Source organism: Weizmannia sp. FSL K6-0777 (assembly GCF_038593185.1).
GTDB lineage: Bacteria > Bacillota > Bacilli > Bacillales > Bacillaceae_C > Weizmannia > Weizmannia faecalis.
On record NZ_CP151971.1, the window covers coordinates 2,132,334 to 2,190,004 of the forward strand.

The window sequence follows — 57,671 nt, forward strand, 5'->3', positions numbered from 1 at the left end:
GCCTGTTTCGCATAGGAAATCTTTCAGCAGCTGATTTCCCTCTCTGCATGGAAACAAAATCTGTACTCTTCCCGTTCATTGTACTTTGATTTTTGAAATTGACTATAGTTTATGGTATCGGTTTTTGTGAAAATCGTCAATAGCATTGCCCATTTTTAGAAAAAATATGCGGCGGATGCACTGATCCGCCCGCTTTTCATACATTATTTTTGAGGGATAGGTGGATGATGATGAAGAAAAAAATTGACAAACAGGCCGTCCGTACATGGGCGCGGAATGCAAAAAAAGTGTGCAAGCAGCTGATTCTTCCGTTCTCCGTCTTTCAGGCCATCCGTACGATTATTTTTCCGACGACGTTTGACGTTTTGCTGCTTGCCATATTTATTCTCATTTATCTCGGGTTTCAGTATGAATGGTTTTAGTGGCCGTTCCTGCTTTTCATGACGCGGGGGCGGCCCCTTGTGACAACTGCATGACGACATACTCGGTATTTTTCATTCGCCAGTACTTTTCCTGCAGTTTCGCGACTGCTCTCGCTTCATGGCGTTTTCCTTCATTTGCAAAGTATTCCTCCACGGTTTGGATGATCGGTGCGGGATAAGCGAGATAGCTGAAAAATAAGCTTTTTTCATCTTCTTTCAGCGGAAAATAGCTGAAATAGGTCTTCACCCAATCCACGCAGTCGTCAAACCGGCTCGGATAGGAATCGAGCGTCCGCGACAAGAAGGGAAGCAAGTCATAAAAAGGCGCAGCGTTTTTCGCCAGTTCGAAATTGGTAAAGTACCCGAGCCCGCGTTCATCGTACAAAAAATGCTCCGTTGAAATTTTTCCGTGGATGGTCACCGTTCTCGCTTTCTCCATCTCTTTTGATTGTTCATACCAGTTTTCCAGCTGCCGGATCGAAAATTTGAGCGCCTGGTTCGTTTCATTGTAAAAGGTGCAGTACAACAGGGCAAACGGGGACATATAGACCTGCTCTTCACACCGTTCAAGGAACTCTTCCAAAAAATCCTGCTGCCCGTACCAGCGGGAAAGGGTTTCTTCATAGTATTCCCGCCGTTTTTCTATTGAGATCTCCGTATCTTTGACGGACAAGCTGTGCAGGCGTGCGAGTTCCCTGAACATTTTTTGATGTTTCTCGCCGCGTGCTTCTTTTTCTTCGTTTGGCAGCCAGGGCATTAAATAGTATAATGCCCCGTTATACAGCACCCCGTAACGGCCGTCCAACGCGGGATAGACCGGGACAATACGGTTGTATCCCCGCTGGTACAGAGACTGGACATGCCGGATAAATCCCATCCCGTTTTGCGGTGCAATTTTTTTTAAAGCAAAGATGCCCTGGCCGGTATAAATTTTATACACTTTTCCGTACCGCCCGACATATTCAGCGTTCAGGCCGTAATGCTTTACAATCCGATTGATGTCCTGCTGCGAAAGGTCAGTCACCCGTTTCACCTTCTTAGAGCGCTTCTCCTGAAAAATAGGCGCTTGCTCATTTTCATTCCCCCGCTGCGCCGCATTCGCCGCGGCTTGAACATAGGCGCAATCTAGGTTAAGAATAGCTCGTTTTGCACGCTTCCTTACGCAGGCGCTTAGCCCCTGAATTTCAGATGCATCCTTCACCTAGACGCCCGTGCCTGTGAATGCTCCGGCTCAGTGATTTTTTTCGGCGCGCGCGTTTGCGGGAACGTACAGCACTTGCCCCTCATATACATCCTGGTTCACTTCCAAATGGTTCATCCTTAAAATCTGCTGGACATTGATATTGTATTTTTCAGCAAGCTGGTCGAGCGTCTCCCCGCTTTGGACGATGCAAACCTTTAACTTGGCAGGCTTTTCTTCATCTCTCCGGGCAAAAAAGTCGGCAAGCGAAATAGATTCGTATTTTTGCTTCTTTTTCTTCTTGGCAGCCGAATCCTTTTCTTCCGGCACTTCCTCTATTTTCTCCCCGCTTTCCGGCGACTCTTCCACAATCGTTTCGCTGCTCGCCACAGAAGAAGATTCATCTTTTTCAGGCGATTCTTGCTTGAGATAAGCAGAAGATTCATCTTCCATTGCCTTGCTCTCGATCCGGAAAACGGGCTCCGTCTTCCCGGCGTCATCCGGCTCAAGAGATTCTTCGTTCAGAGCCGTTTTGCTCTCCGTCCGGAACGCGGATGCGGTTTTTCCGGACAATTCCTGTTCAGGATGCCCTTCATCCCGCACTGGGTCGGCCTGCCATTCGTTCCGCACCGGTACGCTTTCCGCTATGGATGCAGACTCGTTTTTGCCTGAAAACTCCGGTTCTGCATGCCATTCGTTCTGCACCACTCCGCTCTCCGCCAATGATGCGGATTCGTTTTTGCCGGCAAACCCCGGTTCAGCGTGCCATTCATCCCGCACCGGTTCGCTCTCCGCCAATGATGCAGACTCATTTTTGCCTGAAAGATCCGCTTCAGCATGCCATTCGTTCTGCACCACTCCGCTCTCCGCCAACGATGCAGACTCATTTTTTCCTGGAAACTCCGGCCCAGGATGCCACTCATTCTGTACCAGTTCGCTTTCTGCCAACGATGCAGACTCATTTTTTCCGGAAAACTCCGGTTCCGCATGCCATTCATCCCGTACCGGCGCGGCTGTTTCCGCCTGCCATGAAGCACTTTCCGGCACTTTTCCGCCTGCTTCCGGCAAGAGACTCTCCTCTTCTTCTTCCGGCAGTTCGACCGGTGCTAGCACATTCAGTTCGTTTGTGTACGGTTCCGGCTGAGCAACCGATTCTTCCGGCACCACGCGCGATTCGATCGTAAAAGGTGTATACAATTCCGGGTCAGCGTGAGATTCATCCTCTTCTTCTTTTTCCTCATCTGCACGCAAAGGCACTTCTTCAAAGCTTTCCGCTTCTTCCATAAAATGGCGGGGCGGTTCGGTGCTCTCTTCTTCTTGTTCCGATAAACTCCACTCGGAATGGCTAAAAGGCGCCTGATATGCTGCGTCCGGCTCATCCAAATAGGTTTCCCGGCCGTTCAAATCCGGGTATGGTGCTGTTTCGGCTTCGTCCTCTTCCTCATCCCCGTCTTGCAATATTCCCTCAATCGCAATATCCGCATTGATTTTTAAACAATCGGTTCCGTGAAATTGATAGTCAAATCCTTCTATATTGACGTCCAGTTCCTCAATATCCGCAATTCTTGTCTTCGGAATGGTAACGTCTACCGGGAAAGATTGGTAAAATTCAAATATGCCGTCTTCTTCCCGGTACTGGACCGCCTGCACATACTTCCTGAACAGCACATCTTCCCCTTCTTCTTCCCCGCAACCGATATACTCCCCGGCCAAATAGAGATTGCCTTTGATCACGACATACTGCTCCAATTCCTGTATGGTGATATGGGGATCCAATGATATTGATAAAAGTTCTTCAACTTCCTGTCCTTTTTTAAACCAAATCAATTCTTCTAATGAAAATCGTATGGACGATTGATTTTGCGGCAAAGCGGGTTCCTCCCTTCAATTCCTCCAAATCCCAATGAATATGTCATTTACACTGTATGAAGCAATCGGGGTTTTTATGATCGCAAATAAACCGCAGCATCCGTAAATCACTTGAATGGCTTTTTCGCAACAATATTGGACGGGGAGAGAAATCGATAAAAACCGGCTCATCTGTTTTCAGGTTACCCGTTCAAAAACTTAGATTTGGTCGAGCTAGGCGAACTGATTCGGCCATCCGTTTTCGGAGTGATCCGTTCAAAAACCATCGGGCCACCCACAGAGCGTGAAATTTTCCCTACTGCTACTTCTCTCTCGCCCGCAGCGGACAGAACGCAAAAAAAACCGGCTCATCCATTTTTGGACTTGCCGGTTCATAGCCGCAGGATTACCCGCGGATTGCCTTAAATGTTTTTTCTGCTGCTTCAACGGTACGGTCAATATCCTCGTCCGTATGCGCGGCGGACAAGAAGATGCCTTCGAATTGGGACGGCGGGAGGAAAATGCCGTTTTCCGCCATGCCGCGGTAGTAGCGGGCAAACAGATCCAAATCCGAAGTGCTTGCTGATGCAAAATTATTGACTTCTTCATTGGTGAAAAAGATGCCAATCATCGATCCTGCCCGGTTAATGGTATGCGGGATATCGTATTTCACCGCTGCCTCATGAAAACCTTGTTCGAGGCGGTCGGCTTTTCGCCTGAATTCCGCATACGTTTCAGGTGTTAACTGCCGCAATGTTTCATATCCGGCCGTCATCGCAAGCGGATTGCCGGACAAAGTTCCTGCCTGGTAAACAGGGCCGGTCGGTGCGATTTTTTCCATAATGTCGGCCCGTCCGCCAAATGCGCCGACAGGAAGGCCGCCGCCGATTACTTTGCCGAGGCAGGTCAAATCAGGCGTTACATCAAAGTAGCCTTGTGCACAGTGATAGTCGACACGGAAACCGGTCATCACTTCATCAAAGATCAGGAGGGCGCCGTATGCTGATGTGACTTCGCGCAACCCTTGCAAAAAGCCGGGCTTCGGCGGAACAACGCCCATATTGCCGGCAACCGGTTCGACGATGATGCAGGCAATATCTTCTCCGTACTGCTCGAATGCCGATCGGACGGCTTCCAGATCATTGTACGGGACGGCAATGGTATTTTGCGCGATTCCGAGTGGCACGCCGGGGCTATCCGGCAGACCGAGTGTGGCAACGCCCGACCCTGCTTTGATCAGGAGCGAATCGCCATGGCCGTGGTAGCTGCCTTCGAATTTTAAAATTTTATTCCGGCCTGTATAACCTCTTGCTAGGCGCAGAGCACTCATTGTGGCTTCCGTGCCGGATGAGACCATGCGGACGATTTCAATCGACGGTACGCGTTCTTTCACGAGTGACGCCAGTTTATTTTCCATGATCGTCGGCGTGCCGAAACTCGTCCCTTTTTCGGCCGTTTTTTTCAGCGCATCCACGACCCCAGGATTGGCATGGCCAAGGATGAGCGGCCCCCATGACAGCACGTAATCAATATATTCGTTTCCGTCAATATCATAAATTTTTGCGCCTTTGCCGTGGTCCATAAAAATCGGGTTCATGCCGACCGCTTTAAAGGCACGGACAGGGCTGTTCACCCCGCCCGGCATTAATGTGACCGCTTCTTTGTATGCTTCGATTGAATTTTCATATGAGCGCATCTTTCAACCTCCCGTTTATTCCGCAAGCCAGCGAGCAATATCGAGTGAAAAATAGGTAATGATGAGATCGCAGCCGGCACGCTTCATGCTTGTGATCATTTCAAGAACAATCGCCTTTTCATCAATCCAGCCGTTTTGTGCGGCGCCTTTTACCATGGAATACTCCCCGCTCACATTATACCCGACAACCGGGAGGCGGAATTCATTGCGCACATCACGGACGATATCAAGATAAGAAAGCGTCGGTTTTACGATTAGAAAATCTGCCCCTTCTTCCACATCCGACTGTGCTTCACGCAATGCTTCGAGCCGGTTGGCCGGATCCATCTGGTACGTTTTCCGGTCCCCGAAAGCGGGTGTGCTGTCAGCAGCTTCGCGGAACGGACCGTAAAACGCGGATGCATATTTGACCGCATAACTCATGATCGGCACATCTTCAAAGCCTGCTTCATCAAGCCCTTTGCGAATCGCGGTGACAAACCCGTCCATCATATTCGAAGGAGCAATGATATCAGCGCCTGCTTTTGCCTGGCTGACCGCCGTTTTCGCAAGCAGGTCAAGGCTTGGGTCGTTTAAAATTTTCCCATCTTCCACAACGCCGCAATGGCCGTGATCAGTGTACTCGCACAGGCAGGTATCCGCGATCACAATGATATCCGGGTAATTTTTCTTGATGAAACGGATGGCTTCCTGAACGATGCCGTGATCGTGGTACGCTTCCGTTCCGGTTGCATCTTTATGGTTCGGTACGCCGAATAAAATGACGGATTTAATGCCAAGGGAAACGACTTCATCCATGATTTCATGGAGCCGGTCCAGCGACCAGTGATACACACCCGGCATCGAAGCAATTTCATTTTTAATATTTTCGCCTTCAACTGCAAAAATCGGATAAATCAAGTCGTTCACTGTTAAATTCGTTTCGCGCACCAAAGCCCGCATATTGGCACTTTGGCGAAGTCTACGGTGACGGGCAAACTGTAAATCTTTCATTTTATTTCCTCCTAAACTGGTAGAATGCCGCAATGTATTGCATATTTATCCGGGAAGTATGCACAGCTGCCGGCTTGTTGGGAATGATTGCGACGGTCGCGGGCAAATCCCGCTTTTTCTATTTTGTTTTCTTCGTGTCGAACATCGCCCGGCTGGTAATCTCTCGGAGAAAACCGTACATGGCAGCCGGTTTGTTAGGCCGGCCGCTTCAATCCCGGGTTCGTGCCGGTTTCTATCTATTTTTCTTCTAAACGGACAAAATCGCATAATGCCCCAAGCATGGCCTCGACGGTGTATTCATCCGGGCAAACCGCTGCACGGCTGCCGGCTTTTTCCACTGCCTGCCTGGTTGAAGGGCCGATGACTGCGATCCGGGTTGAAAGCCCAGCGATATCCATGCCGCTTTCTTCAAGCGCGCCTTTAAAATGGCGGAAGGCGGACGGGCTTAAAAACAGAGCAAAATCGATGTGCTCCCGCCCGAGCAAACGGGTAAGCTTTTCTTTTGCCCCCTCCGGCATATACGTCTCATAGACAATCCATTCCTCTGCTATTATACCGCTTTTTCTTAGAAAATCCGCAATTTCTGTCCCGGCCAAGTTTCCTTTCGGGAGAAGGACGCGGCTTGCCCGGTGTCCGCTCCGCAAAAATTCCCGGGCAAAATCTTTTGCCGTAAACTTCCGGGGCGCAAAAGAAACCTTTAAACCGGACTGTTCCATACAGGCAGCCGTCTTTTTTCCCACAGCTGCCCAGTTTATGTTCAAATGCTCACATGCTATACCCGCACGGCTGCATGCTTCCAAAAAATAACGGACCCCGTTTTTGCTTGTAAACACAACCCAGTCGTATGCCGAGAGTTTTCGCAAAAATACAGATGCGGACAGGTCGGCATATGCACGGAAGGAAACCATCGGGACGACAAAAGGGGTGCCGCCGAGCGCTTCAATTTGTGCGGCGAGCTTTTCGCCGTCTTTTCCGCCTCTTGTGATCAGGATATTTTTCCCGCTTAAAGGCCCATTTGCCGTCATGACTGCCCGAGCTCCGCTTTCACTTGTTCAATCAGCGCCTTTGCCCCTTGCCGGCTTAAAATATCTGCCGCCTTTTCTCCGGCCGTTACCGGGTTGTGGGAGACAACCGTTTCTTTATATACCGTTTTGCCATCAGGGGAAGCGACAAGGGCAGTGAGGGAAATGCCTTCTGCCGTTTTCTTCGCAAGGCCGGCAATCGGTACCTGGCAGCCGCCTTCCATTTCATCAAGGAAGACGCGCTCCGCCTTTACCGTTTCCGCCGTTTCTGCGCTGTCGAGCTTCCGGAGCGCATCGAGCAGTTCCCCGTCATCGGCGCGGCATTCGACAGCGAGCGCGCCCTGCCCGATTGCAGGCAGGCAAATATCCGGATCAAAAAATTCGGTGACGGTATCCGCACTCCAGCCCATCCGTTTTAAACCGGCTGCCGCGAGGACGATCGCATCGTAATCCCCGTTTTTTAATTTTTCCAGCCTTGTATCAATATTGCCGCGAACAGACTTAATGCGGATATCGCTTCTTACAGCAAGCAGCTGGGCGCCGCGGCGGAGGCTGCTTGTCCCGACAACCGCCCCTTCCTTAAGGCTGGAAAAAGGGGTGCCGTTTTTGGAAATCAAGGCATCCCGGACATCTTCACGTTCCGGAATGCAGCCGATCACAAGCCCGTCCGGAAGCACAGCCGGCACGTCCTTCATGCTATGTACAGCCATGTCAATTTCATGATTCAACATGGCATCTTCAATTTCTTTCACAAACAGGCCTTTCCCGCCGACTTTGGACAGGGTGACATCGAGCACTTTATCGCCTTTTGTGGTGATTTCCCTGATTTCAAAACGAAAAGGCAGTCCGAGCTGTTCAAGCTTCGCCACCACCCATTTCGTCTGCGTCAGGGCAAGTTTGCTCCGCCTCGACCCTACGACAATTGTTCTCATCCGGCAATCCTCCTAATAATACAAATGAAAATCCGATAATCCTGTAATTAGAAAAAAGTTAATCAAAATGATTAAAAAAGCAGCCATATTCCAATAAGCCAGTGTTTTTCCGAACATGTGGCGGCGTTCGCCCCCATACAGGAGAAAACTGTATACAAGCAGCACGACAAACGACCCGACAATTTTCGGATCAAGCCAGTGAATGGCCGGAAGCCGCAAGTATGCCCACCATAGCCCGAGAATCAGCCCGAGCAAAAGGACCGGGACCGCAATGGCATTCATCCATTTCGAAAGCCGCTCCAGTTTTGCAAGGTCATTCAGGCGCCAGATTCTGTGGCTCCATTTCTTTTCCTTCAGCCACTTATATTGTAATAAATACAGAACGGAAAAGACAAAGGACAGGGAAAACAGCACATAAGCAATCAGCGTCATCGTAATATGCATGAGCAAAAGTTCCGATACCATTCTTCCTGCCCCTTGTGAGACCTTCTCCGGGGCAAAAGCGTGGACCGTCATGATAAAAAAGCCGATGACATTTGTAAAAAACACGGTAAAGTCAACGCGCAGCAGGCGGTTCAGGGCCAGAGACAGCGTCAGCAATGCCCATGCATAAAAATAAAGCCCCTCAGACAATGTCAAGACCGGGAACCGTCTGGTGTGAGCCATGTACAAAATAAATATAACCGTCTGCAATGCCCAGACAACGGAAAGAAAACGGAAGGCAGCCTTGTTAGCCTTCCGGTTCCGGTGGAGAAAGTCAAGAAAATAAAGCAAAATACTGGCTGCATAAAGCAAAATCATGCCTTCATGCAGTCTGTCCGTCCATACGGCATACATTGCCGGGCTCCCCGGTTAACCCGAATAGGACGGGCGGACTGCATGCCGCGCCATTTCGGCTGCCGGTTCCGCTTGTCCCGTTTCTGTTTCTAAATTAAAAATTTGGCGGAACAGTTCTAGATTCCGGGCTGCATCCGGCGAACCCGCCATTTCTTTTGCCTGCAGAATCGGATCTTTCAGCATCTGGTTAATAATGCTTTTTGTATGTTTGCTGATGACTTTCCGTTCGCGTTCTGTTAAGTCCGGCAGCTTCCGTTCAATGCTTTTCATCGTTTCCGCCTGGATCGCGAGCGCTTTTTCCCTGAGCGCCGTGATCACCGGCACCACCCCGAGTGTATGGACCCATTCATTGAATGCGCAAACGGCATCGGAAATCATGTCCGCAATCTGCCGGGCGGCTTTTTCGCGTTCTTTCAAGTTGGCTTCCACGATGCCTTCCAGGTCGTCAATATCATACAAGAAAACGGATTCAAGGGACGCGGCTTCCGGATCAATATCGCGCGGCACGGCAATATCGACAAGCAGCAGTGGGCGCCCGTTCCGTTTCTTTTCAATGGGTTTTAACTTGTCTGCTGTAAGGATGTACCCTTTTGCCGAAGTGGAGGTAATCGCGATATCCGCATCCAAAAGCGCCGTTTCCAAAGATGCCAGCCCGAGTGCCTCGCCATCGAAGCGTGCGGCAAGAAGCCCGGCTTTTTCCGGCGTCCGGTTGATGACGGTAATCCGGGTGGCACCGCTGCCGTGAATGTTTTCCGCAGCCAGTTCGCCCATCTTGCCGGCGCCGATGATGACCACTTTTTTATCAGCCATATCGCCAAAAATTTTCTTCGCAAGCTCCACAGCCGCATAACTGACCGAAACAGCATTGGAAGCAATTTCCGTTTCCGTATGGGCTTTTTTCGCTAGTGTGACCGCATCTTTGAACAGGCGGTTAAAAATGGTGCCGGTTGAACCGGATGCTTGGGCCAGCAGAAAACTGTCCCTCACCTGCCCGAGAATTTGCGTTTCACCGAGCACCATCGAGTCAAGCCCGCAAATCACTTTAAACAAATGCGCAATGGCTTCGTTGTCTTCGTAAATAAACAGATAGGGGGCAAATGCTTCCTTATCTATTCCGAACCATTCTGACAGAAAATCTTTAATATAATAACGCCCGGTGTGTGCCTGGTCGGCAACCGCATAAATTTCCGTACGATTGCATGTAGACACGATGACATTTTCCAAAATGCTCTTTTTCTTTTGCAGCGCCGCCATCGCATCCGCGAGTTCCGCCTCATCAAACGACAGCTGTTCGCGGATTTCAACCGGCGCAGATTTATAATTTAATCCGACAGTAAGTATTCTCATTGTTGCCCTCCGGCACCCCCATTTTATCTTGCCAAATGCATAGGATTGAATGTTGATCTATGTTAAGATGAATAGAAGAAAAAAGCTCGTTTTTCTCTTTTGAAATAATACCATTCCTACCTGTAAAATAGCAGAAACAGGCGATGGTTTCAAGCATCTAGATTGAAGGAAAGAAGTGTGTCCCATTGAAAAGCCGCAAAATTTTTTCCGCGATTATCCTGATCGGGTTCGGGCTGTATTTTTATTTGCAGCGTTTTGACCTCACCGGCATGAAGGACTACTTTACATGGCCGACGCTGTTGATCATTGTCGGGCTCGCTTTTTTAGGCGAAGGCTACTGGGGCCGAGACGGGGAATCAATTTTGCCGGGGGTCATTCTCGTCGGGTTCGGCCTCCACTTCCACCTTGCCGGCAAAATCGCCATTTGGCCGGATAATATCGGGGTCTTTGTTCTCATTATTGCCATCGGCTTTTTGCTCCGTTCGCAAAAAACCGGGGACGGCACGTTTTACGGGCTGTTGTTTCTCGTGCTATCCATATTGCTCCTGTTTTCCGATAAAGTAATGGGATGGTTCGGCCTTGTCGAAAACAATGTTTCTTCCCTGATCAATTTCTGGCCGGCCGTGCTTGTCGTAATCGGCGTCTACCTGCTGTTTGCGAAAAGAAGGGGGCGGAAATAACACCCGCCCGTGCAGTCCGGCATGAAAAGCCAAGTACCCAAACAGCCCCGCGCGCCCAAAAAAACAACCAGGCGCTCATTACCGGCATTTTCCGGGGCCGGACCGCTAAAAAATACGATTTTAGATCCGGATCCTGCAGAAAAGCCCGGTGCCCGCATGCTGGCCCCGGGCTTTATTCACTTAATTCTTTCCATCAGGGAAGCCCACACTTTGTCCTTTCCCTCTCCTGTTTCAGATGAAAATAAAATGATTTCGTCTTCTTTTTCCAGATTCAGCGTTTCTTTTGCTGTTTTCAAATGAGATGCCCATTTGCCTTTCGGGATTTTGTCAGCTTTTGTGGCAACGACGATACACGGGATTTTATAGTACTTTAAAAAATTGTACATCAAACAGTCATCGTTTGTCGGCGGATGCCGGACATCGACAATGAGCACGACCGTCTTCAGCTGTTTTCTTGACGTCATGTACGTCTCAATCATCCGGCCCCATTTTTCCCGTTCTTTTTTCGACACCTTCGCAAACCCGTAGCCGGGAACGTCGACAAAGTATAATTTGTTTTCGATTTTGTAAAAGTTCAGCGTCTGGGTTTTCCCCGGCTTGGAAGAGGTTCTGGCAAGGGCTTTACGGTTGATCATTTTATTGATAAAGGAAGACTTTCCCACATTTGACCGTCCGGCAAGCGCAATTTCCGGCAAATGCCCTTCCGGATATTGCTCCTGCCGCACCGCGCTGATGACCAGTTCTGCCTCCGTTACTTTCATTTCTCCTCACCTGCAATGGCAATTTCAATGACTTCATCCATATGCGTGACCGGGTAAAAATGGAGATCACCGCGCACGCTTTCCGGAATGTCATCCAAATCTCTCTCATTTTCTTTCGGAATAATAATTTTCTTCAGCCCCGCTCTATGTGCGCCGAGCGACTTTTCCTTCAATCCGCCGATCGGGAGTACTCTGCCGCGCAGGGTGATTTCGCCTGTCATCCCGACTTCCTTATGCACGGCATGCTTCGTCAGTGCGGAAATCAGGGCGGTCGCAATCGTGATCCCGGCAGAAGGGCCGTCTTTCGGCACAGCGCCTTCCGGAACGTGGATATGAATATCATACTTTTCATGGAAATCAGGCGCAAGCCCGAGTGCTTCCGCTTTGGAGCGGACAAAACTGAAGGCGGTCTGAGCGGACTCTTTCATCACATCACCGAGTTTTCCGGTCAGGACCAGCTTTCCTTTCCCCGGTGAAAGCGACACTTCGATCTGAAGCGTATCGCCACCGACGGTCGTGTAGGCAAGCCCGGTCGCTACGCCAATCTGGTCTTCCATCTCGGCCTGCCCGTAATGGAAAAGCGGCTTCCCGAGAAAGTCAACGATATTTTTTGCTGAGACCGTGACCCGTTTCCTTTTCCCTGATACTATGATTTTCGCCGTTTTCCTGCAAATTTCGGCCAATCTCCGTTCCAGGCCGCGCACGCCTGCTTCGCGTGTATAGCGGCGCACGATCAGGCGGAGGGCTTCCGCATCCATCCTCAGCTGATTGCGAGCAAGCCCGTTTTCTTTTATTTGCTTAGGGAGCAGATGGGTCTTGGCAATTTCAATTTTTTCCAATTCCGTATATCCGGAGATCGAAATGATTTCCATCCGGTCGCGCAAAGGGCCGGGAACCCCAGACAGATCGTTGGCCGTTGCAATAAACATCACTTTCGACAAATCATACGGCTCTTCAATAAAATGGTCGCTGAACGCATGGTTCTGTTCCGGATCGAGCACCTCAAGCATTGCGGCTGAGGGGTCGCCGCGAAAGTCGCTGGCCATTTTATCGATTTCATCGAGCAAAAAAACCGGATTTATCGTGCCGGCTTTTTTCATGCCCTGGATGATCCGCCCCGGCATCGCGCCGACATACGTTCTCCGGTGGCCACGGATTTCCGATTCGTCCCTTACACCGCCGAGCGAAACGCGGACAAATTTTCTGCCCAAAGATTTTGCGATTGACCGTGCCAGGCTCGTTTTCCCGACACCCGGAGGCCCGGCAAGGCAAAGGATCGGCCCCTTGATCGACCGGGTCAGCTGCTGCACCGCCAAGTATTCAAGGACGCGCTCCTTTACTTTTTCAAGGCCGTAGTGGTCTTCGTTCAAAATCTTTTCCGCTTTCGCGACGTTGAGATCATCTTCTGTGGCGTTCGACCACGGGAGTGTGATGAGCCAGTCCAAATAGTTACGGATCACCGCGCTTTCAGACGAAGCGGCCGGGATTTTTTCATACCGGTCCAATTCTTTGAATGCGGAATTGCCCACATGCTCGGGCATGCCGGCATTTAAAATTTTTTCGCGCAGCTCATGCACTTCCGCCGTTTTGCCTTCTTTATCCCCGAGTTCTTTCTGGATGGCTTTCATTTGTTCCCGCAAATAATATTCTTTTTGCGTCCGCTCCATCGACTTTTTCACTTGTTGGCTGATTTCTTTTTCAAGCTGCAAAATTTCCTGTTCATTTTTGATCAGCCCGATCAGCTTTCGTATTCTTTCTTTTATATCAATCGTTTCGAGAATGTCCTGCTTTTGCGGAAGGCGGAGCGGCAAATGGGATGCGATAATATCGGCCGCCTTGCCCCCGTCTTCCATATCGGAGACCGCCTGGAAGGTTTCACCCGAAATTTTTTTCGACTGGCTGATGTACTGATCGAAAAATTCGAGCATCGTGCGCATCAACGCTTCCGTTTCAGCATCCGGCCGAAACTGCTCATCAAATGTTTCGACTTCGACGGAATAAAAGGTGCCTTCATCTTCAAAAGAGACGATTTTTGCGCGCCGCACGCCTTCCACGAGCACCCGGATGGTCCCGTTCTGCAGTTTCATCATCTGGTTCACTTTTGTGAGCGTTCCGGTTTGGTATAAATCTTCCTGTTTTGGTTCTTCGATGGAAACGTCTTTTTGTGTCGTCATGAAAACTTCGCTGCCATGCATCATGGCGTTTTCAAGGGCCTGGACAGAGTAGTCCCGGCCGACGTCCAAGTGCAAAACCATCGATGGATACACAAGAATCCCCCGTAAAGGAAGCAAAGGAATTGTGTATGCGGATTGTGTTGTCATCTCAGCACCCCTATCTTGATACGTCTTTTAGGGGGCCTGTCCATTAACCCCCTATGAGCGCATTGTCGTTAAAATGTTTCTTTAATGCGATATCCAGGACTTCTTCCAGCTGCCGGACCGGAACGATCGCAATGCCTGTGATTTCCTTGAACGTGGCCTGCATGTTTTCGGCAGGAATGATCACCGTTTTGGCTCCTGCCTGTTTTGCTGCTTTTATTTTGGCATACACGCCGCCGACCGGTTTGACCTTGCCGTGCAGGCTGATTTCCCCTGTCATGGCTACTGTCTGGTCAACAGGAATTTTATAAATGGCGGAATAAATGCCGCATGCCATCGCAATCCCGGCGGAAGGGCCGTCAATCGGAATCCCGCCCGGAAAATTGACATGGAGGTCATACTGGTCAGCGGGGACACCCATCGTCCGTAAAACAGTAATGACGTTTTCGGCGGAACCTCTTGCCATGCTTTTTCTGCGGACCGATTTCCCTTCGCCGCCAATACTCTCTTCGTCCACAATCCCGGTAATGTTGACGCTGCCCCTTTCTTTTGCCGGAATGGCCGCTACTTCAATTTCAAGCAGCATCCCTGTGTTCGGACCGGTTACGGCAAGCCCGTTAACAAGCCCTGCAGCCGGCTGTTCAGGGGCCTTTTTCTCATAGCGCGGCGACAACTGGCTGGCTGTTGCCACCCATTCCAGGTCCTCCTCCCGGATAAAATCCTGTCCTTCCTGGATTGCAAGCCCTGCAGCAATTTGCACCATATTGACCGCTTCCCTGCCATTTTGCGTATATTGCGCCAAAATGTCCAGCCCGTTTTCGCTGATTGCCATATGGATTTTATCAGCTGCTTTTTTTGCAACCTGTTTAATTTCACCGCGGTCAAGTTCGCGAAAAAACACTTCCATGCAGCGCGAACGGATGGCAGCCGGAATTTCTTTCGGCGTTCTGGTCGTTGCGCCGATCAGCCGGAAATCTGCAGGTAGTCCATTTTGAAAAATATCATGGATATGATGTGGAATTTCCCGGTTTTCGGGATTGTAATACGCACTTTCCAAAAAAACTTTCCTGTCTTCTAGTACTTTCAATAATTTATTCATTTGGATCGGATGCAATTCCCCGATTTCATCAATAAACAAGACGCCGCCGTGGGCAGAGGTGACCGCACCCTGTTTCGGCTGCGGGATGCCGGCCTGCCCCATGGCGCCCGCCCCCTGGTAGATCGGGTCGTGCACGGAACCGATTAAAGGATCGGCAATGCCCCTCTCATCAAAGCGGGCTGTTGTGGCATCCAGTTCAACAAAAACAGCGTCACGTTGAAAAGGGGATTTCGGATTTTTTTTAGCTTCCTCAAGCACAAGGCGGGCCGCTGCCGTTTTGCCGACACCGGGCGGCCCGTAAATGATACAGTGCTGCGGGTTTGGGCCGCAAAGTGCCGCCCGCAGTGCTTTAATGCCGTCTTCCTGGCCCACAATATCCGCGAATGCTGCCGGGCGGACGCGTTCCGAAAGCGGCACAGATAAAGAAATTTCCCGTAGTTTCCGCAACTGTTCCATTTCTTTTTTTGATTCGCGGTCTATCGTAATTTTTTGTGTTTTTTGGCTTTTTAGCAAGTTCCAAAAGTAAAGCCCGATAATGATCCCGAAAAATAGCTGGATCAATAAGGCAATCCCCGTCCAATTCATCCTGTTCCCTCCAAGCATTTCAGTTGCAGCCTGATCATGCCGCTTCCTTATTTACCTAGTATCTCCGGCTGCCGGAGGGAATAAACGGGGATTTCTGAAAACCAGGAACGGCTGGGCGGAAGAAAAAAGGGCAAGCGCACCGCTCGCCCATTGCTTCTTTATTCTGCTTCGCCTCTCATTTTTCCGGCGCTGTGCCAATACCAGGAATTTAGCCCTGCTGCCTTAGACCGGTTCCTGTTCAAAAAAGAATGTTCACGCCGGATTGCCGGCGGGCAGCCCGGCTCCGCTTATTTATGCCGATTTTGTCTGGTCGCTGCCTTCAATGACTGTGCCGTCTTTCAGCACGAGCCTCGGGAATTCTTTGTCCAGGACGGATTCTTTTGTAACAATACATTTTTCAATATCTTCCCGGGACGGCAAGTCAAACATGACATCGAGCATAATGCCTTCAATAATGGAACGCAAGCCGCGTGCACCCGTTTTTCTTTCGATCGCTTTTTTCGCGATTTCCTTCAGCGCATCCTGTTCAAATTCCAATTCTACATGGTCGAGTTCCAGCATTTTTTTATACTGCTTGACCAGCGCATTTTTCGGTTCGGTCAAAATTTTAATCAATGCCTCTTCATCCAATTGTTCCAAAGTAGCAATGACCGGAAGGCGGCCGATGAATTCCGGAATCAGCCCGAAAGAAAGCAAATCTTCCGGCAGTACGTGCTTCAGGAGCGATTGTTCATCGAGTTCGTCATTTTTTAAATCGGTGCCGAAACCGATCACTTTTTTGCCGAGGCGGCGTTTAATGATCTGGTCGATGCCGTCAAACGCACCGCCGCAAATAAACAGAATATTGGTTGTGTCAATCTGGATAAATTCCTGGTGCGGATGTTTGCGCCCTCCTTGAGGCGGAACGCTCGCAACCGTGCCTTCCAGAATTTTCAGGAGCGCCTGCTGCACGCCTTCGCCGGAAACATCGCGCGTAATCGAAGGGTTTTCCGATTTACGGGCAATTTTATCAATCTCATCAATGTAGATGATACCTTTTTCCGCTTTTTCCACATCATAATCAGCTGCTTGGATCAGCTTTAACAAAATATTTTCGACGTCTTCCCCGACATAGCCAGCTTCCGTCAACGATGTGGCATCGGCAATCGCAAACGGCACATTTAAAATGCGTGCCAGCGTTTGCGCAAGCAGCGTTTTCCCGCTCCCTGTCGGCCCGATTAAGCAAATATTGCTTTTTGCCAGTTCGACTTCATCGATTTTGCTGTTGGAATTAATCCGTTTATAATGGTTATAAACGGCAACCGCAAGCGATTTTTTCGCCTGTTCCTGGCCGATCACGTATTCCGCAAGAATTTCACGGATTTCATGCGGCTTCGGAATGTCTTTGAATTCCACTTCTTCTTCTGTGCCAAATTCTTCTTCAACAATTTCCGTGCACAATTCAATACATTCATCACATATATACACACCCGGACCAGCGACCAATTTTCGCACCTGGTCCTGCGATTTTCCGCAGAAAGAACATTTTAACTGCTGTTTTTCATCGCTGAATTTGAACATTCCATTCACCCCTTATATTGTACTTCTTCCATTCCATTGGCAGTTCCCGAAATAACAGGGACCCTTCATGACTCCCGCTTACCATTATACAAACCCCTTTTGCTGTGATTTGTATATGGATTGTATCACAAAACGATGCCGGCAGGAAATAAACTGCTTATACCATTCTCCATGCATATGTAAAATTCCTGTCTACTCCAGATTTTCCCAAAAACCAGACGAATATGCTTCTCCATCCTGAAAAATTGCATCGGCTAAGTTTCTGGTGCGCTTATCTTACAGTATGGGCTTCTATGTATTTTTTGGCACAGCCCGCAGGTTAGAAAACAAGACACGAGCCAGTGCCGTGCCTTGTATTTCTATTTATATTATGCAACAGTTTTGCTGTTTTGCACAAGAAAATCGATCGCTTTGCGCGCTTTCAGATCGGCTTTAATGCCGTCCGTAGAACCGAGCACCCGCCTGATATCGTCAACGGACATGCCGTACATTTCGGACATGCGCTTCAGTTCTTCATCCACTTCTTCATCGGATACTTCAAGGTTTTCCGCATTGGCAATCGCTTCAAGCGTCAGATTAAAGCGGACGCGTTTTTCCGCATCTTCTTTCATCTGATTGCGGAGCGCTTCTTCATTCTGGCCGGAGAACTGATAGTAAAGTTCGAGGTTCAGCCCCTGGGCACTCAAGTTTTGTTCGAATTCTTGCAGCATGCGGTTTAATTCCGTATTGATCATCGCTTCTGGAATGTCCATTTCTGCATTTTCCGCAGCTTTTTCGACCACTGCATCTTCAACCGCGTGTTTTGCTGCATGTTCTTTCGATTCTTTTAAATCTTTTTGGATTTTTTCTTTTAATGCATCCAGCGTTTCCACTTCGTCATCCGCATCCTGCGCGAATTCATCGTCCAGTTCAGGCAGGTGTTTCGCTTTGATTTCATGGACTTTCACCTTGAAAGTAGCTTTTTTGCCTGCAAGTTCACTAGCGTGGTATTCTTCCGGGAAAGTAACTTCAATTTCTTTTTCATCGCCGGTTTTTACGCCTGCTAATTGTTCTTCAAAACCTGGGATAAAGTTGCCCGAACCAAGTTCAAGCGAATAGTTTTCCGCAGATCCGCCTTCAAACGCTTCGCCGTCAACGAATCCTTCGAAGTCGATGACAACCGTGTCGCCCATTTCCGCTTCGCCGTCTTCTTTGATCACGAGTTCGGCAAGGCGTTCCTGCAATTTCTTCAATTCTTTTTCCACGTCTTCGTCCGTTACGTCTGTATCCGGTTTTTCGACTTCAAGGCCTTTGTATTCGCCAAGTTTCACTTCCGGTTTCACGGTAACAGTCGCTTTAAAGATTAGCGGTTTACCTTTTTCCATTTGTTCGACATCGATATTCGGCGTATCAACCGGTTCAATACCGGTTTCTTCGATCGCTTTTTCGTATTCGCCAGGCACGATCATATCCAGTGCATCCTGATAAAGAGATTCTACACCGAAACGTTTTTCAAATAAAGGACGCGGGATTTTGCCCTTCCGGAAACCCGGGACATTGATTTGTTTCACTACTTTTTTGAAGGCTTTATCCAGACTTTTATCAACCGTTTCAGCATCTACTTCAACTGTCAGGATCCCCTGGTTTCCTTCAGTTTTTTCCCATTTTGCTGACATACCTTTCCCTCCAACAATCTATAAATAATAATGTAATAATAGGAAATAGACCGGGTCTGTTTCCTGATTCCCTTGTCTATTGCTTTTTTCAAATACGGATTGAAAAAAGACAGTTTACAACCATTTAATTATAACATAGCTTTTTTGTCTTTCAATGATGAGCCTACAGATTCGGCAAAGAAATTTCCTCAAGGCTTTCGAGATAGCGGACGGCCTCAAGCAAGGTATCCGGCTCCACCGAATAGTACATCGCGATTTTATCAAAATACGCTTCCTGCCCGAAAAGCTTCAGGCCCATGCTGTAGTAGGCAGCCGTCCACAGCGCGGGATCTTCCGGCTCCGGTTCAAACGGGTACAGCAGGAAAAAATGCCGGTCCAAAACCGTTTTAATCTGAGCAAAAAGTGTCGGATTTTTTTGTTCGACATCCCTTGAAAGCCGCGTAATCAAAAGATTATACAGCTGCGTTTCAAAAATCGGCAAAAGATGCGCGGGATTTACGGCGCCAGCCTTGCCGAGTTTTTGCACCTCGAATTCATCCGTGATCCCCTGTTCTTTTAAAACGTTCAGCAAAAGGGTCTGGATAAACGGATGTTTGTCCGGATCCCGGATATATGCCCGGATTTCATCGAGATACGGCCGGATATTTTCATGCACAAGATGCGAAACCCGCAAGATTTGTTCTTCCTGGTCCCCGGTTTCAAAAAGCTTACGGCCCGTATGCTCGGGCTCCCGTTCTGGTTTTGGCATTTGCATCCGCTTTTCACTGAAAGCGAGCAGTTTTTCATAATGATCCAGCTTGTCCGGTGGGGCTTCTTTTTCTTCCAGCAGAGCGCGCAAGGTACTGCTGATTTCTTCATGTTCACCGAGCTGGACAAGAATCATGAGAAACAGATCGAGGATTTCGAAGTAGTCACCGTTTCCTTCACGAAGCATTTGTCTGCCTTGTTCTTTCGCCCCTTCATAATCGCCGGCTTCATAGAGCGCAATCATGTAGGCGGTCCCGATTTCCCCATCGTCATGGTCAAGCCGGCGTGCCTGGCGAAGCAGCGCGGCAGCTTCTTTATATTCTTTTTGGCTGATGGATTCGAGTCCCCGCTCCAAGAGGCGTTCTTTCAGACGGGGGAACGGCACCACATTGCTTTTTCCGTTTTTCATTGTCCATTCCGCCTTTTTTTAGATCGTCACTAGTGTAGCATGAACCGGTTTTTTTGCAAAGGGTTTATACTGCCAGGGGGCTTTCTATTATGAAAAAAGCCAAACACAGAAAGCCATAAAGCTTCCGTGTCCGGCTTGCTTATTTCTTGTCCGGTCTGATATCGTGAATGTCCTCTTCCTCAGCCATTTCCGTGCCATAAGCAAGGCGTTGATTTTGCCTTTTTGCCGTGTTTTCAGCGCTTGGGGCATCATGATGCAAAAACCTGTGCACGAGCACTTCCGCAGCCGAAATCAGGCAGGCGGCAATGAAGCTGCCCCATGCAATTTGCAAATAATTGTCAAGCACGACGTTCCCGAAAATCCAGACACTGGCATAAACAAGCAAAAAATCAACAACGGTTGCTTTCCAATTCCCAATGCGTGGCAAAAGGAGCACATCTCCAACAACATAAGACACTATTGTGACAAGCAGGCTGAACGATAAAATGTCTGTGATCGTCGCATCGAAAAAGAGATCAAGCGCAACCGCAAAAGCGACAATGCACGTGATAAATTTTGCCAGTAAAACGATTGCATTTCGCATTTCAATTCCTCCCTTAAACAGGCAGTTTTACTTATAGTTTGTCCAAATGAAAAAGGATTGAAACATGATGGGATGATTTAAAAGAAGAAAAAAGGGGTAATGAATAACAAGTCTACACATGACGGAGGGATTCGATGAAAAGGTCAATGATGAATCTGATTTCAGGCACTTTGCTTTCCGCCGGGGGAGCCGTGCTGGTCATGGCCGCTTGCAATAAACGGCAAAAAGATTCGGCTGAAACGTGGGAAGATACGGATATGAGAAACAGCAAAAAAATCGACCAAATGGAAAGTGTGGATGCGGACAAAGTACCGGAAGAAAAAGGGCTCACACAGCTGGACTCCACATACCGTTCCGAATGGATCGCAAACGGATTTCCGCAAACCCACAAAGAAATGAAAGAACTGGAAAAAGAAGGGAAAAAATCATAACGGCTCTTTACACCCTTTTTACACAAAAGGACGGGTCACAAGGTTTTTCCTTGCTGCCCGGCCTTTTTGCGGTTATGTGCTACGTCCCAGGCGACCCCTTCGCTTCCTTCAACTCCCATCTCCCAATAGACACCCTTGCTCTTGACTGTCCCCCTTACAAACAGATGTCCACACCGAGAGTATCCCACATGCATCGCAATAAAAATAAAGACGGCCTTTTTGCCGCCGTCGTCTTATTTCAATCTTGAGATAAATGCATCAAATGCTCGTGATCAAAAATATGATCAGAAATATTAAAACCAGATTCCACTAACTCCAATAATTTCTGATAATCTGCAGGGCCAGGGTCCACAGGACGTTCATAGAAAAATTTTTCATTGACATGTGTTTTACATAAGTAAGCACAATGGGGCTTCCCGTCTACTAAATCCATTGCAAATTCTTCAAAGATCCCCCGCTCTTCACTACTATAATCATCCCCATCTAATACGATATCTATTTTAATTGTATTCTTGACATCGTCAATATCCTCTTCATCCATTGTACGAAATGGCAAGAGTTGAAGCTCGCTTTCGTTTAGTGGCCTTCTTAAATCCTCGATAATTAAATATCCCATAGAAACATTGTCATTATATAGCATATATATTTCCAAATCCCTTAATCTAACCTCTCTTCTATAGCTAATCAGCTTTATTCACCTCTTCCCTTCTCCGATTTGGAAACATTCATACCCTTGCTCTATTTTCCGCAGGATTCTTTTGATTTTTTCAAATAGATCATCGGGCATTCTAGCGATCGGTTCGGATTCTGTAGCTTCCCTAAACATTTTGATGGAGTGGATTACGTTCTTTTTGTATCCTTTCTTCTTTGAGTCTTTCCCTTCTTCGCGCCGGATTCCAGCATATTCTTTCGTGGTTGGACATCAAGCAGGCCTGTTTTGCCATTCCAGGTAAGGTTTGATCCGTTTGGTGTTCTCATAGTGGACAACCCTCATTCTGTCCTGCCCTTTCCGGTTCAGCAAGCATTCAGAAAGGCGATGCGGCTTGTGTAAAAAATGTGTAAAACGAAATCAAAACCCACCTTTTTGAACTTTTCTCAGAAAAATTAAAAACGCTTGAAAAAGTTGATATAACAGCATTTTCAAGCATCTTTAAGACCTCTATTTGTCCTAACTGGACGTGCATACGTCCCAGGAGGGATTCGAACCCCCGACCTGCGGCTTAGAAGGCCGATGCTCTATCCTGCTGAGCTACTGGGACATTTTAAAATGGTTTGTTACGAACATATATCATTTTAATCAGCAGGCGGGCAAATGTCAATCATGAATTTGAAAAAAACACGATTTTTTCCTGCAACGGGCGGGTGCAGCAGCAGGCAGCGGTTTCCGCAACCGGATTGGCCCGGCTTCGTACCCGCCTTGCTCTGCAGCCGGAGTTCCCGGCGTCATAACGAGAATTCCTGGCGTAAATCCTCAAGTTCGCAGTGCTTGTCCGTATAAAAGGAAACTCGGATCGTATTTCCGTTTTTCTCCACAACCGCATACGTCCGTTCCGTCCTGCCCCTTGGCATCAAAAGGCTGCCGGGATTCAGGAAAAGAGTATTTTCAATCAGCTCGGCACCGAGAATATGGGAGTGCCCGAAAAAAACAAAATCCGCCCCCACTTCTTTTGCTTTATAAGACAAATTCAACAGGGTCATTTTTACATTATAATGGTGGCCGTGGGTGACAAATATTTTGCTGTCCCCAATTTCTTTCGTGATATCAAGCGGAAATTTCCGCTCATAATCGCAATTGCCGCGCACGGTTAAAAAGTCCCGGATGGCCTCCTCGTCCGCTCGCAACTCCGAATCGCCGCAATGGATCATCGCGTCCATTTCCCCGCCGTACCGCCGTTTAAGCTCGATCAGCTCTTCCGTAAGTCCGTGGCTGTCACTTGCAATCAGCAGTTTCATTTTTTGCCTTCCTCCCCTAAAATCGAATACAGTGCATCCGAAAGTTTTGCCAGTGCATGGGCACGGTGGCTGATTTTATTTTTTTCTTCGGCAGAAAGCTGGGCAAGCGTTTTGCCGGACGGAAGCATAAAAATGGGATCGTACCCGAATCCGTTCTCTCCGATCCTTTCCCGCGTGATCCTTCCCTGAAGCGTCCCGGACACCGTAAATGTTTCTTTTCCAGGGCGGGCAACCGCAAGTGCACAATAAAAAGAAGCTGTACGTTTTTCATCCGGTACCCCTTCAAGCTCGGAAAGCACCTTATCGATGTTTGCCTCATCATTTTTCTCTTTCCCTGCATAGCGTGCAGAATAAACCCCCGGCCTGCCGCCAAGCGCATCGATCATAAGCCCCGAATCATCGGCAATTGCCATCATGCCGTATGCATTGGCCGCCGCTTCCGCTTTTAAAATCGCATTTTCTTCAAACGTTTTCCCCGTTTCCTCTACGTCCGGTGCGCCTTCCATATCCAAAAACGTTTTCACCTCGAGCTCGAACCGGGAAAATAAAGCTGCAAATTCTTTTGCTTTACCTTTGTTTTTTGTTGCAATCAAAACAGCCGCCAATTTTCTCCCCCTTTTAAAGGAAATGTATTATGTATGCACGATACAAATAAGAGGTAGTCTGGCTACCCCTTTTGTCCCATATTCTATAGTATAACAAAAAAACCACGCTAAAAACTACCCGTGTTGACTTTTTCCGGCCTTGTCACCGGTTCTGAAACCGATTTTCCGTCTTCTGTAACAAGCTTTGTACTGCCGTCCACTTCGACTGCAACGCTTTTAATCCCTTTTTGCTCGGTCAGCGTCAGGACGAGCGGATCGAGCACTTCGTTTGAGATCATCTTTTTATCGAGGCTCCCTAAAATTTCTTTATTAAAATCAAGCGTCACTTTCCCGTTTGCCACTTCCGGCTGTTTCTTCAGTTTGACATCGTCCATGAATCCGGACACAAGATGGGAACCCGGGGAAGGACCTTTAACCAGTTCTTCAACCGCTGCTGCGACATCGTCCTTGTTACTGTCCGCAACGCGCTTCGTTACCGGCACATAATAGCTTTGCTCCCCTGTTTCCGCCAAATAATAAACGGTGACCGGATGGGTATTTGTAATATCGGCAACATACTTTGTATCCGTATTGATGCCTGCCTCCCTTGTCAAACCATCCGGGCTTACGGGTGTCCCCGCAACCGGCATCGCCTTCAGTTTTTTGCCATTCATTTTAAGCGAGACCTTTTGAATGGAGTCGAACTGGGTCAGCGTCCATGTGACCGATTCCAATATTTTTTGTTCATCGTGCGCTTGATAGTCTTTGAAATCCCCCGAAAAGTCGACCGTCGCCAAACCGTCTTTCACATCTACCGACAACTGCGTATTCGCGGGAAGGACCGCGCGGAAGCCGTTCGGCAGCAAATTGGAAACCGGGCCGTCCTGCACGAGGTATTCCAGTGCCTGTTTTGCAATGCTTTTGCTTTCGGGCAAGGCGATCGTTTGTGGAACGACATAACCGTATTTATCAATCAAATACAGCTCTGTTAGCACCTGCCCTTTCTTTGCTTTTGCGGTTTGTTTCGCTCCGTCTTTTACAGAAACACTTTGATGTGGATCAATTTTTTCCGGCTGCTTCTCAGGTAGCAGGCTGCAACCCGAGATCCAGATGCTGCATGCCGCAAACGCCAGGGCAAGTTTGCCGGCTGCCTTTGCTTTTTTTACCATCCCTTTCCCCTCCCGAAGACTGTTTGTACTACTATGTATACTGGCATTCCGAAAAATTAGACCGGACATGCAAAAATTTCGGGGCAGAATAAAAACGGCACGCTTTTCCATAATAAAAATACAGCTGAACAGGAGGGATTGATTTGGACCAGACACTGGGCGTTCATGAAACGCTTGATATGCACGAAATATTAATGTTTAAAAACATCTGCTTAACAAAATCCGCAACCATGTCGGCCATTGCACAGGATCCGGCTTTAAAAGAACTGCTCGGGCAGAATGCAAAGCAGGCGAAGCAGGATATCGAACAACTCATGTCGCTTTTGGGGAGGGAAGAAAAATGAACGGCTTTCTCCAAAACATCATCGGGATGGGGGACATGTCAGACAGCATCATTGCATCTGACTTGCTCATTTCAACAAAGTCCGGTGTGAAGATGCTCGCGTTTGCGGTAACCGAGGCGGCAACAGCGGAAGCCAGAGCCGCTCTTTCCGCACAGCTTCTGGCGGCCATTGACATGCATGATAAGATCATGGACTTTATGATTGAAAAGGGTTACTATCACCCTTATCATATAGAGGACCAGTTGCATGTCGACATGCAGGCAGCCCGGACCGCCTTACAAATCCCCCTTCCCGATTAAACGGCGTACCCACTGCTTTACTTTACGTCAGTTTAAAGCGCAGCCGGCCTTCTCCCTCTTATCTGCTGGCTTTCGCTTTACACATTTGAAGAGGACAGGCACGAAAAACCCGGCCTGCTTTTAAAAAAAGCAGCGCCGGGCTTTTTTTACGGCTTGAGGACCACTTTTATGCAATTGTCCGTTCTTGTATCAAACACTTCGTATCCTTTTTCAGCCTGGTCAAGCGGCAATACATGCGTCACGATGTCGCTGAGTGTGACTTTTTCCTGCGCCACAAGGTCATACAGAAACGGCATATAATGAATGACCGGCGCCTGTCCCGTGCGAAGGCTGACATTGCGCTGGAAAATATCGCCGAGCGGAAATGCGTTGTAACGGCCGCCGTAAACACCTGTTACCTGGATGGTGCCGCCTTTTCTCACCGCCTGTGACGCGATGACAAGCGCACTCATCGCCCCGCCCTGGAGTTTCAGCCCGGATGTCAAATATTCCATCGGTGTCATTTTTCCGTCCATGCCAACTGCATCAATGACAACATCCGCACCGCCTTTAGTGAGTTCTTTCAAATATTCGCCGGTATTGTCGTGCTGTTCAAAGTTGACGGTTTCCACTTTGTTATACTTCTTGGCATGCTGCAACCGGTAATCCAGATAATCAACGGCAATGACACGTTTCGCCCCTTTCAGCCATGCAAATTTTTGCGCAAGCAGGCCGACCGGTCCACAGCCGAGCACGACAACCGTGTCACCGTCTTTTACACCCGCATTGTCCACCGACCAGAACGCAGTGGAAGCGGCATCTGAAAGCAACACGAGTTCTTCATCTTTGACTTCGCTGTTTTCCGGAATTTTAAACGGTGTAAAATTCGCATACGGGACGCGTAAATATTCCGCCTGGCCCCCCGGATAGCCGCCTGTCAGATGGGAATATCCAAAATAGCCGCCCATCTCGCCGTTCGCATTCGCATTGTCACACTGGCTTTCCAGATGGTGTGTGCAATACCAGCATTCCCCGCAGGCGACAGTGAACGGTATAATCACCCTATCCCCTTTTTTGACTTTCGTGACATCCGGTCCGGTTTCTTCGACAATCCCGAGCGGCTCATGCCCGATGATATAGTCTTCCGGAAAATTCGGTATCATGCCGTGGATGAGATGCAAATCGGAGCCGCAAATGGCCGATGACGTAATTTTCACAATAATATCATCTTTTTTCTCTATTTTCGGTTCCGGCACATCTTTTACTCTGACATCTTTGATTCCCTGGAAAGTGACTGCTTTCATGTTTTCCTCCTATTCGTCCGCATCAATCTGCGCCATCATGCCCATGCGCGATGTATTGCCGGGAAACAGGTTCAGTTTGCCGATCATCAACGCCATGTCAGCGGATTTCATATCCAGTTTGTACTGGTCATCTACGTTATACGGGTGGAGCCAGCCTTTTTGCATCATGAAATTTGAAACCTCTTCATGAAGGGAAAGGCCCTCTGCAAGCTGTTTCTGGAATGCGGCCCTCACCGCAGGCGTTCTTGATTCCGTAATGGCTGCCGCTGCATTCCGGATCCCGGTTTTAATACTCATCAAAAATTCAAGTGCAACCGCTGAATCCGCCATTTCTGGCATGCCTTCCGCGTTTTCGATTTCCAAGTAATCATGAATCATTGCAGCATCCCTCCCGGATTCAGCTTGTATAAAGCTTTCATTTCTTGAATGGCTGCTTCTGCCTGCTGCACATCTTTTTCCATCAATGCCTTCAAATCCTGGTCGAATACCAGGCCGGACATCATTTTCGATTTTAATAAACAAATGGTTTTGAAATTGAGCATTTCATGGAGCTCCCTTGTTTCGTGGTAAGCCAAACCATTGTTTTCCATATATCCACCTCCGTTTTTCAAAAGCTATTGTGCCTATTCACAGCCGTTTCTATGCGGGCTTGGATGAAGGCAAAACAAAAAAACCACCCAATCAGGAGAGCGTCTCCCCCAATTGAATGGTTTCCACACCAGTAATATCCTGTTCAAGCCAGTCTGATGCAAGTGCGGCAAATATTTTGCTCGAGCCGGTAGTGTAAAAGCGGTGCTTCTGCCGCGTGTCTTCCATATTAAAAAGGTCATGGAAGTAAAGAAGCGTGCTCACTTCTCGCGCGGTTTCCTCCCCGGAACTGATGACCGAAACGCCCGCGCCCATCACGTTTTGGATAATCGGCCCGAGGAGCGGATAATGGGTACATCCGAGAATGACGGTGTCAATGCCGCAATTTTGGATTGGATACAAAGTTTCGGCAACAATTTTTTTGGCAATCGGACTGTTGTACTGGCCGCTTTCCACAAGCGGGACAAATTTCGGGCAGGCAAGCGCCGTAATCTTGACTTTTTTATTGATGCTTTTTAACGCCCGTTCATACGCCTGGCTTTTAATCGTGCCGATCGTGCCGAGCACGCCGATCCGGAAATTTTTTGTATGTTTTAAAGCGGCCCGCGCGCCGGGATAAATGACGCCGAGCACCGGAATCTTCAGCTCTTCTCTGACTTCGTCCAAAATCACTGCCGTAGCCGTATTGCAGGCGATGACCAGCATTTTTATTTGTTTGTCCATCAGAAATCGGATCATCTGCCAAGTGAATTTTTTGACTTCTTCCACCGGCCGCGGTCCATACGGGCATCGTGCTGTATCGCCCACATAATAAATGGTCTCATTCGGAAGCTGGCGCATCATTTCCTTTGCGACGGTCAGGCCGCCAACCCCCGAATCAATCACGCCAATTGGTGCATTCAAACTTCTCGCCTCATTCTGTCTTCATTTCCTGATGCAATTGCAGTAAGTTGTTTTTTAATTTGACCAGTTCATCCGGTGAAAAATGGCTCAGCACACCCTGCAAGTAAGCTTGCCGTTTTCGGATCACTTCGTCGATCAATACTCGTCCCTTTTCCAGTAAATGGATGCGGACAACCCGCCTGTCATGCGGATCTTTTACGCGCCTGACGAGTTCATTTTTTTCCATCCGGTCAATCAGGTCTGTCGTTGTACTGAAAGCCAGGTACATTCGGTTCGACAGTTCCCCGATCGTCATATCGCCTTCCTCAAAAAGCCATTGAAGCGCCAGAAACTGTGGCGGCGTGATTTTATAATCGCTTAATAATTCACGGCCCTTTTGCTTGACAATGCCGGATATGTAACGCAAATCTTTTTCAATTTGTGCTACAACTTCCGGATCATGTATGTATGGTTGCTGTTCCATGTCCAAAGCGGCCCCTCTCTCAAAAATACGGTGATGACTGTTTTACTATAAGCTATTTTGACCCTTTTCACCCGAAATTTCAAGACAGATTTTTACATAGTTTCGTTCCATTGCTTTCCAAGTAAAGCTGTGGAAGGAAAAGCGGCCCGGTATAGGGTTGTGAAAACACTGTCCGGGTAAAATTTGCATATTGAACAAGCTTCCGGTCCGCTATTTTTTGAAAAAGAAAACGGCCCGGTGCGGTTTCAAACCATATGGCGCTGTTGCGAACGACATTTATGTGGGTGTAGACTTGCATAAGCAACACCGTTTCAAACCATATGGCGCTGTTGCGAACGTGCACCGGGTGCGGGATGCAGGGGGATTTTTTGCCCGGCATTTCCCAACCGGATTTCTATATGCGTGAAAAAACGTGCAAGAGAAATTCGGTCGGGTAGGCCGTCACTCAGTTACGAGATTCGTGATAACGGCACGGCCGCGGTAAATTTTTACCACTGCTGCAGCGCGCCCTTTTGTTGCCGCCTGCTCGATTTCTTTCCCGCTATGTTGAGGCACAAAAAATTTATCAAGATGATAATCAATATACACTTTTTGCTCATCGTCTTCCCACTCGTAAGCCTTCCCTTTTAAATATATTCCGCCCCGCGGCTTTTCGGCGGATACACTTTTCACATGGCAAATGCCCTTTTCATCTTTTTTAAGCAGGGCATACACGGTCAGTTCCCCGCCTTTATGGCCCGCAAAATACTCGATGGCACTGCGGTCCAGACGGCTGGCCGGTACCGTTTCCGCTTCAAGATTCACCTGTATATAATCGCCCCTGAAGGCATCCGTCGGGTCCACCGGTTCCATTTGCAGTTTGACCGGTTCCCCCACCGCAACCGTATATAACGGCAAAACAATCATCCCGAGTAAAATGGCAATCGGAACAAACGCAGCAAGCCCTCTTTTCACCAGATCATGCATGGCCGTTTCCCCCTTCTTTCCGCTGCTTTTCAAAATAAAAGCCAAAACCGATAAAAATTAGGCCGCCAATGATGAAAACAATGGATTTCGGCAAAAAGTCGTAGGAAAAGTCAAGGTAAAAACGCAGCACAAAAATGCAGAGAATGAAGATATTGGTAAGGCTGCCGGTTTTGATAAAATACAGGACAAGCAGAAAGTACACAACTGAAAATGCTAAATTGAAGTGGCTGCCAAAAACCGTACCTTCCCAAACAGACGAAAAAGTAAGCAGGATGCCCATCAAACCGTGAAGTAAATGGCCTTCCAGCCGCATCACTTCTCTGTACGCTTCCTGAACCGGCAATCGCAGCATCACGAAGCCGGCAACAAAGAGAAGCAGAAAGGCAGCCAAATGTCCGTATGCGGGAAAGAATGCACTGAGTTTAAACAGAAATACGGACAGCACGGCAATCGAAAGCGCGTTTACGAAAAACAGAAGCAGGCGGGAAGCAACCGTTTTTTCATTTATCCAGTAAAGTAATCCTGCTAAAAGTGCGGTAATGAGAACAGCGAAGTACCCGATGCCGGTATTTTCAGCATCCAAATACAAAAGGAAAAGCACTGTGGCAAAAATGGAGAGCCATTTGTCTTTCAGCACATAGGCCATTGGCAGCGATCCAATCCCCCACCATAAAAATGCCTGGCCGAATGAGCCGCCAAGGTTAAAAATTTGCCCGGTGAGAAAAATGCCCGCCCCGAAAAACAGGACACCAAGAAAGTACAAGCCGCGTGCTGTTTTCGGATGGCTGTTCTCCAGTTTGATAGCCGCTCCGTTCACGCCTGCAATCGCAGCAAGGATGATGAGAAATTTGACCGTTTTGCCAAGATAGACCCAATTGCTGGCAATAAAGCTGAAAATGCCCGCCCCAAGCAAAAGGGCCCCGACCATGACAAGAATGCGGACAAGGCTCACCCCCCCGGGAAACCTCATACTGTGCAAGCATCTCGTCTTTTTGCGTATGCGTAATGGTCCCTTCTTCTTCAAAAAAAGCAAGCTCGCTTTTCATCCATGCATAGTTTTTTCTGCCAATCTTTCTTTTCATTTTGACTCCCCCTCATTTTGAAAAAAGCGCATACAGAACAAGCAAGACATGGATGATAAATAAAAATAGAATGCACAGTGACGCTTTGTATGACACTCCTTTCCTTGAGAGTAGCCAGATAAGCCACATCACGACAGGCAAAATGGAAAAACCGGCCCACTTATTTATAAATCCGTCCGGCCGTAAATATCCGTTAAAATGGAACGGAATGATCGCCGGTGCAAATGCAAACCCGATCAGGGATACAAGCGCGGCAACCAGTATCAAAATAAGCAAAAATGCCGGATCCGTCACTTTGAGAAAAAACCGCATAAACTCACATCCTTTCATGCTATTGTACTGTATTTTGGCGAATGTTCATATCATTTTTCCAGGCGGGAAAAGCCGGAAACAAAATGCCGGCAAAATATCATTCGCCCGTATGTTAAATTGCGATGCTTGCAGCTATAAATTTATTAATCTACATAAAACGTGCCAAAATCAATGACGTTCAGGACAGACATTGCTTCTGGCAACGTATAAAGAAGTAGTAATGTTTAGTTCAACTATATATCCTGAAAATATGTGCCGGCTGGCTTTCATTCTTCTGCTTGTGGCGCATCCATTGCGGTATGGGCGTCTATTTGCAAATTGGGCACAGCGGCGTTTGATTTTAGCCCAAATCGTCCGGCATCTTTGGAGAAATCTTCACACTGTCTCATTGAGGCGGGCTTGTAAAAAAGATAACATCCGGAAACCTGTAAAAACATCATTTGTTTCTCCATCCTCGTGATTTCCTTATACGGTATCCAGCGTTTAAACAGCCCGCCTTTTTAACATGATCCATTTTCGATCGGAACTTCATTCAAACGTCCATTGAAAACGATTCCGCTACGTGCACTTGTGGTCATTTTACTAAAACCGCCGGCAGATTTCCAGGTTCATCTAAAAATATGCAATCAATGTAAAAAACGGAATCAGAAAGGGTAAACGCTTTGTCCAAAAATCATCCCGTTTCTATCCCTTCTTTAAACCACAAAATCGACTGCAACATTGCAGCCGATTTTGTTTCAAAGCTTTAATTCCCCCATGCGGAGTAATTCAACAACAGCTTGCGAGCGCCCCTTGACTCCCAATTTCTGCATGGCGTTGGAAATATGATTTCGAACTGTTTTTTCGCTGATAAACAATTCGCTCGCGATTTCTTTTGTTGTCTTGTCTTGTACTAACAGCTCGAATACTTCTTTTTCTCTTTTTGTCAGCAGCGGTTTATGTGTGAAATCGTTGTCCTTCAACTATGATAACCCTCCTTGCCTTCGCCAGCTCTAAACCGCGGGGATGGGTATTTTGGTTGTCACGATATCTTATGTTCTTGCGCGGCCGGGAGTGACTTGACGAGGCAAGGAACAGCACAAATCCGAAAAAAAGGGCGGATGCCGGAACCCTTTCTGTATGAAAGGCAAACGAAACATTATCCGGCATTGTAAACTGGCAGATATAGATTCTATTTATGTCCTGGCCGGAGATGGCAAAACAGGCAAACAAGTGTTGTAAAAGCAATAAAATATACCAAGTATTGCCGCTCTTTTCTCCGCTAAAAAACAGTCCTCAACGTAAACACTTAAGCTTATTTTTTATGGCGGGTTACTTTCATTCAGTTGACGGATGAGACGGCGGCTTGCGGGTCGGCGAACCTCGCTCTTTCTTCCGCAGTCCACGGTATTCCTTTTCCGGTTGTGACCGAGATCTGCACCATTGTCCCGCGCCCGGTAAAACAGATTTCATTCGCTTCATTTTTCGCCATGTAGTGCAAGTCGACGGACGAGTTGCCGATTTTTGAGACTTTTACATAAATGCGGAGTTTGTCATTGAAAAAAACCTGTTGTAAAAAATCACACTGCAAATCCGCCACGACCGGGATGGAGCCGGTGCCTTTTTTTGCCCAGTCGCCCATAAACCCGAGTTGCTGGAGAAATTCAATCCGCGCTTGTTCAAAATAAATAAACGGAACCGTATTGTTCATGTGACCAAACATATCGGTTTCAGAAAAACGGACCGTGACCGGGAGATAATAGGAAAATCCTTCTTCCCAGGCGTTCCAGTCATCAATATAAGAGATGTGCTTTTTCAATGGGATACCTCCTTTTAATGAGTGAACAACCATTCATTTTTTATTTGAAAAGAAGTGCCACATCTACTGTTTCCGCTTTGATGTGGCACTTTTGGCATTAGTCAACCGTATGGTCACTGCCAAAGAATTTTTTAAACATATAGATGGTTGTTTCACGGTTTAATGCTGCGATGGATGTTGTCAGCGGGATACCTTTCGGGCAGGCTTGTACACAGTTTTGCGAGTTGCCGCAATTGGCAAGACCGCCGTCACCCATGATCGCTTCAAGTCGTTCATCGCGGTTCATATGGCCGGTCGGGTGCGCATTAAATAACCGTACTTGCGAAAGCGGCGCTGGCCCGATAAAGTTTGAACGGCTGTTGACATTCGGGCAGGCTTCCAAACATACGCCGCAAGTCATGCATTTTGCCAGTTCATAAGCCCACTGCCTTTTTTTCTCCGGCATGCGCGGCCCTTCCCCTAAGTCGTAAGTGCCGTCAATCGGAATCCAAGCTTTCACTTTTTTCAGCGAGTCAAACATGCGGCCGCGGTCAATTTGCAAATCTCTGACAACCGGGAATGTCCGCATTGGGGCAAGGCGGATCGGCTGCTGCAGTTTGTCCACAAGCGCTGAACAAGCCTGGCGTGGTTTGCCGTTAATCACCATGGAACAGGCACCGCAAACTTCTTCCAAACAGTTCATTTCCCAAACAACAGGTGTTGTTTTTTCCCCTTTGGCATTGACCGGATTCCGGCGGATTTCCATCAGGGCCGAAATGACATTCATATTCGGCCGGTACGGAACTTCAAACGTTTCGTCATATGGTTCTGATTCCGGATTATCCTGGCGTTGTATGATAAATGTAACGGTTTTTTGTTCACCCATCCTTATTCTCCTCTTTCCTTATGAAATCACCCGGGAAAAAGCCGGAAAAAATCCGTTTTTGCCCGATCCGAATCAGTGCTTCTTCGTGTAGTCGCGTACGCGCGGTTTGATCAGCGATACATCTACATCTTCATAGCTGAAGACCGGTTCATTGTTCACAGGGTCATAATTTGCCATCGTCGTTTTCAGCCATTCTTCGTCGTTGCGGTCCGGAAAATCAGGTTTATAGTGGGCGCCGCGGCTTTCATTGCGGTTCAGGGCGCCGATCGTGATAACGCGCGCCAGCTGCAGCATATTATACAGCTGCCGTGTAAACGAAGCCGCCTGGTTGCTCCATTTCGATGTATCTACAACATTAATATTTTTCCATCTTTCCATTAATTCCTGAATCTTTTCGTCCGTTTTCTTCAGACGATCATTGTAACGGACAACTGTCACATTGTCTGTCATCCATTCGCCCAGTTCTTTATGCAGCACATAGGCATTTTCGGTTCCGTTAAGCGACAAAATATCTTTCCATTTTTTCTCCTGTTCTTGGACAGCACGTTCAAAGACAGTTGACGGCAGTGCATCCGTGCTCTTTTCAAGCCCGTCGATGTAGTTGACAGCTTCAGGGCCGGCTACCATCCCGCCGTAAATGGCAGAAAGCAGGGAGTTTGCTCCTAAGCGGTTCGCGCCGTGCATCGAGTAGTCGCATTCGCCTGCTGCGAACAGCCCCGGAATGCTCGTATGCTGTTTATAGTCCACCCATAATCCGCCCATGGAATAGTGGACGGCCGGGAACACTTTCATCGGCACTTTATGCGGGTCATCGCCGACGAATTTTTCATAGATTTCAATAATCCCGCCCAGTTTTACGTCCAGTTCATGCGGGTCTTTGTGCGACAAATCGAGATAAACCATGTTCTCGCCGTTAATGCCGAGTTTCAAGTCCACGCAGACATGGAAAATTTCACGGGTTGCAATGTCGCGCGGCACGAGGTTCCCGTATGCCGGATATTTTTCTTCCAGGAAATACCACGGTTTGCCGTCTTTGTACGTCCAGATGCGCCCGCCTTCCCCGCGTGCGGATTCACTCATCAGCCGCAGTTTGTCATCGCCCGGGATGGCAGTCGGGTGAATTTGGATAAATTCGCCGTTCGCATACGTTGCGCCTTGCTGGTATACAATGGAAGCCGCCGAGCCGGTATTGATCATCGAGTTGGTTGATTTCCCGAAAATAATGCCAAGGCCGCCCGATGCCATAATGACGGCATCCGCAGGAAAAGCTTTGATTTCCATTGTTGTCAGGTTTTGCGAAACGATGCCGCGGCAAATGCCTTCATCGTCTTTGATAATGCCAAGAAATTCCCAGCCTTCGTATTTCGTGACAAGCCCGTTCACTTCATGGCGCCTTACCTGTTCATCCAATGCGTATAAAAGCTGCTGACCGGTTGTTGCGCCTGCAAATGCTGTCCGGTGGTGCTGGGTGCCGCCGAAACGCCTGAAGTCCAAAAGCCCTTCCGGCGTGCGGTTGAACATGACGCCCATCCGGTCAAACAGGTGGATAATCCCCGGCGCCGCTTCGCACATCGCTTTTACCGGCGGCTGGTTGGCAAGGAAGTCGCCCCCGTATACCGTATCGTCAAAGTGGATCCATGGCGAATCCCCTTCCCCTTTTGTATTGACAGCGCCGTTAATGCCGCCCTGTGCGCAAACAGAGTGCGACCTTTTTACCGGCACTAGCGAAAACAGATCAACCTGCCGGCCTGCTTCTGCAATTTTTACAGTCGCCATCAAACCGGCAAGCCCTCCGCCGACAACAATGATTTTGCCATTAGCCAACTTGATTCACTCCCTCTTCATACTTGATGCCTCTTACAAACCAGTAAACTGCTATTTTTCGAATCTTTTCATTATGCAAATGCTAATAAAGCCCTGACGCCGACAACAGAAAGCAGCACAAAGACCACAACCATCACATATGTGGAAATTTGCTGTGACCGGCGCGACTGTGTAATGCCCCAGCTGACCAGGAACGACCAGAGACCGTTGGCAAAGTGGAAAACGGCAGCCACTGTCCCAATTATGTACCAGGCGAGCATCCAATGATTGGCTAAAAGATTTGCCATCAGATCAAAATTCAATTCCTTGCCAAGCGCCATTTGAATGCGTGTTTCATAGATGTGAAATACGAGAAAAATCAGGACCAGCACACCGCTGATTCTTTGCAAAAGGTACATCCAGTTCCGAAAGTAGCCCATCGTACCGACATTGCTCGATGCCGTAAACGAAATATATAAGCCGTAAATTGCATGGAACAAAAGCGGCAAATAAATGAACACGACTTCCACAAAAAGCAGAAACGGCAGGTTTTCCATAAAACCGGCTGCTTTATTGAAGGCAGCAGCACCGTTTACCGCATAGTGGTTCACGGTCAAGTGGATGACTAAAAATAAGCCGATGGGTATAACACCCAGCAAAGAATGCAGTTTGCGGTTATAAAACTCTCGATTTCCAGCCACATTGTATCCCCCTTTGTAGTGTGAATTTATGCAAAGAAGACAAATTTTGCATTGCTTCCTCCCGCATAAATATTTTATAACAATTATGTGACAGTTTTATTGTACTCCCGACAAATGGGCGCGTCAAGGAAACGCATTCATGAATTTGCACTGAAAATACCGTTTATTTGTCATATTTGTCAGTCTTTCTCCCATTTTTTAAAATTTTTTCAGTATAGCTCTTTTGCCATATGCTTTTGCATAAAAAAGGAATTTTTATCCAAGGCTTGTCTTTTTTCATCGGATTTTACCGCAACCGGCATCATTTCCCCATGTGACGCGGAAGCCGGCGAAAAAAAGTTCCCATTATTTTGGTGTATACTCAAAAAATGCTTTTAAGTCCGGTTTTATTTTGTATATAATATAGCATATAGAAAGAGGGGAATTGCGTGAAATCTTCTGGCGGAAATGAACAAACCGTTGCGGAACAGCTAATGGTGCCCGCATTCGGATATGAGCTGTTGCGTAATATATTAATTCCGGATATACTCGGTAAGGAAACACCGGATATTCTATACTGGGCCGGAAAACATTTGGCAAGAAAATTCCAGCTGCTTACCTATGAAGAAATGGTTTCTTTTTTCAAAGAAGCCGGCTGGGGAACGTTATCGATCAAAAAAGAAGAGAAATATCATATCGAATTTGAGTTATCCGGGCCGATGATTGAACGGCAGCTGGATATGGGCGCAGGTCAAGAGCCGACATTCAAGCTTGAAGCCGGTTTTTTGGCCGAGCAGTACCAGATGCAGAAAAAACTGATCACGGAAGCTGTTGAGGAAGTTGCGAAAAAAGCAAAAAAAGTCCGGATCACCGTGCAGTGGGATGCGAAAGACCCGGCCGGAGAATCAATATGAAAAAGCAGGGGCTCCCCTGCTTTTTCATATTTTCATATATTTTGTTCCACTGCATCCAGTTCAAATGCTTCGTGCAGGCACCGGGCGGCCCGGACCATTTCTTTTGCATCGACAACGGTGGACACTTTGATTTCGGACGTGCTGATCATTTTAATGGCAATGCCGTGATCTGCCAGCACCTGGAACATTTTTGCCGCAACGCCTGGGTTGGAAACCATGCCCGATCCGATGATGGACACTTTTGCGAGGCCGGTTTCCGTTTCAAAATGGTCTATGCTGAGGGCTTCTTTCTCGGCTTCCAAAAGATCGGCCGTTTCTTTTAAATCTTTATCTTTTATCGAAAAAGATAAATACGTTTTATGGTCCGCTGTCTGGTTCTGGATAATGATATCGACATCAATATGGTGTTCCGCCAGTGTCGTAAAAATATCCGGCAAATTGCGGAAGCCGTTTTCCAGTCCGAAAATGGTCACCCTTGTAATGCCATCTTCAAATGCAACGCCGCGGACAATTAAATTTTTTTCCACCGAAACTTCCTCCTCTATTAACGTGCCTTCCTCCCTTTCAAGGCTTGAACAAACGATCAGCGGCACATCCGCATTTTTGGCAAATTCCACTGCCCTTGCATGCAAAACGCCCGCCCCGAGGCTCGCCAGTTCAAGCATCTCATCATAGGATACAGCCTTAAGCTTCCGGGCATTCGGAATATAGCGCGGGTCAGACGTAAACACGCCGGTGACATCCGTGTAGATCAGGCAGCGGTCCGCATGAAGCGCTGCTGCAAGCGCCACTGCCGTTGTATCCGAGCCGCCCCTGCCGAGTGTCGCAATTTCGCCTTCCGGGGTGATGCCCTGAAACCCGGCGACAATTACAATTTGCCCGGTTGCCAGACGGGATTTGATTTTTTCAGTCCGGATTTCCGTGATCCGGGCGTTTCCGTGTACGGGTTCCGTTATAATGCCGGCCTGCCATCCGGTATAAGAAACGGCATCGTAGCCGCGATCGATCAGTGCCATGGCGACAAGCGAAATCGTTACCTGTTCGCCGGTTGAAAGCAGCATATCCATCTCGCGTTTTGCAGGATACGTAGAGAGTTCATTTGCAAGCCCGACAAGCTGGTCCGTTGTTTTGCCCATCGCGGAAACAACGACAACAACATCATGGCCCTTTTCCTTTTCTTCAATAATCCGGTTGACCGTATTCCGGATCCTTTCTACATTCCCAACCGAAGTTCCCCCGAATTTCTGAACAATGATTCCCAATAACTCCGCCACCTTCTGCAGTTTATAAGTAAGATGAGGCTGTCAGAGTGAAAGCAAAGCAACTTGGCGCCCATTTAAAAAAGCAATGAGAACGGATATCTCATCGCTTTTGCAAACGCGGTACGCAGTCATTCCTGTGAGATAGCGCTCCAAGACATTTCATCCTGACAGTTCCGGACTTCTTCAGTACAGAACCAGCAAAAACGGCATTGAGACCATTTTCACTTCGGCAAAACTTCCTTTCAGAAACGATCCCGGAAGCCCAATCTTCTCCCGCTTCTTACTCTTAAGTTTTGCGCCTCTATCATGTAACGGCTTTGCCGGACGCCGGGATGACCGATCCCGAAAGTCTGAAACAAAGCCTGCCATATGAAATTATCATGATTATACCATATACGGAAAAACCCTGCCAGGTTATTCTTGTAATTTTTTGATTAATGTTTCGGATACCGGACGCGGAATGCCCGCTTCCACAAATTCTTCCAGCTTTGCTTGTTTCATTTTCTTCAAGGAGCCAAAATGGCGGAGCAGTTGTTTTTTCCGTTTCGGCCCGATGCCCGGAATATCGTCAAGCGCCGATTGAAAAGCGGATTTTCCGCGCAATTCCCTGTGGAAGGTAATCGCAAACCGGTGCACTTCATCTTGGATGCGCTGAAGCAGGTAAAATTCCTGACTGTTTCGCCCGAGCGGCACAACTTCCAGCGGGTTGCCGAACAAAAGCTGCGATGTATTGTGTTTCTCATCCTTTGCCAGGCCGCCGATCGGGATCTCAAGCCCGAGCTCATTTTCAAGCACATCCCTTGCCGCGTCAATTTGCCCTTTTCCGCCGTCAATGATGATGAGATCCGGAAGCGGTAAGTTTTCCCTCAGGGCACGGATGTAACGACGGCGGATCACTTCGCGCATCGATTCATAATCATCCGGCCCTTCCACTGTTTTGATTTTATATTTGCGGTATTCTTTTTTTGCCGGCTTACCGTCCACAAACACGACCATCGCCGAAACCGGGTTTGTCCCCTGGATATTCGAATTATCGAACGCTTCAATCCGGTGTGGCGTGTAGATGCCAAGCTTTTCGCCAAGATTTTCAACGGCTTTGATCGTTCGTTCCTCGTCCCGTTCAATCAACGCAAACTTTTCCTTCAATGCAATCTTTGCGTTTTTCTCGGCCATTAACACGAGCTCTCGTTTCTGGCCCTTTTTCGGCTGGAGCACTTTGATTTCGAGCAGTTGTTCCGCCAGTTCCCGGTCTGCTTTTTCCGTAATCAGCACTTCTTTCGGCTTAATATGCTCCGGTTTGGCGTAAAACTGCCCCAAATAGCTCAAAAATTCCTCATCCGGCTCATCGTAAGACGGAAAAAGCGAGACATCTCGTTCGATCAGCTTTCCTTGGCGCATGAAAAAGACCTGGACACACATCCAGCCTTTATCCACTGCGTAGCCGAAAATGTCGCGATCCGTAAAATCCGTCATTGTAATTTTCTGTTTTTCCATCGTCATTTCAATATTGGCGATCTGGTCGCGGTATTCTTTTGCCCGCTCAAATTCAAGCTTTTCTGCAGCCTCATGCATTTTTTCTTCCAGTTCTTTTTTGATTTCCGTGTAACCCCCGTTCAAAAAGCGGGTAATTTGATCGGTGATCTCTTTGTATGTTTCTTCTTTCACCTCATTGACACACGGCGCAAGACACTGGCCCAAATGGTAATAAAGGCAGACGCGGTCCGGCATATTGGTGCATTTCCGCAAAGGATACAACCGGTCCAGCAGCTTTTTTGTTTCATTAGCCGCCTGCACGTTCGGATACGGGCCGAAATATTTGCCTTTATCTTTTTTCACTTTCCGGGTGGTGATCAGACGCGGGTGGCGTTCATGGGTCAGCTTAATATACGGGTATGTTTTATCATCTTTCAGCATGATGTTGTATTTCGGGTCATGCTTTTTGATTAAATTAATTTCAAGAATAAGGGCTTCAATATTGGAAGAAGTGACAATATACTCAAAGTCTTCGATCTCGCTGACAAGCCGCTGCGTTTTTGCGTCATGCGAACCGGAAAAGTAAGAGCGGACACGGTTTTTTAAAATTTTGGCCTTCCCGACATAAATGATGGTCCCCTGTCTGTCTTTCATTAAATAGCAGCCGGGTTGGGCGGGCAGGAGGGCAAGTTTATTGCGGATCGTCTCGTTCAATTTCTCTTCACCTCAAAATCCTGCGTTCTGTAAAAAACCCGGACCACAGCCGGCCCGGATTTTAAAATGCATTTGCGCACGGCTTGAAGCCGAGCGTTTATTGTATTATAAATGTTTGTTCACTAATTCTTGCAAAGCTTCTTTCGGCTGGTAACCGATCACTTTGTCGACCGGTTTGCCATCTTTCATGAGAACAAGGGTCGGAATGCTCATGACGCCGAATTTGCTGGTCGTTTCCTGATTCTCATCCACGTCTACTTTGACGATTTTCACCTTGTCGCCCATTTCAGCATCGATTTCTTCAAGTACCGGTGCAATCATTTTGCACGGACCACACCATGTTGCCCAAAAATCCGTTAATACCAAACCTTGGCTGACTTCCTGCTCGAAAGTCGCGTCGGTAGCATGTGTAATTGCCATATTGAAAGAACCCTCCTAAATCAAACTATTACTGCTTGGGATAAGTATATCATCCTTTATCATATGTTGCGAACAATTTGTCCGGTCCGGAAAAAGCAGTAATGATTTTATTATTTTATACCCTTTTTTCACGAATATCCAACAGAAAACAGGCCCGGAACGAATTTTTTCGTCCGGGCCCGGGATTACGCCGATGTGACTTTCAGTTTTTTGATTTCCTCTGTGAGAAGCGGGACCACTTCGAACAGGTCGCCGACAATGCCGTAATCCGCCACGTTGAAGATGTTCGCTTCCGGGTCTTTGTTAATGGCCACAATCACTTTCGAGTTGGACATGCCGGCCAAATGCTGGATGGCACCGGAAATACCGCATGCGATATACAAATCCGGTGTAACCACTTTGCCCGTCTGCCCGATTTGCAGAGAATAATCGCAATAGCCAGCGTCACATGCGCCGCGCGAAGCCCCAACCGCGCCGCCGAGCACATCGGCAAGTTCTTTCAGCGGTTTGAAGCCATCCGCGCTTTTCACGCCGCGGCCGCCTGAAACGATGACTTTCGCTTCCGAAAGGTCAACCCCTTCACTTACTTTCCGAACCACTTCTTTGATGATCGCGCGTAAATCTTTAATTCCCGCGTCAACGGTTTCGATATCCCCTGTGCGTGATTCATCTTTTTCAAGTGGGCTGATGTTGTTCGGCCGGATGGTTGCAAAGATGATCCCGTCTGTTATGATCTTTTTCTCAAACGCTTTGCCGGAGTATATCGGGCGGGTAAAGACGACATGTTCCCCGGCTGATTCCACTGCGGTTGCGTCCGAAATCAGACCGGCATCCAATTTAGCCGCTACTTTCGGGGCCAGGTCTTTGCCAAGCGCCGTATGGCCGATTAAGATGCCATCCGGCTTTTCAGATTCGATCACCGCAAGCAATGCTTGGGAAAAACCGTCTGAAGAATAGCTTTTCAGCTTCTCGTCTTCCACCACGGCAACACGGTCAGCGCCGTATTGAATCATGTCTTTCCCCAAATCTTTCACAGCGTCCCCGATCAAAACGCCGACCACTTCCCCGCCTTCCGCTACCGTTTTTCCGGCGGCAATGGTTTCATATGATACATTGCGGAGCGATCCGTCACGGACTTCCCCCACTACTAATACTTTTCGACTCATGCTGATCCCCTCCATTTCCGGTTTCTTTGCTTAAATCACTTTTGCTTCATTATGCAATAATTGGACAAGTTCTTTTACCTGGTCGGCAATTTCGCCTTCAAGCACTTTTCCTGCTTCTTTTTTCGGCGGCAGGTAAACCTCAATCGTTTTGGTTTTTGGCTCCACGTCTTCTTCTTCAAGGTCAAGGTCATCCAGTTCCAGCTCTTCAAGCGGTTTTTTCTTCGCTTTCATGATCCCCGGGAGCGAAGGATACCGCGGCTCATTTAAGCCTTGCTGCGCTGTAACGAGCAGCGGAAGGGTCGTTTCAATGATTTCGGAATCTCCTTCGACATCTCTTGTGACCGTCGCTTTGTCGCCGTCAATTTCCAGATTGGTAATCGTCGTTACATACGGGATGCCGAGCAACTCCGCCACCCGCGGGCCGACCTGTCCGGAAGCGTTGTCAATGGCGACATTCCCGCCGATAATGAGATCCGGTTCCTGCTCTTTTAAATAAGCGGCGAGCACTTTTGCCGTTGTGACCTGGTCGCTTGCTTCCACATCGTCTTCAATATTAATGAGGACTGCTTTATCCGCACCCATCGCAAGGGCCGTCCGCAATTGCTTTTCCGCATCTTCATTGCCGACTGTGACAACCGTGACTTCGCCGCCCTGGGCATCGCGCACCTGGATGGCCTCTTCAACGGCGTATTCATCGTACGGGTTGATGATATATTCTGCCCCGTCATCCTGTATGCGGCCGTTTGCAATCGCAATCTTTTCTTCTGTGTCAAAAGTCCGTTTTAATAATACGAAGATATTCATGCCGTTCCCTCCCTGAATCGTTAAAAAATAAAATTATTTAAGCGCATACAAAACAAAAAATGTTAGGCCCCTGTAAAACGCGGTTCCCTTTTTTCAATAAAAGCTTTGATGCCTTCCTCTGCATCTTTTGAGCCGAACAGCTCAAGAAAACGTGCGGATTCCTGCTCCAAGCCTTTTTCGTAATCGTTTGTTTTTGCATAATTGACGAGTTCAATAGAGGCTTTCAGGGCCAGCGGGCTTTTCTTTGCAATTTTTTCAGCCAGCGCCCTTGCTTTCGGGAGCAGTTCCTCTTCTTTATAAGCATGGTTTGCAAGCCCGTGCTGCACGGCCTCCGTTCCGGTCAGCGGTTCGCTTGTCCACAGCATTTCAAATGCTTTGCCGCGTCCGACATACCTTGGCAGCCGCTGCGTTCCGGCAAAACCCGGCACGAGTCCGAGGCTCAGTTCCGGGAGGCCGAGTTTTGCATTTTCTGTGACAAGGCGGATATGGCATGCCATCGCAAGTTCGAGCCCACCGCCAAGTGCCGCGCCATGGATCGCGGCGATGACCGGTTTCGGGAACGCTTCCACTTTTTCGAACAATTCCTGACCGGAAACCGCCAGCGCATCGGAGCCGCCGGATTCCCTTAATTGGACAAATTCTTTAATATCCGCTCCTGCCGAGAAAAATCTTCCTTTCCCGTAAAGGAGCACGACCCGGGTTTCAGGATCGTTTTCAAGTTGGCCAAACGCTTGCGCAAGTTCTTTTAAAAGAGCCTGCGCAAGCGCATTGGCAGGTGGCCTGTTCATTTCAATGCAGGCGACCGCATTTTCCCGTTTGATCGTAATAAATTCCATCCCGTCTCAAACCCCCTTGTGAAAGCTGCGGCATTAAACCGCCGTTTTTTTGCCGCAGCCGTTAATGATCAATTGATGGACGGGAGCAGCCAGTGAAACGAGGTCGTATTTTTCTTTATTCATCACCCATGTCGTTACCGTTTCATCGACTGTCCCGAAAATCATCTGCCGGACGAGCCGGACGTCAAGCCCGGAATCGAATTCGCCTTTTTCCATGCCTTCGCGGATGATTTGGTCAACGAGCGTCAAATATTCTTTCAGTACGCTGTTGATTTTAAGCCGCAGATCTAAATTGGTCTGCCGCAGTTCCAGCTGGGTCACGACCGCCAAATGGTGATCGGCGGCAAGGACTTTGAAGTGGTTTTCGATCATCTTGAGCAACTTTTCGGAAGGGGAAAGGTCCCCTGCAATATATTCGGAAACCTTTTCGATAAAAAGCTGCATCTTTTCTTCAAACAAAGAAATCAGGATATCTTCTTTGTTTTTAAAATACAAATAAATCGTGCCGTCCGCTACGCCCGCCTGTTTTGCAATTTTTGAAACCTGTGCCTGATGATAGCCGTGTTGTGCGATAACCACCACTGCTGCATCAATAATTTGTTTGTACTTTGGCCTGTTTTTCCTCACGGGCTATCACCTTTCAATCTCATGATCTGTCAATTTGGCCGACCGGTTTAATGGCGGCCAGAAAATGAATGACCATTCATTCATATTTTCATATTATACAAGAATGCAGCATTTGTCAAGTCCTGTTTATAAAAAAATTTCCTTACCCGATCTTCTCTCCTCCATTTTCCATCTTTTCTTTTTCTTCTGCAACCAATGAGCGCCGCAAAATTTTCCCAACGGCCGTTTTCGGCAGTTCATCCCGGAATTCGTAAATGCGCGGGACTTTATATGCCGCCAGATATTGGCGTGCAAACCGGTCCAGTTCTTCTTCCGTTACTGTCATATTGTCTTTCAGCACAATATAGGCTTTGACGGTTTCCCCGCGGTACGGGTGTGGCACACCGGCAACCACGGCTTCCTGAACGGCAGGGTGCTCATACAGCACTTCTTCGACTTCACGCGGATAAATATTATAGCCGCCTGCAATAATGATGTCTTTTTTCCGGTCGACAATATAAAAATAACCTTCTTCATCCATATAAGCCAAATCCCCCGTAAATAGCCACCCGTCTTTTAGCACTTCCTTCGTTTCTTCCGGGCGGTTCCAGTAACCTTTCATCACTTGCGGCCCTTTTACCGCCAGCTCGCCGACTTCACCGGGCGGTAACGGCCTGCCGTCTTCGAGCGAGCGGATTTCGCAGTCCGTATCTGGCCATGGCACGCCGATACTGCCTTTGACGCGATTTCCCCATACAAAATTGGCATGGGTGACAGGAGAAGATTCACTGAGGCCATACCCTTCCACAAGCTTGCCGCCGGTCACCCCTTCAAATTTCTGCTGAACTTCTACCGGCAGCGGGGCAGAACCGCTGATGCATGCTTCAATCGATGACAAATCATATTCCTTAATTTTCGGGTGGTTTAAAAGCCCGATATAAATGGTTGGCGCACCCGGAAACAAAGTTGGCCGCTGTTTTTCAATTGTCTTCAGCAGTGACTCCGCATCAAAGCGCGGAATTAAAATCATTTTAAAGCCCTGCATCACAGAAAGAATCAGCACGGTCGTCATGCCGTACACATGGAAAAACGGAAGCATGCCGAGCACCACTTCTTCCCCTTTTTTGGCCCTGTACATCCAGGCATCACACATTGTCGCGTTTGCAATCAAATTGAGATGTGTCAGCATGACGCCTTTTGGCACGCCGGTTGTGCCACCGGTGTACTGAAGAATCGCAAGGTCCTCTTCGATATCGAACGGCGTGTCAAGCGGTTCCGGAATTTCTTCCTTCATGATGTTCTTTAGCAAGTGATGGTGCCCGCCGTGCTCGACCCGGACAGTAACGCCCGTTTGCTTTTTCTGCAGAAACGGGTAGATGACGTTTTTGGGAAAAGGCAAATACTCGCTGATGGCGGTTACAATAATATGTTCGAGATCGGTTTTCTCAAATACTTTTGCCACTGTCGGGTACAGGAAATCAACTGTCAGGATGGCCTTCGCGCCGGAGTCTTTCAGCTGATATTCCAGTTCCCTTTCCGTATATAGCGGATTCGTCATGACGGCTATCCCGCCCGTGTAAAGGATGCCGTAAAAACCGATGACGGCCTGCGGGGAATTCGGGAGCAGCACGGCAACCCTATCGCCTTTTTCCACTCCGAGTTTTTTTAAATACCCGGCAAATTTGAGCGCCGCTTCATACACTTCACGGTATGTCATTTCTTTCCCCATAAAATGGAGCGCTTTTTTGTCAGGATACTGTTCAGCTGCTTCGGTTAAAAATGCACAAACCGGTTTTCGCGGATACGTAAGGGAAACGGGTATTTCCGGCGGATACTGGGACAGCCATGGCCTGTCTGTCATTTGCATCAACTCCATTTTGCATCTTTTATTGACTTATTTTATTATAACGAAAATTGAAAGCGTTGACAATTATTTGCAGCCGAAACAGGAGAAGGATGCGCTCCTTCTCCTTGTCACGGGCTAATCTGCAACAATCAAATAAATGACGCCAAGCAATGCAAAAACGGCACAGCAAACAAACAAAATTTTTGCCAGCTTTTCGAGAAAAAAAAGGCCCTCCCCCTTGCCCTTGAAAATTACTTGAATTCTACAATCGTAACGCCGCTGCCACCTTCGCCTGGTTCCCCGAGACGGATTCGTTTTACGGCGCGGTGATGTTTTAAAAATTCCTGCACCCCGTTCCGGAGCGCACCTGTTCCTTTCCCGTGGATGATCGAAACGCGCGGATACCCGGCTAAAAGCGCATCGTCAATATATTTTTCAACTTTTAAGAGCGCATCTTCATAACGCTCCCCGCGCAAATCGAGTTCCAGGCTGACATGGGAATCGCGCCCCCTGACCGTTGCCAGGTGCTTCTCCGGCTGTTTTTGTTGCGGCGGCCGGATATATTCCATGTCGGATTCTTTTACTTTCATTTTCAAAATACCCATTTGCACGAGCCACTCGCCGCCTGCCGTTTGTTCAAGCAGCGTGCCTTTCTGGTTGAAGCTGAGCACTTTGACTTCGTCGCCCGGCTGGTAGATATGCTGTTTTTTTGCTTTTGCCGCCGGTTTGCGGTCCAGTTTCGGCGCCAGTTCCTCCAGCTGTTTTCTTGCATCAATCAGTTCATGTTCTTTCACATTGGCTTTGGATTCAAGCTGCATTTTCCGCAAGTCGCGGATGATCTCTTCCGCTTTTTCCTTTGCCTCTTCCACCACTTTTGCCGCTTTTTTCTCCGCTTTTCCGTACAGCTCATCGCGGCGGGCATAAAACGCCGCCATTTGTTTTTGCAAATCACGGTGCAGTTCCTCGGCATCCTTCAACAGTTCCTGCGCTTCCTGCCGTTCTTTTTCCGCCTCGCGCCTAGCCGATTCGAGCGCGGCAATCATATTTTCGACCTCGTTTGTGTCCGCGCCGATTAGTGATTGGGCGTGTTCAATAATGGACGGGGAGAGCCCGAGGCGCCTTGAGATTTCAAACGCATTACTCCGGCCGGGAACGCCGATTAAAAGCCGGTATGTTGGGCTTAATGTTTCCACATCAAACTCGACGCTTGCATTGACGACCCCTTCACGGTTATAAGCGTATGCCTTCAGTTCCGGGTAGTGGGTGGTGGCGACAACGCGGGCCTCCCTTTTGTACACTTCGTCCAAAATTGAAATCGCAAGGGCAGCCCCTTCCTGCGGGTCGGTACCGGCGCCGAGCTCATCAAACAGGACGAGCGACTGATCGTCGACCCGTTTCAGGATTTCAACGATATTTGTCATATGGGAGGAGAAGGTGCTAAGGCTTTGCTCAATCGACTGTTCATCACCGATATCGGCAAATACTTCTTTAAAAACAGCCATTTCCGAACCGTCCAAAGCGGGAATTTGCAGCCCGGCCTGCGCCATGAGCGTGCACAGCCCGATTGTTTTCAGCGTAATCGTTTTTCCGCCTGTATTCGGCCCGGTTATCACAATGGTCGTATATTCCTGCCCGATCGTAATATCATTTGGCACCACTTTATCGGCTGGAAGCAACGGATGACGCGCTTTGAACATACGGATGGCGCCATGATTGTTGATCACCGGTTTCGAACCTTTAATGGACCGGCCGTATAAAGCTTTGGCAAACATAAAGTCAAAATCAGCGAGAATTTCAACGATGGTTTCAAGCTCCCCGCCGGCTGCTGCCACTGCGGCGGACAATTCGCTTAAAATCCTTTCAACCTCCTGCTGCTCTTTTAAATGCCATTCACGCAGCTGGTTATTCAAGTCCACCACCGATTGCGGCTCAATGAACAAAGTCTGTCCGGAAGAAGACTGGTCATGGACGATTCCCCCGTAATTTGCCCGGTATTCCTGTTTTACCGGGATACAATAGCGGTCATTCCGGATCGTAATAATCGCATCCGACAGCATTTTCGCCGCATTTTTGCCGCGGATATAGCCTTCCAGTTTTTCACGAATGCGCCGTTCCGTACCGCGCAGCCCGTGCCGGATTTGGCGCAGCGTTTCGCTTGCCGAGTCCAGAATTTCCCCGTTTTCATCCACCGCATTCCGGATTTCATGTTCGAGCGGCGTAAGGACCGCAATCCTGTCCACCATGCTTGTTAAGATCGGCAGTTCTGTTTCTTCTTCTGTGATTCCTTCAATAAACCGTTTCATCGTTCGGCTGACATGGATGGTGCTGGCAATCTGCACCAGTTCCTGCGGGTTCAGCCTGCCGCCGATCGCCGCTCTTTTCAGATGACGGCGGATGTCATAAATGCCGAAAAGCGGCACATGCCCTTTTAAACGCAGCACTTGCGCCGCTTCATCCGTCTCCTCCTGCATCCGGACCACTTCTTCATAGGAAGAGGAGGGAAAAAGGGCTTCAATTTTTTCGGCCCCAAGCGGAGAAGAAGCGTGCTCAAGCAGCAGATTTTTAATTTTATCAAACTCGAGTGTTTTGATGATTTTATGTTGCATCTATTCGTCCTCCATGCATTCCGGATTCCAGCGTTCCGGAAAACTGCCCTCTATTCATTGCAGAAAGGGAATGGATCAGTGCTGATGTTTCTGTTTTAAAAACTCAAGGAGTTGTTCTTTCGTATACGTATTGACCACATTTTTCCTTTCAATCCAGCCTTTTCTCGCGGTGCCGACACCGAAAGCGATATTGCCCAGTTCCGCAGTTGCGTGTGCATCGGTGTTAATCGCGATTTTCACACCGGCTGCCTGCGCTTCTCTTGCACGGGCCGCTGAAAGGTCCAATCTGGCGGGGTCGCCGCTTAATTCAAGGATCGTGCCGGTTTCCTTTGCCCATTGGAAAAGCAAATCAAAATCGACATCGTACCCCTGCCTTTTTTCGATTAATCTTCCGGTCGGATGGGCAATCATGTCCACATGCGGGTTGAATAAAGCGTTGCGCAGCCGTTTCATGATCTGCGCGCGGCTATTCCCGAACCCCGAATGGATGGAAGCAATGACGAAATCAAGGCCTGACAGCACATCATCATCAAAATCCAAAGTCCCGTCCGGCAAAATGTCCATCTCAATACCGGACAAAATCAAGATATCCGGATATTTTTCATTTAACCGGCGGATTTCATTCATTTGCCTGATCAAACGTTCACGTGAAAGCCCGCCGGCGACTTTTAAATATTTAGAGTGGTCCGTGATTGCGATATATTCGTACCCTCTTTTTCTGCATGCATTGACCATGTCTTCAAGCGAATCTTTCCCGTCCGACCAGACGGTGTGCATGTGCAGGTCGCCCTTTACATCATCGATCTGGACAAAAGGCGTCCCCTTATAGGTTTCCACCTCGCTGCCGTCAGCGCGGATTTCCGGAGGGATGTAAGGCAGGCCGTAATGATGATAAAACGAAGCTTCACTCGGAAAACGGAGCAATTCGCCTGTCTTCAGAATTTTGACGCCGGATTGCGTCAGCCGCTCGCCATGAAGACCGGCAATCTGCTGCATTTTTTCCAGATGCGGTTCCGGCCCTGTTGAAAGAAAAAGCGTCATCGCATACAGGTCAGGCAACGCGATCCGGAAATTGATCCGTAAGCCAGGTTCCCCTTTTAATTTAGCCGTTATTTTTATACTCCGGATAGAAACAGCTTCCACGACTTCGTTCATTTGAAGAATGTCCTCCGCAACCGATTTTGGATCGAATGTAGAGATGACATAATCGAGTTCTTCTATTCTTTCTTCAAACCGCCGGATACTGCCGGCACGCGAATAGGTTTCTATTTTCCTGTTTCCGGACAGCGTTTCTTCGATCAGCAAAAGTACCGGCAGCAGCCGGCCGATGGTATAAGCCGGTTTCCCCGAAAGCTGGTCAAGCGCGTGCAAAAGATTGGACTGCGTCGTTTTTCCAAACCCTTTTAACGTTTCAACTTTTCCTTCTTCACAAGCTTTCCTTAAAGAATCCGCATCTGTAATGCCAAGTTCCCTGTAAAGCCTTGATATTTTCCTGGCACCAAGACCCTGTATCTGCATGAGCGGAACCAGCCCTTTTGGAACTTCGTCTTTTAGTTGTTCAAGCAGGGTGGACCGCCCAGTTTCCACGAACTCTTCGATGACGGAAGCGGTTGTTTTTCCAATATGAGGAATATCCGTAAAACGGCTGATTTCTGACAAGTCACGCCCATCCGCTTCCAAGGCAGATGCAGCCCTGCGGTAAGCCGCGATTTTAAAATGGTTTTCGCCTTTCAATTCCAAGTAAACCGCAATTTGTTCCAGCAGCCGGATGACACTGCGTTTATTTGTCCGCATTCGCCTGCCCCCTTTTTAACTTATTAAGTGAAGGATCGGGTTTTTACCGTTTTCCCGCTACGATGATTGGGAAAGCGCCCTTCCAATGGCCGCACATTTTTTCCAGCAGCATGGGAAGTATTTGAATCCGTGCCCGGCATTCAAGCCCCGTCCGGAAAAAACCAGCATGTACACGGGCGATCCCCTCCATAAAGAAACACTCCCCCGTCGCGAGAAGTGCTGTTTTGAAAAACCCATTTTCAACCCGTTTGCAAATGGTAAACGTGCCGCCCGGGTTTCTATTTCACCCACCATGACGCCACAAGAGCTGAAATATAAGGTGTATTTTTAATCATGCCTTCTGCGACTGCGGATGCCTTGAGCGCGGATTGGATCTCATCCACCGGCAGCAAGGATCCAATATATAAAACGATAAAAATGATCAAGTACAGCTCGGCAAACCCGAGGATGCCGCCCGCCCATCCATTGACTTGTTTGAGGACCGGGAGCTGGGCCAAAAAGGTAAGGGATGACCCGACAATATTTAGAAGTATCCTGACGGCAAAGAAAAGAATGGCAAACGCAATGATCCGGTAAAATGCCGTTTCCATATTGCCCTCGTGCATCAGAAGGGCAAATGAGCTGTCGCTGTTAAAAGAAGGATACGGAATCATTAGCTTCAATTTTTCCGCCAGGTCATCATACAATATGTACGCAACTGCGGAGGCAATTACAAACCCTGTGAGGTGGACAGCCTGCAATATAAATCCTTTCCGCTTCCCGTTCAGGAATCCAAGCACAAGCAAAATGATGATGATCAAATTAACCATTTTCATCTTCATCCTTTTTCAACAATTGTAAATAGTGCTGTTCAAGCAGCTCATACTGCTCTTTCAGTTTTATATAATCATGGACAGCATTTACGGCTGTCAGCACAGCCACTTTGCCAGTATCTAATGAAGGATTCTTCGCGCTGATTTCCCGCATTCTTTCATCAACCATCGAGGCAACCAGGCGAATATGGCTTGCCGGATCCGTTCCGATTATGGTATATTGCTGTCCGTATATGCCAACAGTAATTCGGGTTTTTTCCAATGTTGCCTGCCTCCCCATTTGTAAGAATCCTATTCTCTATCATAGCATGACGGAAAAGCCTTTGTCTAACAATGTCGAACAAATTCAAGGAGATCCTGAAACTGCCGGAGGAATCAAAATGTCAAATACTGTCATTCTCGTTTCAGCTTCAACCATGCAAAAAATGAAACAATCTTATCAAAACAGCCTGTCAGGAAAAGTTCCGTCCGGCGCCGTTTTTGCCGCAAAAATACCAGGCTGCTCCATTACCGGCTATAAGTCCGGAAAAGTTTTATTTCAAGGGCCGGCCGCAGAAACGGAAGCGTCAAAATGGGGACAGCCGCTGGAAAAGAAGCCGGATGCCGCCCGGAGCGCAAAATCTTCCGGCAACCCGCTGCCTCCTGATATCGGAGAGCTTTCCGTCATTGGATCGGATGAAGTCGGAACAGGCGACTTTTTCGGGCCGATGACGGTCGTCAGCTGTTACGTTGAAAAGAAACAGCTCCCGCTTTTAAAAGAACTGGGCGTAAAAGATTCAAAAGGATTAACAGACAGTCAGATTGCCGGATTAGCGAAAGAACTGCTCACCTTTGTTCCGTACAGCCTGCTCATTTTGCCGAACGAAAAATACAACCGGCTCCAGCAATCGGGCATGTCGCAAGGAAAAATCAAAGCATTGCTCCATAACCGGGCTTTGTACAATACCGCCCAAAAAATTGCGCCGGCAAAACCGGATGCAATTTTAATTGATCAGTTCGCAGAAGCGTCCACTTATTATCGGTATTTGCAGAACGAAAAAATCGTCATGCGTGACGGCGTCTATTTTAGCACAAAAGGGGAAAGCGTCCATCTTGCGGTTGCGGCCGCTTCAATTCTCGCACGCTATGCTTTTGTCCGGGAGTTTGAAAACTTGAGCAAAGAAGCCGGATTTGTTTTGCCAAGGGGCGCCGGTGCACAGGTGGACCGGGCTGCCGCACGGCTCATCAAGGAAAAAGGCATGGCCGCGCTGCCACATTTTGTCAAACTGCATTTTGCCAATACGGAAAAAGCAAAGCGGATCGCGGGCGTGAAATAAAGGATGGTGGGAAAGACATGGGGTGACGATAGGCGATAAATTTTGAAGGAAAGGCTAACGAGGAGGAACGTTAAGCGAAGGAAACGGAAACGGATGAATTTTCCCGTGCATCTTAACGTAGACGGGGGCTATGGGAAGGAGGGACTTCGTTTTTGCTTGCTTCCTTAACGTAGACGAGCTCTATGTTAAGAAAGACCTTCATTTTTCCGTGCTTCCTTAACGTAGACGAGCTCTATGTTAAGGAAGACCTTCATTTTTGCGCGCTTTCTTAACTTAGACGCGCTCTACGTGAAGGAAGGCCTTCGTTTTTCCAAGCTTCCTTAACGTAGACACCCTCTATGTTAAGGAAGGCCTTCGTTTTTCCAAGCTTCCTTAACGTAGATGGGCTCTATGTTAAGAAAGGCCTTCGTTTTTCCGTGCTTCCTTAACGTAGACACGCTCTATGTTAAGGAAGACCTTCATTTTTGCGCGCTTCCTTAACGTAAATTTACACAATAACCTGGACTTGACTCGTAGACGCACTCTATATAAAGGAAGATCGTCAATTTCCACCGCTTCCTTCACATAGACAGCGCTTTGATTTTTGCACTAAAAAAGAAGAGGCCTTTAAGCCTCTTCTTTTTTCTTGGGATTAGCCCCGTAGTACTGCGCCTGCTTTTTCTTTTACGGCGGCAAGTACTTTCTCATGCTGGGCGACGACTTCTTCATCTGTTAATGTGCGTTCCGGATCGAAATAAGTAAGCGAGAAGGCAATTGATTTTTTGTCGGGTTCCATATGCTCGCCTTCGTATAAATCAAAAATCGAAACGGATTTCAAAAGGGTTCCGCCGGCCTCCTGAATGATTGCCTGCAGCCGGGCTGCTTCCACATCGCGGTCGACAACAAGCGCAATATCGCGGGTGATAGCCGGGAAGCGCGGGATCGGCCGGTATTGAACCGGTTCGGCCGGGTAATGGTATACCGGCTCCAGTTTCAGTTCGAACACGTATGTTTCTTTGATATCGAGTTCTTTTTGTACGTTTGGATGCACCTGGCCGACAAAACCGATCGCTTCCCCGTCAAGTAAAATTTCCGCTGTCCTTCCCGGATGCAGCCCTTCAAATGTTGCCGCGTGGTAGGAAATAGCGCCGGAAACTCCGAGTTTTTCAAACAGGCCTTCCAAAATCCCTTTTGCCACAAAGAAATCTACTGCTTTCTTTTCTCCTTGCCACAAGTTGGAAACCCAAAGCCCGGTGATGGCGCCGGCGAGGTGTTCCTGTTCTTCCGGCTGCGCTCCGTCTGCCTTTTTCAAAAAGACATTGCCAACTTCATACAGGGCAACCGACTCGTTTTTACGTGCGACATTATACGCGACGGATTCCAAAAGATGCGGCAAAAGGCTTAAGCGCAGCACACTGCGTTCTTCGCTCATGGGCATGGCAACGCGGACTGGTTCGCGTTTTTCAAGCGCGTACTGGTGTGCTTTTTCTTCGCTTGTTAAAGAATATGTGGTTGCCTGGTACAGCCCCGTTCCTTCAAGAAAACGTTTCGTGGCGCGGCGTTTTTGCTGAATGACGTTCAAGCCGCCCCGCGTTCCCCTGCCCGCCGGCAATGTTTTTGGCAGCAGGTCATAACCGTACAGGCGCGCCACTTCTTCAATCAGATCTTCCTCAATCGTAATATCGCCGCGGCGGGTTGGCACAATCACTGTAAAACGGCCGTCTTCCCATGATGCTTCAAACTGGAGACGTTTAAAAATACGGAGCACTTCTTCCGCTGAAATTTGCGTTCCGAGCACACGGTTGATTTTTTCCAGCGTAATGGTGACAACAGCCGGCTCAATATGCAAATGATTTTCGGCAACCATTCCGGCAAGCACTTCTCCACCCGCATATTTGGCAATCAGCATTGCGGCCCGTTCTGCTGCGGGCACAACGCGGTTCGGATCAATCCCTCTTTCATAACGGCTGCTTGCCTCGCTGCGCAGGCCGTGGTCTTTTGAAGCCGTCCGAATTGTTCCGGCGTCAAAATAGGCGGATTCCAAAAGTACGTTTGTCGTCGTTTCGGATACTTCCGAATTGGCGCCGCCCATGACACCGGCCATTGCGACAGGTTCAGTGCCGTTCGTAATGACAAGATGGACATCTTTTAACGTGCGCTCCTGGTCATCGAGCGTGACCATTTTTTCCCCTTCACGCGCCATGCGGACGACAATTTCTTTGGAACCGAGCTTGTCATAGTCAAACGCATGGAGTGGCTGGCCGTATTCGAGCAAAATATAGTTCGTAATGTCGACCACATTGTTGTGCGGGCGGATTCCTTCTGCCATGAGCCGCGCCTGCATCCAGAGCGGGGACGGGCCGATTTTCACGTTGCGGATGACTTTTAATGTGTAAAGCGGCGCTGCTTCTTTTGCCTCGACACGGACCGAAATGGCATCAGCAGCTTTATCGGATGCTTCCTGCACTTTTGTTTCCGGCAATTTCACGTCTTTTCCAAGGATCGCTGCTACTTCGTAGGCAACGCCAAGCATGCTCATGCAGTCCGCCCGGTTCGGAGTAAGCCCCAGTTCAATAATCGTATCATCCAATCCTAAAAGTGGCAGCACATCCTTCCCCACTTCCACATCATCCGGGAACACATAAATGCCGTTTGCATACTCTTTTTGGACGAGCTTGCTTTCAACACCGAGTTCCTGCAGTGAGCAGATCATCCCGTTCGACTCCTCGCCGCGCAGTTTCGAGCGTTTGATTTTTACATGCCCCGGCAGCCAGGCGCCCGGTTTGGCAACGGCAACTTTCTGCCCTTTATCGACGTTTGGCGCGCCGCAAATAATTTGGACAGGCTCACCTTCCCCGATATCAACCAGGCATTTGTTTAATTTATCGGCGTTCGGATGCTTTTCTTTTTCCAAAACATGCCCGACAACGACATTTTTAATGCCTTCCCCCTTAAATGCCACGCTTTCGACTTCAATCCCGGTCCGCGTAATTTTTTCAGCCAGTTCTTCCGGCGAAATGCCGTCCAAATCTACATATTCCTGCAGCCATTTATATGAAACAAACATGTTTGACCCTCCTTATTCTTGTACGGAAAACTGCCGTAAAAAACGAATGTCATTTGTATAAAAGTGGCGGATGTCATCAACGCCGTATTTCAGCATCGCAATCCGCTCCGGCCCCATGCCAAATGCAAAACCGGTATATTTTTCCGGATCAAAGCCGGACATCCGTAATACGCGCGGGTGGACCATGCCGGCGCCCAAAATTTCAATCCAGCCGGTGCCTTTGCATACATGGCAACCGTGCCCACCGCACATTTTGCATGAAATATCCATTTCAACACTCGGTTCAGTGAACGGGAAAAAGCTCGGGCGCAGCCGGATTTCACGGTCTTCACCGAATAATTTTTTCGCAAACACTTCCAACGTCCCTTTTAAATCGGCCATCGTAATGTTTTCGTCAACAACGAGCCCTTCAATCTGCATAAACTGGTGGGAATGGGTCGCATCATCATTGTCGCGGCGGTATACTTTCCCTGGGCAGATGATTTTGACTGGCCCTTTGCCGTGATGTTTTTCCATTGTCCGCGCTTGGTTTGGTGAAGTATGGGTCCTGAGCAAAATGTCATCGGTTATGTAAAAGGTATCCTGCATATCGCGTGCCGGATGCCCTTTCGGCAGGTTCAGCGCTTCAAAATTGTAGTAATCGGTTTCCACTTCCGGCCCCTCGGCAATCGTATAGCCCATCCCGATAAACAAGTCTTCAATTTCCTCAATGACTTTTGTAAGCGGATGGTGGCTGCCTGCTTTTACCGGGCGGCCCGGCAGCGTGACATCAATTTTTTCAGATGCCAATTGTCGCTCGACGGCTTCCGCTTCCAATGCCGCCTGCTTTTTTTCGATACCTGTTTGAATGGCGGCACGCACTTCATTGGCGAGCGCGCCCATTTTCGGCCGTTCTTCTGCTGACAGCTTTCCCATGCCGCGCAAAACTTCCGTAATCGGGCCTTTTTTGCCGAGATAGGCGACACGGATCTCGTTCAGCGTTTTTAAATCAGCAGCCGCACCAATTTTGGCAAGCGCTTCGGTTTGCAGTGCTTTCAACGTTTCTTCCATTTTCTTGTACCTCCTTTAAGTTTTGGGCGTTAAAAAAGCCCCGTCCTGGAAAAGGGACGAGGCAATGGTTCGCGGTACCACCCTAATTAACATAATTAAATTATGTTCGCTTCATTTCAATAACGGCTTTTAACCGTCCCGCCTTTACATTGCAGGCAATGGTCCAAGCGGCAACTCGAGGGGTGAACTTCGCTTCATTTCCCCATAAAAATGCTTCCAGTCTACGGCATTTTCTCCCTGCATGGCGAAGATCAAGCTACTTTTCCCTGTCATGGTTTTTATCATTTTTCAATTATGTTTTATTATAGCGGGAAATGCCCGCAATTTCAAACGGAAAGTGACCTCTCTCTAGATGTTTATCTTAGAGGATAAAGTGCCTTCCCATTTTAGTCACAGGCGCGGCCGTTTTCACGCGAATTTTTTCGCAATAAATGAACGTGTTGAGGGTCACCTTTTTATTCTGGTCAAGCAGTGCAGCCGCTCTCATGAAAACGCCCTCCCCCGTTCCTTATTGGCACCCATGCTGAAAAATTGTCCCAGCTGTTTTTCATCATTCTGCCGCTGCTTCACCTCATGCATTTTATAGGTCTGCTTTTTTGCCTCAAACATGGATACATTCACTTTTTCCGCCGAAATTACGACCGCATCGCAAAGTCATACATTAAAATGCCGGCTGCCACCGCAACATTTAGCGACTCGCTTTTGCCGAAAATCGGGATGGACAAATTTTGTTCCGTTTGCGCAAGCAAGTCAGGGTGTACGCCGCTTCCTTCATTGCCAACAAGGATCGCAAAGGCATCACCTGGATT

56 protein-coding genes, 1 tRNA gene, 1 riboswitch and 2 other annotated features (2 of these 60 cut by a window edge) are annotated in these 57,671 nt (G+C 48.3%); of the genes, 7 read left to right on the top strand and 50 right to left on the bottom strand.

Going from position 1 to position 57,671, the window contains the following annotated elements; all coding sequences use genetic code 11:
* Nucleotides 1-88, bottom strand: a binding site (T-box leader) (it extends 141 nt beyond the left edge of the window).
* 142 nt (nucleotides 89-230) lie between these two features.
* The gene (locus tag NST70_RS10210) at nucleotides 231-422 is read left to right on the top strand and encodes a hypothetical protein (protein ID WP_014097848.1); all 192 of its coding nucleotides are present in this window, start codon (nucleotides 231-233) and stop codon (nucleotides 420-422) included.
* Nucleotides 423-438: 16 nt separating this feature from the next.
* On the opposite strand, the gene ysxE is transcribed toward NST70_RS10210, so the two are convergent.
* The 8 genes from ysxE to hemA all read right to left on the bottom strand — a co-directional run bounded on the left by ysxE (nucleotide 439) and on the right by hemA (nucleotide 10,277).
* Nucleotides 439-1,455, bottom strand: a complete 1,017-nt coding sequence (gene ysxE, locus NST70_RS10215) for a spore coat protein YsxE (protein WP_026104585.1) — start codon at nucleotides 1,453-1,455, stop codon at nucleotides 439-441.
* A gap of 198 nt (nucleotides 1,456-1,653) precedes the next feature.
* Nucleotides 1,654-3,471 carry a LysM peptidoglycan-binding domain-containing protein gene (locus NST70_RS10220; protein ID WP_110134031.1) on the bottom strand — a complete coding sequence of 606 codons (1,818 nt, stop codon included), beginning with the start codon at nucleotides 3,469-3,471 and terminating at the stop codon, nucleotides 1,654-1,656.
* 385 nt (nucleotides 3,472-3,856) lie between these two features.
* Nucleotides 3,857-5,146, bottom strand: coding sequence for a glutamate-1-semialdehyde 2,1-aminomutase (hemL, locus tag NST70_RS10225; RefSeq protein WP_014097845.1), 1,290 nt, complete (start codon nucleotides 5,144-5,146; stop codon nucleotides 3,857-3,859).
* A 15-nt stretch (nucleotides 5,147-5,161) separates the two neighbouring features.
* Nucleotides 5,162-6,139, bottom strand: a complete 978-nt coding sequence (gene hemB, locus NST70_RS10230; protein WP_014097844.1) for a porphobilinogen synthase — start codon at nucleotides 6,137-6,139, stop codon at nucleotides 5,162-5,164.
* A gap of 236 nt (nucleotides 6,140-6,375) precedes the next feature.
* Entirely contained in the window at nucleotides 6,376-7,164 is a 789-nt protein-coding gene (locus tag NST70_RS10235) for a uroporphyrinogen-III synthase (RefSeq protein ID WP_014097843.1), read from the bottom strand.
* Nucleotides 7,161-8,093: a hydroxymethylbilane synthase gene (hemC, locus tag NST70_RS10240; RefSeq protein ID WP_342474976.1), complete on the bottom strand. Its 933-nt coding sequence runs from the start codon at nucleotides 8,091-8,093 to the stop codon at nucleotides 7,161-7,163. The genes NST70_RS10235 and hemC overlap by 4 nt, the downstream gene beginning before the upstream one ends.
* Nucleotides 8,094-8,105: 12 nt before the next feature.
* Entirely contained in the window at nucleotides 8,106-8,930 is an 825-nt protein-coding gene (gene ccsA, locus NST70_RS10245; protein WP_014097841.1) for a cytochrome c biogenesis protein CcsA, read from the bottom strand.
* 15 nt (nucleotides 8,931-8,945) lie between these two features.
* Nucleotides 8,946-10,277, bottom strand: a complete 1,332-nt coding sequence (gene hemA / locus NST70_RS10250) for a glutamyl-tRNA reductase (RefSeq protein ID WP_014097840.1) — start codon at nucleotides 10,275-10,277, stop codon at nucleotides 8,946-8,948.
* Nucleotides 10,278-10,462: 185 nt separating this feature from the next.
* Between hemA and NST70_RS10255 the strand changes: the two genes are divergently transcribed.
* Nucleotides 10,463-10,957 (top strand): DUF5668 domain-containing protein, encoded by a 495-nt coding sequence (locus NST70_RS10255; protein ID WP_014097839.1) that lies wholly within the window; start codon nucleotides 10,463-10,465, stop codon nucleotides 10,955-10,957.
* Nucleotides 10,958-11,133: 176 nt separating this feature from the next.
* Here NST70_RS10255 and yihA read toward each other — a convergent pair whose 3' ends face one another.
* The 7 genes from yihA to NST70_RS10290 all read right to left on the bottom strand — a co-directional run bounded on the left by yihA (nucleotide 11,134) and on the right by NST70_RS10290 (nucleotide 20,674).
* Entirely contained in the window at nucleotides 11,134-11,718 is a 585-nt protein-coding gene (gene yihA, locus NST70_RS10260) for a ribosome biogenesis GTP-binding protein YihA/YsxC (RefSeq protein WP_014097838.1), read from the bottom strand.
* Nucleotides 11,715-14,039, bottom strand: coding sequence for an endopeptidase La (lon, locus tag NST70_RS10265; RefSeq protein WP_061565532.1), 2,325 nt, complete (start codon nucleotides 14,037-14,039; stop codon nucleotides 11,715-11,717). The genes yihA and lon overlap by 4 nt, the downstream gene beginning before the upstream one ends.
* A gap of 43 nt (nucleotides 14,040-14,082) precedes the next feature.
* A complete protein-coding gene (lonB, locus tag NST70_RS10270) occupies nucleotides 14,083-15,720 on the bottom strand; it encodes an ATP-dependent protease LonB (RefSeq protein WP_061565531.1) in 1,638 nt (545 codons plus the stop codon).
* Nucleotides 15,721-16,011: 291 nt separating this feature from the next.
* Nucleotides 16,012-17,280: an ATP-dependent protease ATP-binding subunit ClpX gene (gene clpX, locus NST70_RS10275; RefSeq protein WP_014097835.1), complete on the bottom strand. Its 1,269-nt coding sequence runs from the start codon at nucleotides 17,278-17,280 to the stop codon at nucleotides 16,012-16,014.
* 368 nt (nucleotides 17,281-17,648) lie between these two features.
* Entirely contained in the window at nucleotides 17,649-18,935 is a 1,287-nt protein-coding gene (tig, locus tag NST70_RS10280) for a trigger factor (protein WP_328229448.1), read from the bottom strand.
* A 163-nt stretch (nucleotides 18,936-19,098) separates the two neighbouring features.
* Complete coding sequence (locus tag NST70_RS10285) at nucleotides 19,099-20,091, bottom strand: tetratricopeptide repeat protein (RefSeq protein ID WP_014097833.1); 993 nt, start codon at nucleotides 20,089-20,091, stop codon at nucleotides 19,099-19,101.
* Nucleotides 20,092-20,230: 139 nt separating this feature from the next.
* Nucleotides 20,231-20,674: a YndM family protein gene (locus NST70_RS10290; RefSeq protein ID WP_014097832.1), complete on the bottom strand. Its 444-nt coding sequence runs from the start codon at nucleotides 20,672-20,674 to the stop codon at nucleotides 20,231-20,233.
* A 134-nt stretch (nucleotides 20,675-20,808) separates the two neighbouring features.
* Between NST70_RS10290 and NST70_RS10295 the strand changes: the two genes are divergently transcribed.
* Nucleotides 20,809-21,105 (top strand): hypothetical protein, encoded by a 297-nt coding sequence (locus NST70_RS10295; RefSeq protein ID WP_014097831.1) that lies wholly within the window; start codon nucleotides 20,809-20,811, stop codon nucleotides 21,103-21,105.
* A gap of 238 nt (nucleotides 21,106-21,343) precedes the next feature.
* Here the strand turns inward: NST70_RS10295 and NST70_RS10300 are convergent, their stop codons facing one another.
* The 5 genes from NST70_RS10300 to NST70_RS10320 form a co-directional block, all read right to left on the bottom strand.
* On the bottom strand, nucleotides 21,344-21,757 hold the full coding sequence (locus tag NST70_RS10300) for a hypothetical protein (RefSeq protein ID WP_233896578.1): 414 nt from the start codon (nucleotides 21,755-21,757) through the stop codon (nucleotides 21,344-21,346).
* Nucleotides 21,758-22,290: 533 nt separating this feature from the next.
* Nucleotides 22,291-22,364, bottom strand: a tRNA-Arg gene (locus tag NST70_RS10305).
* Between the two features lie 184 nt (nucleotides 22,365-22,548).
* A complete protein-coding gene (locus NST70_RS10310) occupies nucleotides 22,549-23,058 on the bottom strand; it encodes a metallophosphoesterase (RefSeq protein WP_179234490.1) in 510 nt (169 codons plus the stop codon).
* Nucleotides 23,055-23,663, bottom strand: coding sequence for an XTP/dITP diphosphatase (locus NST70_RS10315; protein WP_014097828.1), 609 nt, complete (start codon nucleotides 23,661-23,663; stop codon nucleotides 23,055-23,057). The genes NST70_RS10310 and NST70_RS10315 overlap by 4 nt, the downstream gene beginning before the upstream one ends.
* 107 nt (nucleotides 23,664-23,770) lie before the next feature.
* Nucleotides 23,771-24,811, bottom strand: a complete 1,041-nt coding sequence (locus NST70_RS10320) for a GerMN domain-containing protein (protein ID WP_342474984.1) — start codon at nucleotides 24,809-24,811, stop codon at nucleotides 23,771-23,773.
* 143 nt (nucleotides 24,812-24,954) lie between these two features.
* On the opposite strand from NST70_RS10320, the gene NST70_RS10325 reads away from it, so the two are divergent.
* Nucleotides 24,955-25,155: a hypothetical protein gene (locus tag NST70_RS10325; protein WP_014097826.1), complete on the top strand. Its 201-nt coding sequence runs from the start codon at nucleotides 24,955-24,957 to the stop codon at nucleotides 25,153-25,155.
* Nucleotides 25,152-25,454: a spore coat protein gene (locus tag NST70_RS10330; protein ID WP_014097825.1), complete on the top strand. Its 303-nt coding sequence runs from the start codon at nucleotides 25,152-25,154 to the stop codon at nucleotides 25,452-25,454. Before NST70_RS10325 ends, NST70_RS10330 begins: the two co-directional genes overlap by 4 nt.
* Before the next feature lie 146 nt (nucleotides 25,455-25,600).
* On the opposite strand, the gene NST70_RS10335 is transcribed toward NST70_RS10330, so the two are convergent.
* From NST70_RS10335 to NST70_RS10400, 14 genes are all read right to left on the bottom strand, one after another.
* A complete protein-coding gene (locus tag NST70_RS10335) occupies nucleotides 25,601-26,737 on the bottom strand; it encodes a zinc-dependent alcohol dehydrogenase (protein WP_017551092.1) in 1,137 nt (378 codons plus the stop codon).
* Nucleotides 26,738-26,746: 9 nt separating this feature from the next.
* Entirely contained in the window at nucleotides 26,747-27,115 is a 369-nt protein-coding gene (locus tag NST70_RS10340) for a spore coat protein (protein ID WP_014097823.1), read from the bottom strand.
* Nucleotides 27,112-27,327, bottom strand: coding sequence for a hypothetical protein (locus NST70_RS10345; RefSeq protein WP_014097822.1), 216 nt, complete (start codon nucleotides 27,325-27,327; stop codon nucleotides 27,112-27,114). Before NST70_RS10345 ends, NST70_RS10340 begins: the two co-directional genes overlap by 4 nt.
* Nucleotides 27,328-27,418: 91 nt before the next feature.
* Nucleotides 27,419-28,228, bottom strand: coding sequence for a glutamate racemase (racE, locus tag NST70_RS10350; RefSeq protein ID WP_017551093.1), 810 nt, complete (start codon nucleotides 28,226-28,228; stop codon nucleotides 27,419-27,421).
* Nucleotides 28,229-28,238: 10 nt separating this feature from the next.
* The gene (locus NST70_RS10355; RefSeq protein WP_035184469.1) at nucleotides 28,239-28,691 is read right to left on the bottom strand and encodes a MarR family transcriptional regulator; all 453 of its coding nucleotides are present in this window, start codon (nucleotides 28,689-28,691) and stop codon (nucleotides 28,239-28,241) included.
* A gap of 441 nt (nucleotides 28,692-29,132) precedes the next feature.
* Nucleotides 29,133-29,657, bottom strand: coding sequence for a GDYXXLXY domain-containing protein (locus tag NST70_RS10360; RefSeq protein WP_014097819.1), 525 nt, complete (start codon nucleotides 29,655-29,657; stop codon nucleotides 29,133-29,135).
* Nucleotides 29,650-30,609: a DUF2157 domain-containing protein gene (locus tag NST70_RS10365; RefSeq protein WP_230090462.1), complete on the bottom strand. Its 960-nt coding sequence runs from the start codon at nucleotides 30,607-30,609 to the stop codon at nucleotides 29,650-29,652. The genes NST70_RS10360 and NST70_RS10365 overlap by 8 nt, the downstream gene beginning before the upstream one ends.
* A gap of 142 nt (nucleotides 30,610-30,751) precedes the next feature.
* Nucleotides 30,752-31,051, bottom strand: a complete 300-nt coding sequence (locus tag NST70_RS10370; protein ID WP_026684041.1) for a DUF1648 domain-containing protein — start codon at nucleotides 31,049-31,051, stop codon at nucleotides 30,752-30,754.
* 266 nt (nucleotides 31,052-31,317) lie between these two features.
* Entirely contained in the window at nucleotides 31,318-31,503 is a 186-nt protein-coding gene (locus NST70_RS10375) for a hypothetical protein (protein WP_035184465.1), read from the bottom strand.
* A 285-nt stretch (nucleotides 31,504-31,788) separates the two neighbouring features.
* Entirely contained in the window at nucleotides 31,789-32,013 is a 225-nt protein-coding gene (locus NST70_RS10380; RefSeq protein ID WP_014097816.1) for a response regulator transcription factor, read from the bottom strand.
* A gap of 359 nt (nucleotides 32,014-32,372) precedes the next feature.
* Complete coding sequence (locus tag NST70_RS10385) at nucleotides 32,373-32,849, bottom strand: thioesterase family protein (RefSeq protein WP_014097815.1); 477 nt, start codon at nucleotides 32,847-32,849, stop codon at nucleotides 32,373-32,375.
* 97 nt (nucleotides 32,850-32,946) lie between these two features.
* Nucleotides 32,947-33,714, bottom strand: coding sequence for a succinate dehydrogenase iron-sulfur subunit (gene sdhB / locus NST70_RS10390; RefSeq protein ID WP_014097814.1), 768 nt, complete (start codon nucleotides 33,712-33,714; stop codon nucleotides 32,947-32,949).
* A gap of 72 nt (nucleotides 33,715-33,786) precedes the next feature.
* Nucleotides 33,787-35,538, bottom strand: a complete 1,752-nt coding sequence (gene sdhA, locus NST70_RS10395; RefSeq protein WP_014097813.1) for a succinate dehydrogenase flavoprotein subunit — start codon at nucleotides 35,536-35,538, stop codon at nucleotides 33,787-33,789.
* Nucleotides 35,539-35,609: 71 nt separating this feature from the next.
* Complete coding sequence (locus NST70_RS10400) at nucleotides 35,610-36,218, bottom strand: succinate dehydrogenase cytochrome b558 subunit (RefSeq protein WP_014097812.1); 609 nt, start codon at nucleotides 36,216-36,218, stop codon at nucleotides 35,610-35,612.
* A gap of 428 nt (nucleotides 36,219-36,646) precedes the next feature.
* Here NST70_RS10400 and NST70_RS10405 point away from each other — a divergent pair, with 428 nt between their 5' ends.
* Complete coding sequence (locus NST70_RS10405; RefSeq protein WP_014097811.1) at nucleotides 36,647-37,111, top strand: YslB family protein; 465 nt, start codon at nucleotides 36,647-36,649, stop codon at nucleotides 37,109-37,111.
* A 32-nt stretch (nucleotides 37,112-37,143) separates the two neighbouring features.
* On the opposite strand, the gene NST70_RS10410 is transcribed toward NST70_RS10405, so the two are convergent.
* From NST70_RS10410 to zapA, 12 genes are all read right to left on the bottom strand, one after another.
* Complete coding sequence (locus NST70_RS10410; RefSeq protein WP_026684043.1) at nucleotides 37,144-38,373, bottom strand: aspartate kinase; 1,230 nt, start codon at nucleotides 38,371-38,373, stop codon at nucleotides 37,144-37,146.
* Between the two features lie 134 nt (nucleotides 38,374-38,507).
* Nucleotides 38,508-38,685, bottom strand: a riboswitch (Lysine riboswitch).
* 102 nt (nucleotides 38,686-38,787) lie between these two features.
* Nucleotides 38,788-40,560: an excinuclease ABC subunit UvrC gene (gene uvrC / locus NST70_RS10415; protein ID WP_061565140.1), complete on the bottom strand. Its 1,773-nt coding sequence runs from the start codon at nucleotides 40,558-40,560 to the stop codon at nucleotides 38,788-38,790.
* Between the two features lie 105 nt (nucleotides 40,561-40,665).
* Nucleotides 40,666-40,980, bottom strand: coding sequence for a thioredoxin (trxA, locus tag NST70_RS10420; RefSeq protein WP_014097808.1), 315 nt, complete (start codon nucleotides 40,978-40,980; stop codon nucleotides 40,666-40,668).
* 185 nt (nucleotides 40,981-41,165) lie between these two features.
* Nucleotides 41,166-42,146, bottom strand: a complete 981-nt coding sequence (locus NST70_RS10425) for an electron transfer flavoprotein subunit alpha/FixB family protein (protein ID WP_035184453.1) — start codon at nucleotides 42,144-42,146, stop codon at nucleotides 41,166-41,168.
* A gap of 30 nt (nucleotides 42,147-42,176) precedes the next feature.
* The gene (locus NST70_RS10430; protein ID WP_061565141.1) at nucleotides 42,177-42,950 is read right to left on the bottom strand and encodes an electron transfer flavoprotein subunit beta/FixA family protein; all 774 of its coding nucleotides are present in this window, start codon (nucleotides 42,948-42,950) and stop codon (nucleotides 42,177-42,179) included.
* Between the two features lie 62 nt (nucleotides 42,951-43,012).
* Nucleotides 43,013-43,786 carry an enoyl-CoA hydratase gene (locus NST70_RS10435; protein WP_061565142.1) on the bottom strand — a complete coding sequence of 258 codons (774 nt, stop codon included), beginning with the start codon at nucleotides 43,784-43,786 and terminating at the stop codon, nucleotides 43,013-43,015.
* A gap of 33 nt (nucleotides 43,787-43,819) precedes the next feature.
* Nucleotides 43,820-44,413 carry a TetR/AcrR family transcriptional regulator gene (locus tag NST70_RS10440; protein ID WP_014097804.1) on the bottom strand — a complete coding sequence of 198 codons (594 nt, stop codon included), beginning with the start codon at nucleotides 44,411-44,413 and terminating at the stop codon, nucleotides 43,820-43,822.
* 142 nt (nucleotides 44,414-44,555) lie between these two features.
* Nucleotides 44,556-46,253 carry an AMP-binding protein gene (locus tag NST70_RS10445; protein ID WP_061565143.1) on the bottom strand — a complete coding sequence of 566 codons (1,698 nt, stop codon included), beginning with the start codon at nucleotides 46,251-46,253 and terminating at the stop codon, nucleotides 44,556-44,558.
* 236 nt (nucleotides 46,254-46,489) lie between these two features.
* On the bottom strand, nucleotides 46,490-48,844 hold the full coding sequence (locus NST70_RS10450; RefSeq protein ID WP_014097802.1) for an endonuclease MutS2: 2,355 nt from the start codon (nucleotides 48,842-48,844) through the stop codon (nucleotides 46,490-46,492).
* Nucleotides 48,845-48,919: 75 nt separating this feature from the next.
* Nucleotides 48,920-50,638, bottom strand: a complete 1,719-nt coding sequence (gene polX, locus NST70_RS10455) for a DNA polymerase/3'-5' exonuclease PolX (RefSeq protein WP_035184447.1) — start codon at nucleotides 50,636-50,638, stop codon at nucleotides 48,920-48,922.
* Between the two features lie 278 nt (nucleotides 50,639-50,916).
* Nucleotides 50,917-51,453 (bottom strand): CvpA family protein, encoded by a 537-nt coding sequence (locus NST70_RS10460; RefSeq protein ID WP_014097800.1) that lies wholly within the window; start codon nucleotides 51,451-51,453, stop codon nucleotides 50,917-50,919.
* Nucleotides 51,440-51,730, bottom strand: a complete 291-nt coding sequence (zapA, locus tag NST70_RS10465) for a cell division protein ZapA (RefSeq protein WP_013859878.1) — start codon at nucleotides 51,728-51,730, stop codon at nucleotides 51,440-51,442. Before zapA ends, NST70_RS10460 begins: the two co-directional genes overlap by 14 nt.
* A gap of 100 nt (nucleotides 51,731-51,830) precedes the next feature.
* Here zapA and rnhC point away from each other — a divergent pair, with 100 nt between their 5' ends.
* Nucleotides 51,831-52,766, top strand: coding sequence for a ribonuclease HIII (gene rnhC, locus NST70_RS10470; RefSeq protein ID WP_035184443.1), 936 nt, complete (start codon nucleotides 51,831-51,833; stop codon nucleotides 52,764-52,766).
* 631 nt (nucleotides 52,767-53,397) lie between these two features.
* Here rnhC and pheT read toward each other — a convergent pair.
* The 4 genes from pheT to NST70_RS10490 form a co-directional block, all read right to left on the bottom strand.
* The gene (gene pheT, locus NST70_RS10475; protein ID WP_342474998.1) at nucleotides 53,398-55,812 is read right to left on the bottom strand and encodes a phenylalanine--tRNA ligase subunit beta; all 2,415 of its coding nucleotides are present in this window, start codon (nucleotides 55,810-55,812) and stop codon (nucleotides 53,398-53,400) included.
* Nucleotides 55,813-55,824: 12 nt separating this feature from the next.
* Nucleotides 55,825-56,862 carry a phenylalanine--tRNA ligase subunit alpha gene (gene pheS / locus NST70_RS10480; RefSeq protein WP_014097797.1) on the bottom strand — a complete coding sequence of 346 codons (1,038 nt, stop codon included), beginning with the start codon at nucleotides 56,860-56,862 and terminating at the stop codon, nucleotides 55,825-55,827.
* Between the two features lie 49 nt (nucleotides 56,863-56,911).
* Nucleotides 56,912-57,144, bottom strand: a binding site (T-box leader).
* A 79-nt stretch (nucleotides 57,145-57,223) separates the two neighbouring features.
* Complete coding sequence (locus NST70_RS10485) at nucleotides 57,224-57,349, bottom strand: hypothetical protein (RefSeq protein ID WP_014097796.1); 126 nt, start codon at nucleotides 57,347-57,349, stop codon at nucleotides 57,224-57,226.
* A 148-nt stretch (nucleotides 57,350-57,497) separates the two neighbouring features.
* A protein-coding gene (locus NST70_RS10490) for an RNA methyltransferase (protein WP_014097795.1) crosses the window boundary here: on the bottom strand, nucleotides 57,498-57,671 show its end. The gene runs 582 nt beyond the window's last position; only the last 174 of its 756 coding nucleotides appear in the window; its start codon lies beyond the right edge, outside the window; its stop codon occupies nucleotides 57,498-57,500.

Bases quoted from the DNA above. Each gene is read 5' to 3' on its own strand.
- NST70_RS10235 (WP_014097843.1), bottom strand. From the start codon at position 7,164: ATGACGGCAAATGGGCCTTTAAGCGGGAAAAATATCCTGATCACAAGA.
- NST70_RS10435 (WP_061565142.1), bottom strand. From the start codon at position 43,786: ATGGAATTTATTACGATCAAACGGGAAAATGCGGTCGCCTGCATTGAA.
- hemB (WP_014097844.1), bottom strand. From the start codon at position 6,139: ATGAAAGATTTACAGTTTGCCCGTCACCGTAGACTTCGCCAAAGTGCC.
- sdhB (WP_014097814.1), bottom strand. From the start codon at position 33,714: ATGGGTGAACAAAAAACCGTTACATTTATCATACAACGCCAGGATAAT.
- NST70_RS10370 (WP_026684041.1), bottom strand. From the start codon at position 31,051: ATGCGGTTTTTTCTCAAAGTGACGGATCCGGCATTTTTGCTTATTTTG.
- NST70_RS10485 (WP_014097796.1), bottom strand. From the start codon at position 57,349: ATGAGAGCGGCTGCACTGCTTGACCAGAATAAAAAGGTGACCCTCAAC.
- polX (WP_035184447.1), bottom strand. From the start codon at position 50,638: ATGCGGACAAATAAACGCAGTGTCATCCGGCTGCTGGAACAAATTGCG.
- NST70_RS10450 (WP_014097802.1), bottom strand. From the start codon at position 48,844: ATGCAACATAAAATCATCAAAACACTCGAGTTTGATAAAATTAAAAAT.
- NST70_RS10430 (WP_061565141.1), bottom strand. From the start codon at position 42,950: ATGAATATCTTCGTATTATTAAAACGGACTTTTGACACAGAAGAAAAG.
- NST70_RS10290 (WP_014097832.1), bottom strand. From the start codon at position 20,674: ATGCGAAATGCAATCGTTTTACTGGCAAAATTTATCACGTGCATTGTC.
- NST70_RS10210 (WP_014097848.1), top strand. From the start codon at position 231: ATGAAGAAAAAAATTGACAAACAGGCCGTCCGTACATGGGCGCGGAAT.
- hemC (WP_342474976.1), bottom strand. From the start codon at position 8,093: ATGAGAACAATTGTCGTAGGGTCGAGGCGGAGCAAACTTGCCCTGACG.
- pheT (WP_342474998.1), bottom strand. From the start codon at position 55,812: ATGTTTGTTTCATATAAATGGCTGCAGGAATATGTAGATTTGGACGGC.
- NST70_RS10445 (WP_061565143.1), bottom strand. From the start codon at position 46,253: ATGACAGACAGGCCATGGCTGTCCCAGTATCCGCCGGAAATACCCGTT.
- ccsA (WP_014097841.1), bottom strand. From the start codon at position 8,930: ATGTATGCCGTATGGACGGACAGACTGCATGAAGGCATGATTTTGCTT.
- pheS (WP_014097797.1), bottom strand. From the start codon at position 56,862: ATGGAAGAAACGTTGAAAGCACTGCAAACCGAAGCGCTTGCCAAAATT.
- NST70_RS10310 (WP_179234490.1), bottom strand. From the start codon at position 23,058: ATGAAACTGCTGATTGCAAGTGACAGCCACGGACTTACGGAAGAGCTG.
- lon (WP_061565532.1), bottom strand. From the start codon at position 14,039: ATGACAACACAATCCGCATACACAATTCCTTTGCTTCCTTTACGGGGG.
- NST70_RS10320 (WP_342474984.1), bottom strand. From the start codon at position 24,811: ATGGTAAAAAAAGCAAAGGCAGCCGGCAAACTTGCCCTGGCGTTTGCG.
- NST70_RS10340 (WP_014097823.1), bottom strand. From the start codon at position 27,115: ATGATTCATGATTACTTGGAAATCGAAAACGCGGAAGGCATGCCAGAA.
- hemL (WP_014097845.1), bottom strand. From the start codon at position 5,146: ATGCGCTCATATGAAAATTCAATCGAAGCATACAAAGAAGCGGTCACA.
- NST70_RS10295 (WP_014097831.1), top strand. From the start codon at position 20,809: ATGAAAAGGTCAATGATGAATCTGATTTCAGGCACTTTGCTTTCCGCC.
- zapA (WP_013859878.1), bottom strand. From the start codon at position 51,730: ATGGGGAGGCAGGCAACATTGGAAAAAACCCGAATTACTGTTGGCATA.
- NST70_RS10355 (WP_035184469.1), bottom strand. From the start codon at position 28,691: ATGGAACAGCAACCATACATACATGATCCGGAAGTTGTAGCACAAATT.
- NST70_RS10345 (WP_014097822.1), bottom strand. From the start codon at position 27,327: ATGGAAAACAATGGTTTGGCTTACCACGAAACAAGGGAGCTCCATGAA.
- yihA (WP_014097838.1), bottom strand. From the start codon at position 11,718: ATGAAAGTAACGGAGGCAGAACTGGTCATCAGCGCGGTGCGGCAGGAG.
- trxA (WP_014097808.1), bottom strand. From the start codon at position 40,980: ATGGCAATTACACATGCTACCGACGCGACTTTCGAGCAGGAAGTCAGC.
- NST70_RS10335 (WP_017551092.1), bottom strand. From the start codon at position 26,737: ATGAAAGCAGTCACTTTCCAGGGAATCAAAGATGTCAGAGTAAAAGAT.
- rnhC (WP_035184443.1), top strand. From the start codon at position 51,831: ATGTCAAATACTGTCATTCTCGTTTCAGCTTCAACCATGCAAAAAATG.
- hemA (WP_014097840.1), bottom strand. From the start codon at position 10,277: ATGAGAATACTTACTGTCGGATTAAATTATAAATCTGCGCCGGTTGAA.
- NST70_RS10330 (WP_014097825.1), top strand. From the start codon at position 25,152: ATGAACGGCTTTCTCCAAAACATCATCGGGATGGGGGACATGTCAGAC.
- NST70_RS10285 (WP_014097833.1), bottom strand. From the start codon at position 20,091: ATGAAAAACGGAAAAAGCAATGTGGTGCCGTTCCCCCGTCTGAAAGAA.
- NST70_RS10360 (WP_014097819.1), bottom strand. From the start codon at position 29,657: ATGCATGATCTGGTGAAAAGAGGGCTTGCTGCGTTTGTTCCGATTGCC.
- NST70_RS10375 (WP_035184465.1), bottom strand. From the start codon at position 31,503: ATGGAGAAACAAATGATGTTTTTACAGGTTTCCGGATGTTATCTTTTT.
- NST70_RS10460 (WP_014097800.1), bottom strand. From the start codon at position 51,453: ATGAAAATGGTTAATTTGATCATCATCATTTTGCTTGTGCTTGGATTC.
- clpX (WP_014097835.1), bottom strand. From the start codon at position 17,280: ATGTTCAAATTCAGCGATGAAAAACAGCAGTTAAAATGTTCTTTCTGC.
- NST70_RS10425 (WP_035184453.1), bottom strand. From the start codon at position 42,146: ATGAGTCGAAAAGTATTAGTAGTGGGGGAAGTCCGTGACGGATCGCTC.
- lonB (WP_061565531.1), bottom strand. From the start codon at position 15,720: ATGAATTGGACGGGGATTGCCTTATTGATCCAGCTATTTTTCGGGATC.
- tig (WP_328229448.1), bottom strand. From the start codon at position 18,935: ATGTCAGCAAAATGGGAAAAAACTGAAGGAAACCAGGGGATCCTGACA.